Annotated in this window: 52 protein-coding genes and 4 pseudogenes (1 of these 56 running past the window's edge); 30 read left to right on the top strand and 26 right to left on the bottom strand. The window is 72.1% G+C overall.

Features of this window, described 5'->3' with window-relative positions; all coding sequences use genetic code 11:
• Together ACIBJF_RS34470 and ACIBJF_RS34465 are read right to left on the bottom strand one after the other, a co-directional pair.
• A protein-coding gene (locus ACIBJF_RS34470; RefSeq protein ID WP_399179719.1) for an MBL fold metallo-hydrolase crosses the window boundary here: on the bottom strand, positions 1–133 show its beginning. Its footprint begins 569 nt before the window's first position; the window shows 133 of its 702 coding nt (coding positions 1–133); its start codon is at positions 131–133; the stop codon falls past the left edge of the window.
• Positions 134–195: 62 nt separating this feature from the next.
• A complete protein-coding gene (locus ACIBJF_RS34465; protein WP_399179717.1) occupies positions 196–1551 on the bottom strand; it encodes a dipeptidase in 1356 nt (451 codons plus the stop codon).
• Positions 1552–1692: 141 nt separating this feature from the next.
• Here ACIBJF_RS34465 and ACIBJF_RS34460 point away from each other — a divergent pair, with 141 nt between their 5' ends.
• The gene (locus tag ACIBJF_RS34460; RefSeq protein ID WP_399179715.1) at positions 1693–2934 is read left to right on the top strand and encodes a geranylgeranyl reductase family protein; all 1242 of its coding nucleotides are present in this window, start codon (positions 1693–1695) and stop codon (positions 2932–2934) included.
• Positions 2935–3437: 503 nt separating this feature from the next.
• On the opposite strand, the gene ACIBJF_RS34455 is transcribed toward ACIBJF_RS34460, so the two are convergent.
• Positions 3438–3887 carry a nitroreductase family deazaflavin-dependent oxidoreductase gene (locus tag ACIBJF_RS34455; RefSeq protein ID WP_356314357.1) on the bottom strand — a complete coding sequence of 150 codons (450 nt, stop codon included), beginning with the start codon at positions 3885–3887 and terminating at the stop codon, positions 3438–3440.
• Positions 3888–4032: 145 nt separating this feature from the next.
• On the opposite strand from ACIBJF_RS34455, the gene ACIBJF_RS34450 reads away from it, so the two are divergent.
• The 3 genes from ACIBJF_RS34450 to ACIBJF_RS34440 all read left to right on the top strand — a co-directional run bounded on the left by ACIBJF_RS34450 (position 4033) and on the right by ACIBJF_RS34440 (position 6712).
• Positions 4033–4719, top strand: a complete 687-nt coding sequence (locus ACIBJF_RS34450; protein ID WP_399179713.1) for a TetR/AcrR family transcriptional regulator — start codon at positions 4033–4035, stop codon at positions 4717–4719.
• Between the two features lie 116 nt (positions 4720–4835).
• Entirely contained in the window at positions 4836–6050 is a 1215-nt protein-coding gene (locus ACIBJF_RS34445) for a sensor histidine kinase (RefSeq protein ID WP_399179711.1), read from the top strand.
• Complete coding sequence (locus ACIBJF_RS34440; RefSeq protein WP_399179710.1) at positions 6047–6712, top strand: response regulator; 666 nt, start codon at positions 6047–6049, stop codon at positions 6710–6712. The genes ACIBJF_RS34445 and ACIBJF_RS34440 overlap by 4 nt, the downstream gene beginning before the upstream one ends.
• Here the strand turns inward: ACIBJF_RS34440 and ACIBJF_RS34435 are convergent.
• Both ACIBJF_RS34435 and ACIBJF_RS34430 read right to left on the bottom strand, forming a co-directional pair.
• Positions 6673–6954: a DUF6332 family protein gene (locus ACIBJF_RS34435; protein WP_399179709.1), complete on the bottom strand. Its 282-nt coding sequence runs from the start codon at positions 6952–6954 to the stop codon at positions 6673–6675. The genes ACIBJF_RS34440 and ACIBJF_RS34435 overlap by 40 nt on opposite strands.
• A gap of 71 nt (positions 6955–7025) precedes the next feature.
• A complete protein-coding gene (locus ACIBJF_RS34430; protein WP_399179708.1) occupies positions 7026–8516 on the bottom strand; it encodes an MFS transporter in 1491 nt (496 codons plus the stop codon).
• Between the two features lie 85 nt (positions 8517–8601).
• Here ACIBJF_RS34430 and ACIBJF_RS34425 point away from each other — a divergent pair, with 85 nt between their 5' ends.
• Positions 8602–9000 (top strand): MarR family winged helix-turn-helix transcriptional regulator, encoded by a 399-nt coding sequence (locus ACIBJF_RS34425; RefSeq protein ID WP_399179706.1) that lies wholly within the window; start codon positions 8602–8604, stop codon positions 8998–9000.
• A gap of 7 nt (positions 9001–9007) precedes the next feature.
• Here ACIBJF_RS34425 and ACIBJF_RS34420 read toward each other — a convergent pair whose 3' ends face one another.
• The 4 genes from ACIBJF_RS34420 to ACIBJF_RS34405 form a co-directional block, all read right to left on the bottom strand.
• Complete coding sequence (locus ACIBJF_RS34420; protein ID WP_399179704.1) at positions 9008–9748, bottom strand: maleylpyruvate isomerase family mycothiol-dependent enzyme; 741 nt, start codon at positions 9746–9748, stop codon at positions 9008–9010.
• Between the two features lie 460 nt (positions 9749–10208).
• Positions 10209–11399, bottom strand: coding sequence for an MFS transporter (locus tag ACIBJF_RS34415; RefSeq protein ID WP_399179702.1), 1191 nt, complete (start codon positions 11397–11399; stop codon positions 10209–10211).
• A gap of 284 nt (positions 11400–11683) precedes the next feature.
• Positions 11684–12370, bottom strand: coding sequence for an SDR family oxidoreductase (locus ACIBJF_RS34410; RefSeq protein ID WP_399179700.1), 687 nt, complete (start codon positions 12368–12370; stop codon positions 11684–11686).
• A gap of 140 nt (positions 12371–12510) precedes the next feature.
• Positions 12511–13239, bottom strand: coding sequence for an SDR family NAD(P)-dependent oxidoreductase (locus tag ACIBJF_RS34405; RefSeq protein WP_399179698.1), 729 nt, complete (start codon positions 13237–13239; stop codon positions 12511–12513).
• 140 nt (positions 13240–13379) lie between these two features.
• Here ACIBJF_RS34405 and ACIBJF_RS34400 point away from each other — a divergent pair, with 140 nt between their 5' ends.
• Both ACIBJF_RS34400 and ACIBJF_RS34395 read left to right on the top strand, forming a co-directional pair.
• On the top strand, positions 13380–14393 hold the full coding sequence (locus tag ACIBJF_RS34400) for a sigma-70 family RNA polymerase sigma factor (protein ID WP_399179696.1): 1014 nt from the start codon (positions 13380–13382) through the stop codon (positions 14391–14393).
• Positions 14394–14600: 207 nt separating this feature from the next.
• Complete coding sequence (locus ACIBJF_RS34395) at positions 14601–14996, top strand: luciferase family protein (protein WP_399179694.1); 396 nt, start codon at positions 14601–14603, stop codon at positions 14994–14996.
• A 175-nt stretch (positions 14997–15171) separates the two neighbouring features.
• On the opposite strand, the gene ACIBJF_RS34390 is transcribed toward ACIBJF_RS34395, so the two are convergent.
• Entirely contained in the window at positions 15172–15951 is a 780-nt protein-coding gene (locus tag ACIBJF_RS34390; RefSeq protein ID WP_399179692.1) for a DeoR/GlpR family DNA-binding transcription regulator, read from the bottom strand.
• 124 nt (positions 15952–16075) lie between these two features.
• Here ACIBJF_RS34390 and ACIBJF_RS34385 point away from each other — a divergent pair, with 124 nt between their 5' ends.
• Both ACIBJF_RS34385 and ACIBJF_RS34380 read left to right on the top strand, forming a co-directional pair.
• On the top strand, positions 16076–16957 hold the full coding sequence (locus ACIBJF_RS34385; RefSeq protein WP_399179691.1) for an SIS domain-containing protein: 882 nt from the start codon (positions 16076–16078) through the stop codon (positions 16955–16957).
• 31 nt (positions 16958–16988) lie between these two features.
• Positions 16989–17849 (top strand): ketose-bisphosphate aldolase, encoded by an 861-nt coding sequence (locus ACIBJF_RS34380; protein WP_399179689.1) that lies wholly within the window; start codon positions 16989–16991, stop codon positions 17847–17849.
• A gap of 355 nt (positions 17850–18204) precedes the next feature.
• On the opposite strand, the gene ACIBJF_RS34375 is transcribed toward ACIBJF_RS34380, so the two are convergent.
• A complete protein-coding gene (locus ACIBJF_RS34375; RefSeq protein ID WP_399179734.1) occupies positions 18205–19338 on the bottom strand; it encodes a methyltransferase in 1134 nt (377 codons plus the stop codon).
• Positions 19339–19418: 80 nt separating this feature from the next.
• On the opposite strand from ACIBJF_RS34375, the gene ACIBJF_RS34370 reads away from it, so the two are divergent.
• From ACIBJF_RS34370 to ACIBJF_RS34355, 4 genes are all read left to right on the top strand, one after another.
• Positions 19419–20063 carry an alpha-ketoglutarate-dependent dioxygenase AlkB family protein gene (locus tag ACIBJF_RS34370; RefSeq protein WP_399179687.1) on the top strand — a complete coding sequence of 215 codons (645 nt, stop codon included), beginning with the start codon at positions 19419–19421 and terminating at the stop codon, positions 20061–20063.
• A gap of 36 nt (positions 20064–20099) precedes the next feature.
• The gene (locus ACIBJF_RS34365) at positions 20100–21338 is read left to right on the top strand and encodes an ROK family protein (protein WP_399179686.1); all 1239 of its coding nucleotides are present in this window, start codon (positions 20100–20102) and stop codon (positions 21336–21338) included.
• A gap of 208 nt (positions 21339–21546) precedes the next feature.
• Positions 21547–22932, top strand: coding sequence for an RNA-guided endonuclease InsQ/TnpB family protein (locus ACIBJF_RS34360; protein WP_399179685.1), 1386 nt, complete (start codon positions 21547–21549; stop codon positions 22930–22932).
• Positions 22850–23221, top strand: coding sequence for an SgcJ/EcaC family oxidoreductase (locus tag ACIBJF_RS34355; protein ID WP_399179683.1), 372 nt, complete (start codon positions 22850–22852; stop codon positions 23219–23221). The genes ACIBJF_RS34360 and ACIBJF_RS34355 overlap by 83 nt, the downstream gene beginning before the upstream one ends.
• Positions 23222–23256: 35 nt before the next feature.
• On the opposite strand, the gene ACIBJF_RS34350 is transcribed toward ACIBJF_RS34355, so the two are convergent.
• Complete coding sequence (locus ACIBJF_RS34350; RefSeq protein ID WP_399179681.1) at positions 23257–23628, bottom strand: isocitrate lyase/phosphoenolpyruvate mutase family protein; 372 nt, start codon at positions 23626–23628, stop codon at positions 23257–23259.
• 185 nt (positions 23629–23813) lie between these two features.
• Between ACIBJF_RS34350 and ACIBJF_RS34345 the strand changes: the two genes are divergently transcribed.
• Positions 23814–25931, top strand: coding sequence for an FUSC family protein (locus ACIBJF_RS34345; RefSeq protein ID WP_399179679.1), 2118 nt, complete (start codon positions 23814–23816; stop codon positions 25929–25931).
• A gap of 59 nt (positions 25932–25990) precedes the next feature.
• Here ACIBJF_RS34345 and ACIBJF_RS34340 read toward each other — a convergent pair whose 3' ends face one another.
• Positions 25991–27943: a glycoside hydrolase family 15 protein gene (locus tag ACIBJF_RS34340; RefSeq protein ID WP_399179677.1), complete on the bottom strand. Its 1953-nt coding sequence runs from the start codon at positions 27941–27943 to the stop codon at positions 25991–25993.
• Between the two features lie 287 nt (positions 27944–28230).
• Here ACIBJF_RS34340 and ACIBJF_RS34335 point away from each other — a divergent pair, with 287 nt between their 5' ends.
• From ACIBJF_RS34335 to ACIBJF_RS34310, 6 genes are all read left to right on the top strand, one after another.
• Positions 28231–28458, top strand: a complete 228-nt coding sequence (locus ACIBJF_RS34335) for a ferredoxin (protein ID WP_383028801.1) — start codon at positions 28231–28233, stop codon at positions 28456–28458.
• Positions 28448–29842 carry an NAD(P)/FAD-dependent oxidoreductase gene (locus ACIBJF_RS34330; RefSeq protein WP_399179675.1) on the top strand — a complete coding sequence of 465 codons (1395 nt, stop codon included), beginning with the start codon at positions 28448–28450 and terminating at the stop codon, positions 29840–29842. The genes ACIBJF_RS34335 and ACIBJF_RS34330 overlap by 11 nt, the downstream gene beginning before the upstream one ends.
• A gap of 35 nt (positions 29843–29877) precedes the next feature.
• Positions 29878–31104 (top strand): cytochrome P450, encoded by a 1227-nt coding sequence (locus ACIBJF_RS34325; protein ID WP_399179674.1) that lies wholly within the window; start codon positions 29878–29880, stop codon positions 31102–31104.
• Between the two features lie 130 nt (positions 31105–31234).
• A complete protein-coding gene (gene nthB / locus ACIBJF_RS34320; protein WP_399179672.1) occupies positions 31235–31906 on the top strand; it encodes a nitrile hydratase subunit beta in 672 nt (223 codons plus the stop codon).
• Positions 31903–32505 (top strand): nitrile hydratase subunit alpha, encoded by a 603-nt coding sequence (nthA, locus tag ACIBJF_RS34315; RefSeq protein WP_399179670.1) that lies wholly within the window; start codon positions 31903–31905, stop codon positions 32503–32505. The genes nthB and nthA overlap by 4 nt, the downstream gene beginning before the upstream one ends.
• Positions 32502–32858, top strand: coding sequence for a nitrile hydratase accessory protein (locus tag ACIBJF_RS34310; RefSeq protein WP_399179668.1), 357 nt, complete (start codon positions 32502–32504; stop codon positions 32856–32858). The genes nthA and ACIBJF_RS34310 overlap by 4 nt, the downstream gene beginning before the upstream one ends.
• Positions 32859–32893: 35 nt before the next feature.
• Here the strand turns inward: ACIBJF_RS34310 and ACIBJF_RS34305 are convergent, their stop codons facing one another.
• Positions 32894–33511: a TetR/AcrR family transcriptional regulator gene (locus ACIBJF_RS34305; protein ID WP_399179666.1), complete on the bottom strand. Its 618-nt coding sequence runs from the start codon at positions 33509–33511 to the stop codon at positions 32894–32896.
• A gap of 96 nt (positions 33512–33607) precedes the next feature.
• Between ACIBJF_RS34305 and ACIBJF_RS34300 the strand changes: the two are divergent.
• The 4 genes and pseudogenes from ACIBJF_RS34300 to ACIBJF_RS34285 form a co-directional block, all read left to right on the top strand.
• A pseudogene (locus ACIBJF_RS34300) lies at positions 33608–34047 on the top strand (nuclear transport factor 2 family protein).
• Positions 34044–34463 (top strand): annotated as a pseudogene (locus ACIBJF_RS34295) (NAD(P)H-binding protein); the annotation flags it as partial. The pseudogenes ACIBJF_RS34300 and ACIBJF_RS34295, both read left to right, overlap by 4 nt.
• A gap of 175 nt (positions 34464–34638) precedes the next feature.
• Positions 34639–35859, top strand: coding sequence for an RNA-guided endonuclease InsQ/TnpB family protein (locus ACIBJF_RS34290; protein ID WP_399179664.1), 1221 nt, complete (start codon positions 34639–34641; stop codon positions 35857–35859).
• A 62-nt stretch (positions 35860–35921) separates the two neighbouring features.
• Positions 35922–36359: pseudogene (locus ACIBJF_RS34285) on the top strand (ergot alkaloid biosynthesis protein); the annotation flags it as partial.
• Positions 36360–36374: 15 nt separating this feature from the next.
• On the opposite strand, the gene ACIBJF_RS34280 reads toward ACIBJF_RS34285, so the two are convergent.
• Both ACIBJF_RS34280 and ACIBJF_RS34275 read right to left on the bottom strand, forming a co-directional pair.
• A complete protein-coding gene (locus ACIBJF_RS34280; protein ID WP_399179662.1) occupies positions 36375–37868 on the bottom strand; it encodes a carboxylesterase/lipase family protein in 1494 nt (497 codons plus the stop codon).
• Positions 37869–37906: 38 nt separating this feature from the next.
• Positions 37907–38554 carry a TetR/AcrR family transcriptional regulator gene (locus ACIBJF_RS34275; RefSeq protein ID WP_399179661.1) on the bottom strand — a complete coding sequence of 216 codons (648 nt, stop codon included), beginning with the start codon at positions 38552–38554 and terminating at the stop codon, positions 37907–37909.
• A 321-nt stretch (positions 38555–38875) separates the two neighbouring features.
• Between ACIBJF_RS34275 and ACIBJF_RS34270 the strand changes: the two genes are divergently transcribed.
• On the top strand, positions 38876–39904 hold the full coding sequence (locus tag ACIBJF_RS34270; RefSeq protein WP_399179659.1) for a hypothetical protein: 1029 nt from the start codon (positions 38876–38878) through the stop codon (positions 39902–39904).
• 547 nt (positions 39905–40451) lie between these two features.
• Here ACIBJF_RS34270 and ACIBJF_RS34265 read toward each other — a convergent pair.
• From ACIBJF_RS34265 to ACIBJF_RS34240, 6 genes are all read right to left on the bottom strand, one after another.
• Positions 40452–40625 carry a hypothetical protein gene (locus ACIBJF_RS34265; protein WP_399179657.1) on the bottom strand — a complete coding sequence of 58 codons (174 nt, stop codon included), beginning with the start codon at positions 40623–40625 and terminating at the stop codon, positions 40452–40454.
• Positions 40622–41425 carry an SDR family NAD(P)-dependent oxidoreductase gene (locus ACIBJF_RS34260; RefSeq protein ID WP_399179655.1) on the bottom strand — a complete coding sequence of 268 codons (804 nt, stop codon included), beginning with the start codon at positions 41423–41425 and terminating at the stop codon, positions 40622–40624. The genes ACIBJF_RS34265 and ACIBJF_RS34260 overlap by 4 nt, the downstream gene beginning before the upstream one ends.
• The gene (locus ACIBJF_RS34255) at positions 41422–42429 is read right to left on the bottom strand and encodes an NADP-dependent oxidoreductase (RefSeq protein WP_399179653.1); all 1008 of its coding nucleotides are present in this window, start codon (positions 42427–42429) and stop codon (positions 41422–41424) included. Before ACIBJF_RS34255 ends, ACIBJF_RS34260 begins: the two co-directional genes overlap by 4 nt.
• Positions 42430–42657: 228 nt before the next feature.
• A complete protein-coding gene (locus ACIBJF_RS34250) occupies positions 42658–44187 on the bottom strand; it encodes an aldehyde dehydrogenase family protein (protein ID WP_399179652.1) in 1530 nt (509 codons plus the stop codon).
• A gap of 24 nt (positions 44188–44211) precedes the next feature.
• Positions 44212–45609 (bottom strand): 2-oxoadipate dioxygenase/decarboxylase family protein, encoded by a 1398-nt coding sequence (locus ACIBJF_RS34245; RefSeq protein ID WP_399179650.1) that lies wholly within the window; start codon positions 45607–45609, stop codon positions 44212–44214.
• A 22-nt stretch (positions 45610–45631) separates the two neighbouring features.
• Positions 45632–46804: an NAD(P)/FAD-dependent oxidoreductase gene (locus ACIBJF_RS34240; RefSeq protein WP_399179648.1), complete on the bottom strand. Its 1173-nt coding sequence runs from the start codon at positions 46802–46804 to the stop codon at positions 45632–45634.
• A 167-nt stretch (positions 46805–46971) separates the two neighbouring features.
• On the opposite strand from ACIBJF_RS34240, the pseudogene ACIBJF_RS34235 reads away from it, so the two are divergent.
• Together ACIBJF_RS34235 and ACIBJF_RS34230 are read left to right on the top strand one after the other, a co-directional pair.
• A pseudogene (locus ACIBJF_RS34235) lies at positions 46972–47055 on the top strand (L-serine ammonia-lyase, iron-sulfur-dependent, subunit alpha); the annotation flags it as partial.
• Positions 47056–47108: 53 nt separating this feature from the next.
• On the top strand, positions 47109–47327 hold the full coding sequence (locus ACIBJF_RS34230) for a hypothetical protein (RefSeq protein WP_399179646.1): 219 nt from the start codon (positions 47109–47111) through the stop codon (positions 47325–47327).
• Between the two features lie 206 nt (positions 47328–47533).
• Here ACIBJF_RS34230 and ACIBJF_RS34225 read toward each other — a convergent pair whose 3' ends face one another.
• Positions 47534–48322: an SDR family oxidoreductase gene (locus ACIBJF_RS34225; RefSeq protein ID WP_399179645.1), complete on the bottom strand. Its 789-nt coding sequence runs from the start codon at positions 48320–48322 to the stop codon at positions 47534–47536.
• 700 nt (positions 48323–49022) lie between these two features.
• Complete coding sequence (locus ACIBJF_RS34220) at positions 49023–50243, bottom strand: RNA-guided endonuclease InsQ/TnpB family protein (protein WP_399179643.1); 1221 nt, start codon at positions 50241–50243, stop codon at positions 49023–49025.
• A gap of 179 nt (positions 50244–50422) precedes the next feature.
• On the opposite strand from ACIBJF_RS34220, the gene ACIBJF_RS34215 reads away from it, so the two are divergent.
• A complete protein-coding gene (locus ACIBJF_RS34215; protein ID WP_399179642.1) occupies positions 50423–51319 on the top strand; it encodes a hypothetical protein in 897 nt (298 codons plus the stop codon).
• Between the two features lie 171 nt (positions 51320–51490).
• The gene (locus ACIBJF_RS34210) at positions 51491–51733 is read left to right on the top strand and encodes a hypothetical protein (RefSeq protein ID WP_399179640.1); all 243 of its coding nucleotides are present in this window, start codon (positions 51491–51493) and stop codon (positions 51731–51733) included.
• A gap of 802 nt (positions 51734–52535) precedes the next feature.
• Here ACIBJF_RS34210 and ACIBJF_RS34205 read toward each other — a convergent pair.
• Positions 52536–54365 (bottom strand): RNA-binding domain-containing protein, encoded by a 1830-nt coding sequence (locus ACIBJF_RS34205; RefSeq protein ID WP_399179638.1) that lies wholly within the window; start codon positions 54363–54365, stop codon positions 52536–52538.
• A gap of 23 nt (positions 54366–54388) precedes the next feature.
• Between ACIBJF_RS34205 and ACIBJF_RS34200 the strand changes: the two genes are divergently transcribed.
• Positions 54389–54658, top strand: coding sequence for an ATP-binding protein (locus ACIBJF_RS34200; protein WP_399179733.1), 270 nt, complete (start codon positions 54389–54391; stop codon positions 54656–54658).
• A gap of 30 nt (positions 54659–54688) precedes the next feature.
• Here ACIBJF_RS34200 and ACIBJF_RS34195 read toward each other — a convergent pair whose 3' ends face one another.
• Complete coding sequence (locus ACIBJF_RS34195) at positions 54689–55054, bottom strand: hypothetical protein (RefSeq protein ID WP_399179636.1); 366 nt, start codon at positions 55052–55054, stop codon at positions 54689–54691.
• Positions 55055–55283: the final 229 nt, after the last annotated feature.

Below are 55283 nucleotides of genomic sequence, written 5' to 3'. Positions count from 1 at the left end.
CGTCGGCGATCGCACGGCTGGCACCGATCGGTCCCGCGTCGATCAGCGTCAGCGCGTCGTCGCGCCACAGATACGCCTGGCCGACGGGGAAGCGCAGGAGGTGGAGCCGGGGGAGCAGTCCGATGACGTCCATGCGCCGACGGTAGGCGGCGCCCCCGCCCGTGGGCGAGGGCGCTCTGCCGTGGGCAGAAGGGCTCAGCCGGCCGCGTAGTTGCGCAGGAACAGCGCCTCGGCGGCCGACAGGCGCTCCAGTTCCTCGGGGGACACGCTCTCGTTGACCGCGTGGATCTGTGCCTCCGGCTCGCTCAGGCCGATGAGCAGGATCTCCGCCTGCGGGTACAGGCCGGCCAGCGTGTTGCACAGCGGGATGGAACCGCCCTCACCGGCGTACTGCATGCTCTCACCGGGGTAGGCGACCGCCATCGCGTCGGCCATCGCCTGGTAGGCCGGGCTGGTGGCGTCGGCGCGGAAGGCCTGGCCCTGGCCGATCTGCTCGGTGGTGACCCGGGCGTCCCAGGGGGTGTGGGCCTGCAGGTGCGCCTGGAGCAGCTTGGTCGCCTCCGCCGCGTCCACGCCCGGCGGCACCCGCAGGCTGATCAGCGCACGGGCGCTGGAGTGAACCGACGGGGTGGCGCCGACGACCGGCGGGCAGTCGATGCCGAGGACGGTGACGGCCGGGCGGGCCCAGAGGCGGTCGGCGACCGTGCCGTCGCCGATCAGATCGACGCCGTCGAGCACCTTGGCGTCGGCGCGGAACTGCTCCTCGGTGTACTCCAGGCCGTCCCACGTCCCCGTGGCGTCCAGCCCGTCGACCGTGGTCGAGCCGTCCTCGGCGCGCAGCGAGTCCAGCACGCGGATCAGCGCGGCGAGCGCGTCCGGGGCGGCGCCGCCGAACTGGCCGGAGTGCAGGTTGCCCGCGAGGGTGTCGATGCGCACGCGGACCAGGGTCATGCCGCGCAGCGTGGTGGTCACCGTCGGCAGGCCGACGCGGAAGTTGCCCGCGTCGCCGATCACGATGGTGTCGGCCTCCAGCAGCTCCGGGTGCTCCTCGGCGTACCGCTCCAGACCGCCCGTGCCCTGCTCCTCCGAGCCCTCGGCGATGACCTTGATGTTCACCGGGACGCCACCGTTCGCCTTCAGGGCGCGCAGCGCGAGCAGGTGCATGATCACGCCGCCCTTGCAGTCGGCGGCCCCGCGGCCGTACCAGCGGCCGTCGCGCTCGGTCAGCTCGAACGGCGGGGTGGTCCAGCCGGCCTCGTCCAGCGGCGGCTGCACGTCGTAGTGCGCGTAGAGGAGAACCGTTTTGGCGCCCTCCGGACCCGGCAGGTAGCCGTAGACGGACTGCGTGCCGTCGGGGGTGTCGAGGAGGGCCACGTCGACGAAACCCTCGGCGCGCAGCGCGTCGGCGACCCAGTTCGCGGCGGCCTCGCTCTCGCTCTTCGGGAACTGCGTGAAGTCCGCCACCGACTTGAAGGCGACCAGCTCGGCCAGCTCCGCCTTGGCCCGGGGCATCAGCGAGGCGACGGTCTCGGCGACCGGATTCGACGACATGGGCACGCTCCTCGTGGGTGCGACGTTGAACAGCTTGAACAGGGTATGTGCCCCCGATACTCCCACAGCGGCCTGCGACGATGTCCGCCGTAGGATGCGGGGGACACTACGGCAGCGGCTTGATCGGAGCGGTAGACCATCGTGAGCGGCGAGAACTCTTCGGCGGACGACGTGCAGCGGGTGTGGGACGTCGTCGTGGTGGGCGCGGGACCCGCGGGGGCCTCGGCCGCCTACGCGGCCGCGGTCGCGGGACGGCGCGTGCTGTTGCTGGAGAAGGCCGAGTTGCCGCGCTACAAGACCTGCGGCGGCGGCATCATCGGCCCCTCGCGCGACGCGCTGCCGCCCGGCTTCGAGCTGCCCTTCCGCGACCGGGTGCACGCGGTCACCTTCTCCAACAACGGCCGCTTCACCCGCACCCGCCGCTCCAAGCAGATGCTGTTCGGCCTGATCAACCGGCCCGAGTTCGACCAGCAGCTGGTCGAGCACGCCCAGAAGGCGGGCGCCGAGCTGCGTACGGGCGTCACGGTGCAGCGGGTCGAGCAGCACGGCTCGGCGGTCCCCGACCGGCGCACGGTCGCCGTGGTCCTGCAGGGCGGTGAGACGGTGCTGGCCCGCGCGGTCGTCGGCGCCGACGGCAGCGCCAGCCGGATAGGGGCGCACGTCGGGGTGAAGCTGGACCAGGTGGACCTCGGCCTGGAGGTGGAGATCCCCGTTCCGGAGCCGGTCGCCGAGGACTGGAAGGGCCGGGTGCTCATCGACTGGGGCCCGCTGCCGGGCAGTTACGGCTGGGTGTTCCCCAAGGGCGACACCCTGACGGTCGGCGTGATCTCCGCGCGCGGTGAAGGCGCCGCCACCAAGCGGTACTTGGAGGACTTCATCGCCCGGCTGGGCCTGTCCGGCTTCGAGCCGGCCGTCTCCTCCGGGCACCTGACCCGCTGCCGCGCCGACGACTCGCCGCTGTCCCGGGGCCGGGTGCTGGTCTGCGGTGACGCGGCCGGGCTGCTGGAGCCGTGGACCCGCGAGGGCATCTCCTTCGCGCTGCGCTCGGGCCGGCTGGCAGGGGAGTGGGCGGTGCGCATCGCCGAGGCGCACGATGCGGTCGACACCCGCCGCCAGGCCCTGAACTACGCGTTCGCGATCAAGGCCGGGCTCGGCGTCGAGATGAGCGTCGGCAAGCGCCTGCTGACCGTGTTCGAGAGGCGTCCCGGCCTCTTCCACGCGGCCCTCACCGGCTTCCGCCCGGCGTGGAAGGCCTTCCGCGACATCACCCAGGGTTCGACATCCCTGGGCGACATCGTCCGCACCCACCCGATCGCCCAGCGCGCCCTGACCGCACTGGACCGTGGACCGGCGGTTCCCTCCGAGAACCCGGCGACCCCCTGACCACGCCGGACGGGACCGGCGACGGGTCCTGCGCCGACCTGGCCGGACGGGGCCCGTGCGGACCGGGCCGGTGGGGCGCGGGAGCCGGTTCGATGCGGGGGAAGCAGGAGAACCGGGCCGTACGGAGCCTGCGTGGACCGGCACCGGGCCGTGCGGAGCCTGCGTGGATCGGGCTGGCGGGGCGCGCGAGCTGGTCCGGCACGGGGGAAGCGCGACAGCGGTTCGGTGCGGGCTGTGGGAACACTGGTCCGGTGCGAGGAAAGCACGTGAGCGGTCTGGCGCGGGGTGCGTGAGCTAGTCCGGGGTGCTGGTGCGAGAACCGGTCCGGTGCGAGGGAAGCGCGAGGACCGGGGCCGTGCGGAGCCCGCGTAGGCCGGGCTGGTGAGGCGCGCGAGCTAGTCCGGCTGGGGAGAAGCACGAGGACCGGGCCGGGCGGGGGTCCGTGTGGACCGGGCCGGTGGGGGGGCGGCGCCGGTCCGTGCCGAGGTGGGAACGCGTTTCGGTCAGTTCGTGACCGTGATGTGGAAGACCGGGTGGTCGGGGGCGATGCGCCGCAGGTCCTCGTCCGGGGAGTCGGGGCCGACGCCGTTGAAGAAGACCCCGACCTCCGCCTTCCAGCGCTTGAGGTAGGCCCGCAGCAGCGGGACCTTGTCGTCGTCGGCGACCTCGGTGGCGGTGAAGACGTCCACGTTCTTGCCGAGCCGCAGCTCGCCGCCGCCGGCCGCCCGCATGTTGTGGGTCCACTGGACATGGCCGCGCGGGGCGAGCAGATAGTGCTGCCCGTCCACCGTCAGCAGGTTCACCGGAGTGGTGCGCCACTCTCCGCTCTTGCGTCCGCGCACCGCCAGAACCCGGGAGCCCCAGATGCTGAGCCCGCGCCGGGTGAGCCAGGCCACGGCCCGGTTGAAGACGTTGACGGTGAACCAGCCCGGCTTTTTGACGTGTGTCGACATGGTGACCCCCACGATTTGGGAGAGCGGTGCTCTCGCTTGGCTCGATTGTGGCGCACACGGGTGCTCCGAGGCAAGAGCAGTGCTCTCTTTTTTGTTCGCCGCTCTCTTTTGTGTGCACTGCTCTCCCGCGTGGCAGACTGCAAGCATGAGCACCACACAGGGCGCCCGGGCACGGGCCAGGACGGAAGTCACCGCCGCCATCAAGGAAGCGGCCCGCAGACAGCTGGCGGAAGAAGGCGCGGCCAAGCTCTCGCTGCGGGCCGTCGCCCGCGAACTGGGCATGGTCTCCTCGGCGCTCTACCGCTACTTCCCCAGCCGTGACGACCTGCTCACCGCCCTGATCATCGATGCCTACGACTCCCTCGGCGCCGCGGCCGAGCAGGCGAGGGACGCCGCGGCCGGCACCCCTGCGGTGGCCCGCTGGACGGCGGTGTGCGAGGCGGTGCGCGGCTGGGCGCTCGCCCATCCGCACGAGTACGCGCTGATCTACGGCTCGCCCGTGCCGGGCTATGCCGCGCCTCAGACGACCGTCCCGGCCGCCGCCCGGGTCGGCCTGGTCTTCATCGGCATCGTCCGCGAAACCCGCGAGGACTCCGGCCTTGCCGACCTCGGCCTGCCCACCGGGCTGCGCCCCGAGGCCGAGCGCATGGCCGCCGACCTCGCTCCCGATCTGCCGCCCGAGGCGATCACGGCACTGGTGGCGGCCTGGGCCCAGCTGTTCGGGCTGGTCAGCTTCGAGCTGTTCGGCCAGTTCAACAAGGTGGTCGAGGACCGGGAGGCCTTCTTCCGGCACGCGGTCACGGGGCTGGCGCACGGAGTCGGGCTGCGTTAGGCGCCGAGCGGCACCGATGCCGGGCTCGCGGTGGGCGTCGTACTTCCCCGGGAGTACGCGTGATCGCCTCGTCCGGCTGACGCCCCTGCCGCCCGGCGGCGTCTACCGTGGCCTGCATGGAAGACCAGCGCGCCCCGGGGCAGTGGTGGCGGCACGGGCCGCCGTGGCGGAGCGCCCCCGACGAGACGGAGCCGAACCGGGCGCACTGGCCCTGGCGCACCACCGCGCTGCTCACCGTATTCGTCCTCATCGGCACCCACTTCGCGGCCCACAGTCAGCTCCACCGTGTGCCCCTGGACGGCTACGCGCGCGTGCTTCTGCTCGTGGGCTCGGTGCTGCTGCTGTGGCGGCACCGGCACCCGGTGGCCGTGGCCTACGGCACCGCGGTGGCGACCCTCGTCTACCTGGCCGCGGGCTATCCCTACGGACCGGTCTTCCTGATCGTCGCCGTCGGCTGCTTCAGCGCGGTCGTCGCCGGGCACCGGCGGGCGGCCTGGGGAGCCGTAGGCCTGCTGTGGGCCGGGCACGCCCTGATCGCCCTGTGGCTCTACCGCTGGCTCCCGCCCGCGGGCGACAAGGCCGGGAGCGTCTATCAGGAGATCGGTATCGGCGCCTGGGTGCTGGCCGTCGTCGCCCTGGCCGAACTGGTCCGGGTGCGGCGCGAGCAGTGGGCGCGGGAGCGCGCCGACCGGGCGGCGGCCGCGCGGCGCCGCGCGGACGAGGAACGGCTGCGGATCGCCCGCGAGTTGCACGACGTCCTCGCGCACAGCATCTCCGTCATCAACGTCCAGGCCGGGATGGGGCTCGCGCTGCTCGACAGCGACCCCGAGCAGGCGCGGACCGCGCTCACCACCATCAAGGCCGCCAGCAAGGAGGCGCTCGGCGAGGTGCGCCAGGTCCTCGACACCCTGCGCGCGCCCGGCGCCGCGCCGCGCGCCCCCGCCCCGGGCCTGGACCGGCTGCCGGAGCTGGTGGAACAGGCGGCCGCGGCCGGACTCACCGTGGAGATCGAGGGCGAGCCGCCGCGGCTGCCGCCCGGCGCCGACCTCGCCGCCTTCCGCATCGTGCAGGAGGCCCTGACCAACGTCGTACGGCACTCCGGATCGCGGCACGCGCGCGTGCGGTTCGCCCATGACGGCGAGGCGCTGCGGCTGCGCATCGACGACGACGGGCCGGCCACCGGCGCCGACGCCGGGGGCAGCGGCAACGGGCTGGCCGGCATGCGGGAACGGGCCGCCGCGCTCGGTGGCACCATCGATGCGGGCCCGCGCCCCGACGGCGGCTTCCGGGTGCTCGCCGTACTGCCGTCGCATCCCAGGGAGGACCAGTGATCCGGGTACTGCTCGCCGACGACCAGTCGCTCGTGCGCGCCGGTTTCAGGGCGTTGCTCGACGCTCAGCCGGACATCGCGGTGGCCGGCGAGGCGGCCGACGGCGAGGAGGCGCTGCGGCTGGTGCGCGAACTGCGGCCGGACGCCGTCCTGATGGACATCCGCATGCCCCTGCTCGACGGTCTCGCCGCGACCCGGCGGATCACCGCCGACGCGGAGCTGAAGGACGTGAAGGTGGTCATGCTCACCACCTTCGAGCTGGACGAGTACGTCTTCGAGGCGATCCGCTCCGGTGCCTCGGGCTTCCTGGTGAAGGACACCGAGCCGGAGGAACTCTTGCGCGCGGTACGGGCGGTGGTGCAGGGTGACGCGCTGCTGTCGCCGGGCGTCACCCGCCGGCTGATCGCGGAGTTCGCGGCCCGTTCCAAGGAGCCCGCGGCGGCGGACGCCCTCGCCCGGCTCACCGAGCGGGAACGGGAGGTGATGGCGCTGGTCGGGATCGGCCTGTCCAACGAGGAGATCGCCCGCCGGCTGGTGGTCAGCCCGCTCACCGCCAAGACCCATGTGAGCCGCACGATGGTGAAGCTGGGCGCACGGGACCGAGCGCAACTGGTGGTGCTGGCCTACGAGTCGGGGTTGGTACGGCCCGGCTGGCTGGGCTGAGCCGCCCGCCGGAAGCGCACCAGCACGCTCACCACCCGGGCGACGAACACCACCGGTGCGACCGCCGTGCCGAGCCGCAGCAGGACCTTGGACAGCAGCGGCGGCAGACCGAAGAGCAGTGCCGGCCCGGCCACGGCCCCGAACAGCACGGCCGCCGCGAAGGCTGCGCTCACCAGCGCATAGCCGATCTCGACCGTCGCCGCGTCCTGTCGGGCCTTGCGGCGTCCCCCGTATGCGTACATTCCCCCAGCTTCACAGACGGGCGCCCGGCAGGGCAATCGGCCCCGCCGGGCGCACGGTTGGAGGCTTTCCCCTAGTCGCGAACCGGCACGCGCTCCGCTTCCGCCTCCTCCACGGTGGACCTGGCGACCACGAGGGAGGGCTGTGTACGACGGCTGCGCAGACCGGTGAGGGTGATGAGCAGGCCGACCGCCGCGATGCCCGTGACGACCGTGAAGCCGGGCCGGTAGCTGTCGAGGACGGCTTGCGGGGTGGCGTGCGCGGGGGCGCCCGCGGTCACGACGGCGGTGACCACCGCCAGGAAGATCGCGCCGCCCACCTGCACCGAGGTGTTGAGCAGACCGGAGACCATGCCCTGCTCGTGGTCCTCGACCCCGTTGGTGGCCTGGATGTTGAGCGAGGGGAAGACCAGCGCGCAGGCCGCACCGATCAGCAGCATCGACGGCAGGATCACGGCCGCGTACACCGGGTCGAGGTCGACGCGCAGGAACAGCGCGTAGCCGAGGACCATGAAGGCGAAGCCGGTCGCGATCAGGCGCGGGGTGCCGAACCGGTCGACGATCGCGCCGACCTTCGTGGAGGACACCGCCACCAGCGCGCCCGCCGGCAGGAACGCGAGTGCCGTGTGGAGGGCGGACCAGCCGAGCAGGGACTGCATGTACAGCGTGGTCAGGAACTGGAAGCCGACGTAACTGCCGAAGAAGGCGATCGCGCCGAGCTGGGCGCGGACCTGGCTGCCCGAACGCAGCACGCCCAGCCGGATCAGCGGGCTCGGCGAGCGCCGCTCGACCAGGACGAACACGGTCAGCAGCACGGCGACCGCGAGGAAGGACAGCAGCGTGCGGGCCGAGGCCCAGCCGGCCTCGGGCGCCTGGACGACGGTGAAGACCAGCAGCAGCATCGCCGCGGTGCCGAGGACGGCGCCGGGGATGTCGTAGCCGTCGTGGTTCTCCTCGCGGGCGCTGCGCGGCAGCAGCCGCAGGCCGGCGAGGAGCGCGAGGAGGGCGATCGGTGCGGGCAGCAGCATGGTGAAGCGCCAGCTGGCCTCGGTGAGCAGGCCCGAGAGGACCAGGCCCATGGAGAAGCCGGTGGCGGCGCAGGTGGTGTAGATGGAGAGGGCGCGGTTGCGCAGCGGGCCCTCCGGGAACGTCGTGGTGATGATCGACAGGCCGGCCGGAGCCGTGAAGGCCGCGCTCAGGCCCTTGATGAAACGGCTGGCGATCAGCAGCGGACCCGAGTCCACGAGCCCGCCGAGCAGAGAGGCGAGCGCGAAGACGCCGAGGGCGACGAGGAACACCTGACGCCGGCCGAGCAGGTCGGCGGTGCGGCCGCCGAGCAACAGCAGGCCGCCGTAGCCCAGGATGTAGCCGCTGACGATCCATTGCAGCGTCGACGTGGACAGGTGGAGGTCGGAGCCGATGGACGGCAGCGCGACGCCGACCATCGACACGTCCAGCGCGTCCAGGAACATCGCCGCGCAGAGCACCAGCAGGGTGCCCCACAGTCGGGGAGTCCAGCGAACCGCCGGCGACGGGGCCGCGGAGGGGGTGAGCGGTGAGGTCATGCCGAAGACACTACATGCGCATGCATCGAATGCAAATGCATTTAATTCCGATGCAATGATCTCGGTCCTCTGCTACGGTGCGCCCATGGCGTCGAACAGGGCCGAGCAGGCGCTCGTGGAGCAGTGGCGGGGCATTCTGGGGCTGCATGCCCGCACCCAGTGCGAGCTGGACCGGGCCCTGCACGGACACGGCCTGTGCGCCAGCGACTTCGAGGTCCTCGACCTGCTGGCCGAGGGCGCGGCGGCGGACGGCGGCTGCGCCTACCGCGTGCAGGAGATCTCCGAGCGCGTCCATCTCAGCCAGAGCGCGCTGTCCCGGCTGATCGGGCGTCTGGAGAAGGACGGCCTGGTCGAGCGCGCGATGTGCGCCGAGGACCGGCGCGGGGTGCGCGTGGTGCTCACGGCGAAGGGGCGCGCGCTGCACGGCGAGGTGCGGCCGGTGCAGCGCGCGGTGCTGACCCGGATGCTCGGCGAGGGGGACTGACCGGGCGTCAGATTCCGCTCTTCTCCCGCCAGAGGGCGGCGAGGGAGCGATCACCGGACACGCTAGGCACGGGCTCCCGATTCCACAGGGCGAGATACAACTTGTCGGCGGGGCCCGACAGTTCGGCATCGGCCTGGTCCGCCGCGTCCCGGACGGTCACCGGCGGTTCGGCCGTGAGCCGTACGGTCCACACCGCCTCCGGCTCCGCGTCCAGCGCGCGTACCCGCAGCACGCGCGGCTCCGGTGTGCGCACGCGGCTCCTGGGGCGGGCGTGGAAACCGCGCAGCAGTTCGTCGATGCCGTCCACCGCGAAGTCCGCCGCGATCGGCGATGCCGTACCGCCGCGCGCGGCCTCCGCGTCGTACCGGTGGACGGCCGTCTCGTGCGCCTGCCGGCGGGTCCAGAAGGCCAGCGCCGAGGGGTTGGGCGCCGGGTGGAAGGTCCAGCACTCCAGGTCGGCGGGCGCGGCGGTCAGTGTGTCGACCAGCAGGCGGTGACTGTCCCGGTACCAGTCCACCAGTTCGTCGCCGTCCAGGTCCGGCAGGTCACCGAAGGGGCGGGGGTCCGGCTGTCCGTCGGCGACGACGGCCGCGGCCCACTGGTGCACCGCGCCGATGTGTCGCAGCAGGTCGCGCACCTGCCACTGCGGGCAGGTCGGCACCTTGGCATCGGTACCCGCGGCGGCGGCGGCCGCCGCGAGCAACCGGCCCTCCCGGTCCAGGGTCTGAAGGAAGTCGGCAGTGTCCATGGGGTGAGTGTGCCGGATGGGGGTGCTTGCCGGGTCGGTAATGGTCGGCGGGGGACCGGCTGGGCCTTCGGCGCGGTGGCCGACCGGGCGTTCGGCGTGTGGAGCTGATCGGGCCGGTACGGATTCCGATCGGAAGCGGGCGGCGCGAGGCCGGCCAGGTGGTCATGACGCGGGGCTGACCGGGCTCGTGCGCCGGTCCGGGGTGTTTGTCCGGTGGAGGCGTGTACGGCCGGTGCCGCGCTGAGCGGGTCGCCGTGCGGAGCTGGCGGGGAGGTGCGCGCGGAGTCGCCCGGCTGGTCAGGGTGTTGCCGCCGGCTTCCCGGCGTGCCGGTCCGGTTGGCCGGCGGGAAGGCGGCCGTGCGCTTGTTGACGCGGCGCCGACCGGGCCGCTTGCGGTGAGCCGGCCGGCCGCGTGTGCTCGATGTGCTCGGGGGCCGGCCGGGTGCTGTCGGCCGGCGGCTCACGCGCCCAGCGTCCGCCGCGTGGAGACGCCGATGGCCGTGGCGACGGCGGCCAGTGCCGCGACGCTGGTGAGTGCGGCCGGCAGGGAGAACCAGTCGGCCATGAACCCGATGGCGGGCGGCCCGAGCAGCATGCCGCCGTAGCCGAAGGTCGAGGCGACGGCCACGCCGGACGGACCGGTCAGCGAGCCGGCCCGCTCCACGGCGACCGGGAAGAGGTTGGCGAGGCCGAGGCCGGTGACGGCGAAGCCGATCAGGGCGGCCCACACGGACGGCGCGAGGGAGCCGAGCAGCATGCCGACCGCCGCGACGGTGCCGCCGGCGATCACCGTGCGGGCCCGGCCGAGGCGCTCCAGCAGGGTCGTGCCGGTCGCCCGGCCCACGGTCATGGCCAGCGCGAAACACGAGTACCCGGCCGCCGCCACGCCGGACGACGCCGCCAGGTCCTGCTGGAGGTGGAGCGCGCCCCAGTCGGCCATGGCGCCCTCGCCGTAGGCGGTGCACAGAGCGATCAGCCCGAAGACGACGACCAGCCCGCGGCCACCGGTCCGCCGCGCGGCGGCACGGTGCGGTTCCGGGGGCGAGGCGAGGGCGCGGTCCGCCGGGGCGGGCGGTTCCTGCCGCAGTAGGGTGCGCCCGGCGACGGCCGTGACGAGCAGCCCGATCAGGGTCAGGCCGAACAGATGCCGCGTGGGGGAGAGCGCACCGGCGACCAGTCCGCCGAGACCGGCGCCGATCATGCCGCCGAGGCTGAACGCGGCGTGGAACGACGGCATGATCGGCCGCCGCAGCGCGGCCACCAGGTCGACGGCGGCGCTGTTGAAGGCGACGTTGATACCGCCGTAGGCGGCGCCGAAGACGAGGAGCACGGCGCCGAGGGCGGGCGCGGAGTGGGTCAGCGGGGGCAGGCTGACGCTGAGGCAGAGCAGGACGGCGCAGACCACGGTGACCGGATGGCTGCCGTAGCGGCGGCACAGCCGCCCGGTCAGGGTCATGGTGACGACGGCACCGGCGGACACACAGAGCAGGGCGAGGCCCAGGGCGCTGGCGGAGGAGTCGGTCTGCTGCTTGATGGCGGGGATACGGACCACCCAGCCCGCGAAGACGAAGCCGTCGAGGGCGAAGAAGGCGGTGAGCGCGACGCGGAGCCGGGAGAGATCGCGGCTGCCACCCGGCACGACGCTGTGCATTCGGGATTTGTTTATTAGCGGCACAAAGTCAGGCTAGGCGGGGGCGCCGGAGTGGGGCAAGCGAAATGCCGAGGGGCGGGGCGGTTCGGCGGATCGATGGGTGCGAGCGGGGCGCGCTCGCACCGGCGGTGGCGTGGCGGGCAGGAGACGGCGGCGTGCCGTGCCCTGCCCGCCTTCGCGCGCGCCCTTTGTGTGCCTGCGTGACATCCCGCAGGTGCGGGCGCCGGCCCATCCGACTCGGCGCCCGCGGCCCGTCGGGGATGCGCCCCGCACCCCCGCGCGGATCACACCGGCTCGACCCCCTTCCCCGTCACCTTCAGCACCGTCCGCCCGCCGTGGTCCTCGCCGGAGGCGATCGCGACGACGGCCCGTGCGACCCCGGCCGCATCGAGCGGCACCGGGAAGTGCTCCTTCAGATAGGCGTCGGCCGACTGGCCGGTCTCGGCGCCGTACGCGGCGGCCGCGGCCTCGCCGATCTCGGTTCCGGTCAGCAACTGGCCCGGGGCCAGGGCGACGAACCGGACACCGAGGCCACGGGCGTCGGCTTCGCGCTGGAGGTAGCCGGCCAGGAACATCTGCGTCCGCTTGGCACCGGCGTAGCCGCCCGACAGCGGTGAGCCGCCGAGCCCGGCGCCGCTGGAGAGGATCACCACGGTCGAGCCCGGCCGCAACGGCTGTGCGAGGGCGGCACGGCCGACTTCGAAGGCGATCCTGACGTCGACGTGCCACGGGGCCGAGAACGACTCCCAGCTCTGCTCCCCGACCGGCGCCATGCGCGGCCGGGTGCCCGCGGCGACCACGACGAGGTCCGGGTCGGCCTCCCCGAGGAGCGCCGTGACCTGCGCGGGATCCGTGGCGTCCCGCTCGTGACCGGCGGCCAGGACACGGACACCGGCGGCGGTGAGGGCGTCGACGGTGGCACGGCCGACGCTGCCGGCGGCGCCGATGACCAGGGCCTTGTGGATGTTCATGGGAACTCTCCTGGATGCTTGATGGACGGTGGACGGTGGACGGTGGACGGTGGACGGTGGACGGTGGACGGTGGACGGGGATGCGGGTGTGCGGTGTCGGGGCGGCGTCGTCAGGCGCCCTCCCGTGCTAGCCGCACGGCTCAGGAGCCGGTGGGTCGTGCCGCGGGAAGGCCGGCCAGCTGTCGTTCCAGGGCCTTCACCACGCCGCCGTGCCAGTCCTCGGCCAGGGACGCCGACAGCGGGTCGGGGAAGATGTCCTCCTCGCCCTTCTCCACACCGTCGAGGACGGCCCGCGCCACGGACTCGGCGGAGGCCTTCGGGATGTCGAGAGAGCGGGTCATGTCGGTGTCCACGGGCCCGGTCAGCACGGCGTGCACCCGCACGCCCCGTCCCGTGAGCAGGGTGCGCAGCGACTGCGTCAGGGAGAAGGCGGCCGCCTTCGACGCCGAGTAGGCCGGGAGCAGCGGAAGCGCGGCGAGGCTGTTCAGCGACAGGTTGTTGACGATCGCCCCCTCGGAGCGGAGCAGCAGCGGCAGGAAGGCCCGGATCACGTCATAGGTGCCGAAGAGGTTGACGGCGAGATGCCGTTCGAGCGCGGCACGGTCGTCCAGTTCGTCGGGTACGGCGATGCCGGCGTTGTTGACCAGGACGTCGAGGGATCCGACCTCCTCGGCAGCTCGGCGCAGCAGGTCCGCGTCCGTCACGTCCAGGCGCAGCGGCGTGACCCGCCCGTCGGAGTGGTCCAGCGGCACTCGGGTACCGGCGTAGACCCGCGCCGCGCCCCTGGCCAGCGCCTCCGCCACCAAGGCCCGGCCGATGCCGCGATTGCCGCCGGTGATCAGAACGGCCCTGCCCGCGATGTTCGTCACGGTGATCTCCCTCGGTGCGTTGCGAAAGTCGGTCGCTTGTTGAGACACGGGCACCCCCGGCAGGTCACCGATGACTTTCCGGCCCGGACGGTGTCCTTACCGAGAGGACCGGCGCAAGAGGCGAGGCGAGGGATGCCGTGGTGACCGAGACGACCCTGGACCGTGCCCGGGCCGGCGACGCGGAGGCGTTCCGGGCGCTCACCGAGCCGCACCGGCGCGAGCTCCAGCTGCACTGCTACCGGATCCTCGGCTCCGTACAGGACGCGGAGGACATGGTCCAGGAGACTTTGCTGGCCGCCTGGCGTGGGCTGGACGGATTCCAGGGCCGGGCCTCCGTACGGGCCTGGCTGTACCGCATCGCGACCAACCGCTGTCTGAACGCCCTGCGCGACGCGGGCCGTCGGCCGCAGCCGCGCGAGCCGGCCGGCCCGCCGGTGGACGTGCCCGAGCCCACCCGCCGCTCCGAGGCCATCTGGTACGAGCCCTACCCGGACGCCCTGCTCGCGGACCTGCCCGACACCGCGCCGGGCCCCGAGGCCCGTTACGAGACGCGGGAGGCGCTGGCGCTGTCGTTCACGGCAGGGCTGCGGCACCTGCCGCCACGGCAGCGCGCGGTCCTGGTGCTGCGCGATGTGCTCGGCTTCCGCGCCGCGGAGGTGGCCGAACTCCTCGACAGCAGTGGTGTGTCGGTGAACAGCGCCCTGCAGCGCGCGCGTGCGGCGCTGGACGGCCGGCTTCCCGCACCGGACCGGGACCGTGCGCCGCTGCCGCGCTCGGTGCGGGAACGCGCGCTCGTCGGACGGTTCGTGGACGCGCTGGAGAACTCCGACATCGACGGGCTCGTCGCGCTGCTCACCGAGGACGCCTGGCTGACGATGCCGCCCGAGCCGCTGGAGTACCAGGGACGCACGGCGATCGCCCGGTTCTACCGCGCCCTGCCCTGGTGGGGCGGTAGGGCGCTGCGCCTCGTGCCCACGCGTGCGAACGGCCAGCCCGCGTTCGGCGGCTATCTGCGCGAGCCCGGCAGTGCGGTCGCACACGCCTACGGGCTTGTCGTTCTCACACTGCGAGACGACCGGATCTGCGCCATCACCCGCTTCGGCGACAACGGACTTCTGCCCCGCTTCGGTCTGCCCCGGACGCTCCGGGACTAGATCCCGAGTGTCCAGGATTCGACCGATGTGGCCTTGAGCTGCACCGACTTGTGCTCGCTCGGGCCGGCGGCGGCGTCAACGCGGCGCGGCGTACGCCTCGTTCGGTCTGCTCCGAGGGCGTCCCGGCGCGCCCCGCGGCCGGATACAGGCCGGTTAATGCTTGCTCACGAGCTGGTTGCCGAGGGGTGAGCGGGCCATGATGGGCCCATGACGTTGGCCTCGCGCGCGCTCGCGCAACTGGCGACCTGGCCCGACCTGAGTCAGGCGGTCCCGAGCTGCGGCCTGGGACAGGCGGTGAGTTCGGCCCAGGGCGAGATCGCCCACTTCCACTCGGACCGCGATGTGGATCTGCGGCTGACCGACCGGGCGATCCGGCGTTTCGCCAAGGACCTCAGGGACTCGGGCGCGATCAGGATCGTGCCCGGTTCGCAGTGGGTGACCCTGCGCCTGGACGCGGCGAGCGACGTCGACCTGCTGCTGACCCTGGTGAGCGTGGCGCTCCAGGCCCAGCAGGCCGGGCCCGACCCGCTCGACCGGCCGGCGGCGGGCTGCAACGACCAGCGCGGAGCGGGGTTTGTGAAGGCCGACCTCGGCGGCATCTGAGCCGAGTCGGCATGCCGCGGTGGCATGTGGGCCGAGCGGCGTGGCGCGGTGGCCGTGAACGCCGGCCCCACCGCTGAACCCGCGCCCGCCGCATGCCTCGCACGGCGCCCGCAGCGCGGCGGGCGGCCGGCAGCCGGCGCCGGCGGACCGTTCCCCGCCCGAGCCGCCCCCGTCGTCACACCGTGACGACCCGGACGCCCGCCTCCTCGAAGCGGCGTACCGTCTCCCGCCCCACCGCCGTGTCCGTGACGAGCGTGTCCACCAGCTCCGCCCCGCAGATCCGCGCGAACGCCCGCTGACCCAGCTTGCTGGAGTCCGCGGCGACCACCACCCGCTCGGCGCGCTCGCACAGCAGCCGGTTGATCGCGGCCTCCGCCTCGTCATGGGCCGCCGCGCCGTGCGTGACGTCGAAGGCGACGACCCCGAGCACCGCGATGTCGAGCGTGATCTGACCGAGCACCCCGTCCGCGAGCGGGCCGATGAGCTCGTAGGACTGCGGGCGCGCCACCCCGCCCGTCACCACGATCTTGAACTGGGGCCGTACCGCGAGCTCGTTGGCGATGTTGAGCGCGTTGGTGACGATGGTCAGCGCGGGCGATCCGCTGGACAGATCACCGCGTACGGCCAGGGCGCGGGCCACCTCCGTGGTGGTCGTGCCCCCGGTCAGCCCCACCGCCTCGCCCGGCGCGACGAGTTCGGCGACGGCCTTGGCGATGCGCTGCTTCTCCGAGGCGCGGCGGGCCGTCTTGTAGCGCAGGGGGAGTTCGTACGACACCCCGTGCACCACCGCGCCGCCCCGGGTGCGCACCAGCATCTGCTGCTCGGCGAGCTGGTCGAAGTCCCGGCGGATCGTCGCCGCCGACACCTCCAGCTCGGCCGCCGCCTCCTCCACCTCCAGCCGGCCGCGCTCGACGAGCAGTTCCAGCAGTGCCTTCCAGCGGGCGTCCCGGGACATCCGCAGCCTCCGTTCTCCGTGGTCCCGTGACCCTAACGCACCTGACTCTGCGGTCGAATGCTTGATTGTGCTCGAAAGATCGCTATATCTTGCAGGAACAATCAGCCAGGGGAGGGTGTGGGTCATGACCCATGTCGAGGACGAGCTGAACAGCCAGCCGGAGTGCTGGATACGGGCGGCCGAGGAGGCGGAGCGGTACCGGGACGCGCTGCCGGGGCCGGGGGAGCGGGTCGCGATCGTGGGGTGCGGGACCTCGTACTTCATGGCGCAGGCGGTGGCCGCCCTGCGGGAGGGCGCGGGCCAGGGCGAGACCGACGCGTTCGCGGCGTCCGAGTTCCCCTACGGGCGCGCCTACGACCGGGTGGTGGCCCTCACCCGCTCCGGCACCACCACCGAAGTGCTGGAACTGCTGGGCGAGTTGCGGGGCAGGACCCGGACCACGGCCGTCACCGGCGATCCGGACACCCCGGTGACCTCGGCCGCCGACGACCTCGTGGCGCTGGACTTCGCCGACGAACGCTCCGTCGTCCAGACCCGGTTCGCCACCACCGCCCTCACCCTCCTGCGCGCCCACCTCGGCCTGCACACCGACTCCGTCGTCGCCGACGCGCGCACGGCCCTGTCCACTCCTCTGCCCGAAGGGCTGGTCGACTGCACCCAGTTCACCTTCCTCGGGCGCGGCTGGACCGTCGGGCTCGCGAGCGAGGCCGGGCTGAAGATGCGCGAGGCCTCGCTGTCCTGGACCGAGGCCTATCCGGCGATGGAGTACCGGCACGGCCCGATCAGCGTCACCACCGAGGGCACGGCCACCTGGATGCTCGGCGAGGCACCCGAAGGGCTCGCCGAACAGGTCCGCGCCACCGGCGGCCGGTGGATCGCCGGCGGGCTCGACCCGCTCGCCGAACTCGTCCGCGTCCAGCGGCTCGCCGTCGCCGTCGCCGCCACCCGCGGCCTCGACCCCGACCAGCCCCGCCATCTCACCCGCTCGGTGATCCTCGCCCCCTGAGCCCCGGCCCGCGCCCGGAAGGACACCTCACGTGCCCCTCGCGTCCACCGGCGAGCTGGTCACCGCAGCCGCCGCAACCAGATCCGCCGTCGCCGCGTTCAACGTCATCACCCTGGAACACGTCGAGGCCGTCATCGCCGGCGCCGAGTCGGCCGGCGCGCCCGTCGTGCTCCAGGTCAGCGAGAACGCCGTCAAGTTCCGCTACGGGCGGCTGCTGCCGCTGGCCCGGGCCGCCGTCGCCGCCGCCGAACGCGCCGCCGTCGCCGTAGCGTTGCACCTGGACCACGTCCAGAGCGACCACCTGCTGCGCCAGGCGCTCGACGCCGGGTTCAGCTCGGTGATGTACGACGCGGCCCGGCTGCCGTACGCCGACAACCTCTCCGCCACCCGGGCCGCCGCCGACTGGGCGCACGCCCAAGGGCTCTGGATCGAGGCGGAGCTGGGCCAGATCGGCGGCAAGGACGGCAGGCTCCCGCTGGACGCCCACGCGCCCGGCGCCCGCACCGACCCCGACCAGGCCCGCGACTTCGTCGCCCGCACCGGGGTCGACGCCCTCGCCGTGGCCATCGGCAGCGTGCACGCCATGACGACCCGCACCGCCACCCTCGACCACGGCCTGCTGAAGCGCCTGTCCGCCGCGCTGGCCACGCCCCTGGTCCTGCACGGCTCCTCCGGCGTGCCCGACGACGGACTGGTCGCGGCGGTCGCGGGCGGTATCGCCAAGGTCAACGTCGGCACCGCCCTCAACGCGGCCATGACGGCAGCGATCCGGGACTTCCTCGCCGCCCATCCGGAGGCCGTCGACTCCCGCAAGTACCTCGCCGTGGGCAGGGAGGCGATGGCCCGGGAGGTCGCCCGCATCATCGGCGTCCTGGGCCGCGCCGGCACGTGACCGGAGGCGGACCGGCTCGGGGCCGGCGCGCCTGCCCCGCCGGGGCCGTGCGCTGCCCGGAGCCCGAACCACTGCCGAGGATGCGCGCTTTGCGCGGAGAAGGCTGTCGCGCAGTTCCGCGCGGACGGAAACCGGTGCCCACGGGCTGCGGGCCCGCGGCCGCGCGGAGGACGAGCGGGAGACCGGGGGCCGTGCGACCGTCGGTCTCGCCGCCCGGAAGACCGGGTGCCACGCAGAGGTCGCAACCCGGCCGGCCGGGTGGAGCGGACGGGCGTCGGACGAACTCGGCGGGCCGAGGGTGGTGGGGCTTCGCCGCCGCCACGGCAGCGGCCGAACTGGCCTCCGGGCTGGGCCACTAGCCCTTCTTGACCGCCTTCAGCACCACGAACTTCGGGTCGGACGCGACCAGTTCACTGTTACCGAACAACCGCCTCAGCTTCACGTGATACCCCAGGTGCCGGTTCCCGATCACCCACAGCTCACCCCCCGGCCGCAGCGCGCGCCGCGCCCCCGTGAACATCCGCCACGCCGTCGCGTCGGTCGTGGCCTGGTGGGAGTGGAAGGGCGGGTTGTTCAGGACCAGGTCCACACTGCCGGGCGCCACCCCGGCCAGCCCGTCGCCGACCCGGAACTCCGCGTGTCCCGGCACCCCGTTGGCCTTGTACGTCGCCTCCGCCGAGGCCACCGCCTGGAAGGACTCGTCCACGAACAGCACCTCGGCCGACGGATCGGCGAGCGCCACCGCCGTACCGACCACGCCGTTGCCGCACCCGAGGTCCACCACGCGGCCCGCGCCCGGTCCGGGCAGGTGCTGGAGGAAGAAGCGGGTCCCGATGTCGAGGCGGTCGGCGCAGAAGACGCCGGCGTGATTGACGACCGAGCGCCCGGAAACCGCGCCGACGCCGTCCGGGAGGACGTAACCGTACGGCCACGGATTCACCGGCCGCTCCAGCGCCGGGTCCGGGGTGCAGAAGATCAGCCGGGCCTTCTGCCGTGCCGGCGAGGTCCGGGTCGGGCCGAGGATCCGCTCGAACAGCCGCAGCGTGGAGGTGTGGATCTCCTTCACCATCCCGGTGCCGACGACCACCGTACCGGCGTGCACCGAGGGCGCCAGCCGCAGCAGCTGGTCCTCCAGCAGCGCCAGGCTCTTCGGCACCCGCACCAGCAGCACGTCCACCCGCTGCGGCGGCGGGTCCTGGGTGGTCAGCAACCGGACGGCACCGGGCTCGACACCGGCCCGCGCCAGATTCGCCCGGGTCGCCTCCTGACTCAGGAAGGAGTCGGTGATCTGGGTCGGCCGGTGCTGCGCGAGCGCCGTGGCCAGCGCGCCCCAGCGGTCACCGAGCACCACGACCGAGCCGGTGAGCGGCACCCCCTCCTCGGCCAGGTGGCGCAGCAGGTACGCCTCGGAGGCGTCCCAGGCGCGCAGCCGGTCGCGGGGATCCTCGGGGAAGCGGGACAGTTCGACCTCGCCCCACGGTGTCGTCATTCGGTCGCTCATCGTGCCCTCCAGGCTAGCGGAGCCGCAGCTCAGGGCGGGTGGGGCGGGGCTGCGGCAAGATGGAGCGTGTGGACGCGGAGCTGTTTCCCCGGGAGTGCGCCCAGGTCGCGCCGGGCGCCGTACACGTCCCGGACTGGCTGGACGCCGACGCGCAGCGCGACCTGCTCGCCGCCTGCCGCCGGTGGGCGCGGCCGCCGGCCGGACTGCGCACCGTGCGCACCCCGGGCGGCGGCACGATGACCGCCCGGCAGGTCTGCCTCGGCCTCCACTGGTACCCGTACGCCTACGCCCGCACGGCCGTCGACGACGACGGCGCCCCCGTGAAGCCGTTCCCGGCCTGGCTCGGCGAGCTGGGCCGCCGCGCCGCCGTCACCGCGCTGGGCCCGCAGGAGCCGTACGCGTACGACATCGCGCTGATCAACTTCTACGACGGCGAGGCCCGCATGGGCATGCACCGCGACAGCGACGAGCGGGCGGATGCGCCGGTGGTGTCGCTGAGCCTGGGCGACACATGCGTCTTCCGGTTCGGGAACACCGAGACGCGCGCCAAGCCCTACACGGACGTCGAGCTGCGCAGCGGCGACCTGTTCGTCTTCGGCGGGCCCTCCCGGCTCGCCTACCACGGGGTTCCGCGGGTGTACGGCGGCACCGCGCCGACCGGGCTCGGCCTGTCCGGACGTCTGAACATCACGCTTCGGGTCAGCGGCCTGTAGGCCGCCGCACCTGCGGATCATGGGAGACTCGCCCTCATGAGCGGCAAGGCGGATCCCCGGACGGCGGGGGAGCGGACCACCTCGAGGGCGCGGCTGGACCGAGGGCGCGGAGCGCTCGGACCCGCGCTGGAGCTGGTGCACACCGGACGGGCACCGACCCGGGCCGTGCTCACCGCGGAACTCGGGGTCACCCGGGCGACCGCGGGGGCGGTGGCAGCCGAGCTCGAGGCGCTCGGGCTGATCCGGGTGGACGCCCGGCCGGGCGCCGCGGCCGGTTCGCAGGGCCGCCCCTCGCACCGGCTGGAGGTCGCCGGGGACGGCCCGGTGGCGCTCGCCGCGCAGGTCCACGCCGACGGTTTCCGGGCCGCTCTGGTCGGCCTCGGCGGGCGGATCGTGGCGACCGCGCCCGGCTGCGAGACCGTCGACGCGGACCCGGCGAAGGTGCTCGGCTCGGTCGTCGAGGCGGGCGCGGAACTGCTGCGCACGACCGGCCGCCGCTGCGTCGGCGCCGGACTCGCCGTACCGTCCGCCGTGGCCGAGCCCGACGGTCTCGCCCTCAACCCGCTGCACCTGGCCTGGCCCGTCGGCGCCCCGGTCCGGCGGATCTTCGCGGAGTGCGTGCGCGCGGCGGGCATCACCGGGCCCGCCTTCGCGGGCAACGACGTCAACCTCGCCGCGCTCGCCGAACACCGGCACGGCGCCGGCCGGGGCGCCCGGGACCTGCTGTGCGTGGCCACCGGACACCGCGGTGTCGGCGGCGCCCTGGTGCTGGACGGCCGCCTGCACACCGGCAGTTCGGGACTCGCCCTGGAGGTCGGGCACCTCACCGTCAACCCGGAGGGCCGGCCCTGCCACTGCGGCAGCCGCGGCTGTCTGGACGTCGAGGCGGACCCGCTGGCCCTGCTGGTCGAGGCCGGCCGCGAGCCGGGCCCCGAGGTGTCCCTGCTCCAGCAGGCCAACGATCTGCTGCGCACCCAGTACGACGACCCGGCCGTGCGCAGAGCCGCCGAGGCCCTGATCGACCGCCTGGGCCTGGGCCTGGCCGGGCTGGTCAACATCCTCAACCCCGACCGCATCATCCTCGGCGGCCTCCACCGCACCCTGCTGGACGCCGACCCCGGCCGGCTCCGCGCGGTCGTCGCCGACCGCAGCCTGTGGGGCCAGAGCGGCGGCGTCCCGATCCTCCCGTGCACCCTGGACCACAACAGCCTGGTCGGCGCGGCCGAACTGGCCTGGCAGCCGGTACTGGACGACCCGCTGGGGGCGCTGAGCTGACGCTGGTCCGGCCCGCGGCGACACTTCACCGGGTACCTCCGAGGATGCCCCGGCCGTCAGGCCGGGGAGGAATCGGACTCCTGCGGAGCGGGGCAGGGGTAGCCGGATCGCCGTCAGGGCGATCCGGCGTCCACCCCGCACGGCGGTGTTGTTGCCCATGATGATCGAGAACTCTCAACTGTCAGTCCGCTCGGGTAGGTTCGGATGTATGACGACAGAGGCGACCACGAAGGACACCGGGCATGCCCGGTACACCTTCCGTGTGCGCCTGTCGGCTACCGCGCGGCGCGCACTGGAAGCGGAGTGGGCGCGCTGCCGGTGGCTCTGGAATGAGTGCGTCGCGAAGTCCCAGCAGGTGCACGCGCAGGGCCCGGCGAGTGGCGAGAAGCTGACCTGTGGTCCGGGGCAGTTGGACAGGATGCTGACCGAGGCCCGCGGGGTGACGCCGTGGCTGGCTGAGGGCGCGAGCGTGCCGCAGCAGCAGGTGATACGCGACTTCGCCAGGTCGAGGGCGAAAGCGCTGAAGGACATCAAGGACCGGTTGCCGCAGCACCGCCGGGCCCAGATGCCCCGCTTCAAGAAGAAGCGGCAGGCGCGGCCCAGCCTCAACTACACCAAGCGCGGTTTCCGCCTCAGGGACGGCCGCCTGCACCTTGCGGGCCGGATCGTGCTGAGGGTGGTGTGGTCGCGGGAGCTGCCCGCCGACCCCTCGAGTGTGCGGGTGTACCGGGACAGCCTCGGCCACTGGTATGTGTCCTTCGTCGTCCCGGCTCGGGTTGAGCCGCTCTCTGAGACCGGCCGCGTCCTCGGGGTGGACTGGGGGGTGAAGGAGACCGCCACCACCACCGACGACGCCTACGATCTCCCGCATGCCGAGCACGGCAAGCGGGCCGCGCAGCGGCTCGCGAGGTACCAGCGGATGATGGCCCGGCGCCGACCTCCCAAGGGACAGCCCGCATCCGCCGGCTACCGCAAGGCCCAGGCACAGGCGGCGAAGCTGCACAAGAAGATCGCGAGGCAGCGGGAGGACACCGCCCGCAAGTGGGCCAAGTCCGTGGTGCGCGGCCACGACGGGGTTGCGGTGGAGGACTTCAGGCCGAGGTTCCTGGCGAAGACCACCATGGCCCGCAAGGCGGCCGATGCCGCCATCGCCACCACGAAGCGCGCCCTGATCGAGACGGGCCGCAAACACGCGCGGGACGTCCGTCTCGTGCACCCGGCGCACACCACGATGGACTGTGCCAAGTGCGGAGCGAGAACCAAGCACGCACTACCTCTGTCGATGAGAACGTATACCTGCACCGCGTGCGGAGCCGTGTCCCCCAGGGACAAGAACTCCGCCCGCGTGATGCTGGTCCGGGCAGGTTGGAACCCGAACGGTGCCGAGGGCGTAAGACCACCCGGGGCCGCCGGCTCCGGCGGCGGCCTGAGCCGTAAATCCCCGCTCAACCCTGGAGGGCGACGCATCCCCTCCCCTTCAGGGAGGGGAGCCTTCAAGAGAGGAGACACTGATGAACAGCACAGCAGCGCGGGAAGACATCCTGAGTGGCGTCATGAACCGCTGGAAGTCCGCGGTCGACGCACACGACCCTGAGCGGGTCGCCTCCTGTTTCACCGAGGACGCCGTCTTCCAGGGGCTTCATCCCTACAGCCTCGGCCGTCAGGGGGTCGCCGAGTACTACGACTCCCAGCCTCTCGGCATGCGGGCGGACTACCGGGTACTGGAGACACGGCAGTTGGCCGAGGACGTCCTGCTCGGTTACCTGGGTGTGGACTTCTCGTTCACCGACCGGCCGACCATCGGAGTCAATCTCGGCGTGGTCCTCAGGCGGGTCGACGGCCAATGGCGCATCGCCCATTACCAGGTGTCGAAGCTGAACTGACGGGGCGTCGTCGCCGTCCGGCCCACCCGCGCCGGTCACCGACCGCCGCTCCGACGCCGCCGCCGCATCCATGCGATGGCACCCCCGGCCATCAGCACGTCGGCCTGGCACGGCGAAAGGTCGTGGCCGGTGGGCGGGGTCTTGCCGCCTTCGGCCCAGTTGAACAGCAGCGGTGTGTCGGGGAAGGCCGCAGCGGCCGCCTCGATCTCGGCGTCGCTCCGCAGGGCCTCCAGGAAGAGCATGTCGGCGCCTGCCTCGCGGTAGCGGCGGGCTCGCCGGAGCGCGGCGTCGAAGCCCTCCACCGCCCGGGCGTCGGTGCGGGCGACGATCACGAAGTCGGGGTCGTCATGGGCCTGCGCTCGGTGGCGCGCGAGATCCGCTCCGTCTGCGAAGTCCAGCGTGTTCATCGCATCAGCAGCGTGCGCTCCCCAGCCCCCGCCGTTCTCGCCCGCCTCGTCGCCGGCCTCATCGGCGTCGCGGCCTCTCCCACCGCCTGAGCGGCGCCGTCCGGGTGCAGCGAGTGGCAGTGAAGCGGGGACCGGCAGAGGATGAGAGCGTTGGTGCGGGGCCGTGCCGTTGAGGAGGCCCGGACATGCGCTGGTGGGCGTCGCTGATCACGATCGGCCGGGACGGACTGCGCATTCAGCGTGCGTTCGCGGCCCCGTCGGCGATCGTGCGGGCCGTACTGGGGGTGCTGCTCGCCACGGTCCTCGGGCTGCTGCTGGACGAGCCGCTGGCCGGGGCCATGGCCAGCGTCGGTGCGTTCATCTGCGGCATCGGTACGCTGCTGAGCCCGCTGCGGCACCCGGTGGTGAACGCCGTCGGGATGGCTGCGGCTTTCAGCGCCATGGCGGTGCTGGGGGCCCTGGTGCACGGCACCACCTGGTTGTTCCTGCTGCTGCTCGCGGTCGCGGCGTTCGCCGTCGGGCTGTGGCGGACGGTGGGCATCGCGCCCGGCATCCGGGGCTGCCTCGCGGTCATCGGGCTGATGATCACGGCTGATCTCGCTCGCGACGTACACGGCCGCCTGGTGATGGCCGGGTGGATCGCGGTCGGGACCGGACTCGTCGTGGTGGTGCAGTTGCTCCCGCCGTACGGTCCGCGGTTCGCCTCCCAGCGGCGTGCGCTTACCGCCGTGTACCAGTCGCTCGCCGAGGCCTCGGTCGCGGCCGGGTCCGGCACCGTGAGCGCGTCCGCTCCGTTCACGGCGGCCCGGCGCGCCCTGGACCTGCTGCCGCAGTTCAGCCGGCCGGCCGCGGCCGCCATGTTCGGACTGCTCGGAGAGGCTGAGCGCATCCGCCGCGCGCTGCATACCGTACGGGCCACGGCATCCGCGGCGGCAGCGGCCGTGGACCAGAAGGCCCTGGTCGGCGCCGCTCAGGTGCTGGGGAACATCTCCCGTACGGTGGCCACCGGCCGCGAGCACCGCACGCCCGAGGAGGTCTGGGCCGTGCTGGAGTCGGCGGCACAGGCCTCGCCCGTGCGCGGCCCGCGCGACCTGGCTGCACGGCTGCGGGTGGCCGAGCAGCTGGCCGGGCGCTCGACGGAGGGCCGCGTCGGCGATGTGCTGGAACCCCACACCGAGGTACCGGGCCTGTACGCGGGCACCCCCTCCGTGGCACGCACCGCCCGGCGCATCCGGGCCCAGTTGCATCTCCAGTCGCCGATCTTCCGCCACGCGGTGCGGCTCGCCGTGGGCGTGGTGCTCGCCGAGGTCATCGGCCGGTTGATCGGCGGCTGGGGCGGGCTGGGCATCTCCGCGCACGGCTTCTGGGTGGCCCTGACCACCATGCTGGTGCTCTTCCCCGGGTACCGGCACACCATGGCCCGCGGCTGGGGACGGGCGGCCGGGGCCGTGCTGGGCGGCCTCTTCGCCTGGATGCTCTCCCTGCCGCACTGGTCGCCCGCAGGCCTTGCGGTCGCGTCGGTGGTGCTGGCCGCGGCGTCGTTCTCGACCTTGCGGACCGGGCAGCTGATGCTCAACCTGTGGCTGACCACCTGGATCGTCTTCCTGATCCACCACGTCGGCGGGCTGCCCGGGCCCACGGCGTGGGCGCGCGCCGCCGACACGGTGGTCGGCGCTGCGCTCGCGATGCTCATCTTCCTGGTCTGGCCGACCTGGTCCACCCGGCGGCTGCCGGGCCTGCTCGCGGAGTGGCTGCGCGTGCAGGACCGGCTGCTGCCCGAACTGTTGACCGGCTACGCCGACGTCGGGGCGGCCGATCTGGCAGCCGTCGACGCGCTACGGGCGCGGTCACGGCAGGTCCGGGAGCACATGGAGACCGCGGTGGAGCAGTCGCACGGCGAGCCCGCCGAGCACCGCGGGCCCTGGTCGAACACGCAGCTGGAGCAGATCAGGACTCAGGTCTCCACGGTCGCCGGTTGTGCCACCCTGCTGGGCGAACACTTGCCCCGTACCCCGCAGGAGACCGTGCCGGAGCTGACCGAACTGGCCGAACCGCTGCACGAACACCTCACCGCCCTGGCCCGCGCCGCCGCCGGAGACGAGACCGTGGCCCCGGGGGCGTTGCGGTCGGTGTACGACTCCTTCACCGCCCGCTCCGGCCTGCTGGCCGAGACGTCCGACGGCACCGGAAGCGCCGCGACCGGCCGCGCAGTTGCCCTGAGCACCGCGACCGTCGACGCCGTCGAGGCCCTGACCGCCACCATCGCCTCCCGCCACCGCCCCTGCCGTCACGCGGCAGCGTGAGACGAGAACCGATGCCCGTCATGCCTACGCCGTCATGGACAGGCTGGTGGCTGGTGCGCTCACCTGCGGACGATGTGGTCCGGCGGATACGGGCTGGCCGGCGTGACCGGCGGACCTCCGGCCTCCGCCGTCATCGGTTGCGCGTAGAGATAGGGAACCGGCGAGGTGGGAGGGAAACCTGGCACGGCGGCGTCGAGATGGGCGTCCAGGCTCAGCGCGGCGGAGACGAGAGCGAGGTGGGTCAACGCCTGGGGGAAGTTGCCCAGTTGCTCGCCGGTCAGCCCGATCTCTTCGGAGTACAGACCGAGATGATTGGCGTAGGTGAGCATCTTCTCGAAGACGAATCGCCCTTCGCGCAGATGGCCGGCGCGGGCGAGGGCCTCCACGTACCAGAACGTGCACGCCGAGAAGGTGCCTTCGGACCCGCGCAGCCCGTCCGGAGAGGCGGCGGGGTCGTACCGGTACACGAGGCCGTCGGACACGAGATCCTTCTTGATCGCGTCCAGGGTCGAGAGCCACCGCGGGTCCTGCGGGGGGATGAACCCCACCGCGGGCATCCGGAGCAGCGCGGAGTCCAGGACCTCGCTGCCGAGGTACTGGGTGAACGCGGCACGCGCCGGACTCCAGCCTTTCTGCAGGATCTGCCAGTAGATGGCGTCGCGTTGCCTGGTCCAGCGCTGCACCTCGCCGGGGCGGCCGCTTCGGGCGGCCATGCGGACGGCCCGGTCCATCGCGATCCAGCTCATCAGCCGCCCGTAGGTGAAGTCCTTGTCACCGCCCCGCGTTTCCCAGATGCCGGCTTCGGGACGGTCCCAGTTCTCGCACACCCAGTCCACCGTGCTGATCAGCGCCTCCCAGATGCGGCAGGTAGTCGGCAGACCACGCAGGTCGGCGAAATGGAGGCACTCCAGCGCCGATCCGTAGATGTCGAGCTGCAACTGGTCAGCGGCACCGTTGCCGACCCGGACCGGAGCTGAGGACCGGTAGCCTGCCCAGTGCCCGAGGGTCTGCTCCGCCAGGTCGGCGGAGCCGTCGACGCGGTACATGACCTTCAGAGGGTGCTCGCCCGAACCGGCGACTTCCTGAACGCGGTCGCCCAGCCATTCGGTGAACGCCATGGCTTCGTCGGTGAATCCCAGTCCGAGCAGCGCGTGCAGGGACAGGGAGGCATCACGCACCCAGGCGTAGCGATAGTCCCAGTTGCGCTCGCCGCCGACCTGTTCCGGCAGACTGGTGGTCGGAGCCGCGACCATGGCCCCGGACGGGGCGTACGTCATCAGTTTGAGCGTCATGGCAGAGCGGTTGATCGTCTCCCGCCACCGTCCGGTGTAGCGCGAATGCGCCAGCCAGTTGTGCCAGAACGCGATGGTGTCCTCCAGAAGGCGCTCGCATTCCTCCGGCGGGACGATGCGGGGCGGACCGTCGGCGAACGTCTCCAGCACGAGGCCGCGGGTCATACCGGCTCGCAGCCTGATGGACATGAGCGCGTTGCCTGCGCGGACTCTCCGGTCGTCCAGGCGCTCGTCGTCGAGTGTGTCCACCACATGGATGGTCAAGTCCGTGCCCCGGCCGGCGAAATGCCAGCCGCCCATGGACGACGTGACCTCATGCGGTTGCCGCGCGTAGTCGAACCGCGGGGCGATCTCGATGTCGAACGAGATCTCGCCACGCGTGCAGCGCAGCATGCGGACCAGCCGGTGCTTGTTCGTCGGACTGCGTGGCGAGGCGGGAGGCATGAAATCCACGACCGAGCCGACGCCTTGCTCGGTCATGAATCTGGTGAGCAGCACACAGGTGTCCGGGTAGTAGAGCTGCTTGGTCGCATACGTCGGCGCCTGGGGAGTGATCGTCCAGTGACCGCCGCTGTCACCGTCGAGCAGTGCTGCGAAGATGCTCGGCGAGTCGAATCGCGGGCTGCAGAACCAGTCGATCGTTCCCCCGGTGGACACCAGCGCGGCCGTGTGCAGGTCACCGATGAGTCCGTGGTCTTCGATCAGCGGATGTTCGTTCATGGGGCCTCTTCCCGACGTGCCGGGCGTCAGCGGTGACGTCGCCACTGCCGACCGTGCGACTTGAGGACATGCCGCGCGCCCCACCTCCAGACTGCCCGGGGTGCGCAGGCTTCGCATTCCTCCTGGAAGCGGTGCGACTGCGCGCCCGTTCACGGTGAAGCCGCGTTGCGTGGCCCTCCCGCCGAGCTGATGCTGGACAGGAGGCATGCCGAGTATTCGAGTGAACCGAACGCACAGGGCTGCGTGACCTGCGGACTTCGCGGCCCGAGTAGGGAGCGGGGTTCCAGATGAGGCTTGTCGTGGATCTCAACCGGTGTGAGGGATTCGCGCAGTGCGCCTTCCTCGCCCCGGACGTCTTCACGCTGCACGGCGATGAGGCGCTGCTCTACACCTCACGCTTCGACGAGGCACTGCGTGACCAGGTGGAACAAGCCGTGGCCGCCTGTCCGGTCCAGGCCATTCTCGCCGACTTCTCCGACGAGCCGACGAAGGGGGTGGAGGGCCGTGTCGGCTGACACCGGTGCCGAGGCCCTCCGGCGGGAGGGGCGCATCGTGGTCGTCGGCGCCTCGCTGGCCGGACTGCGCGCGGCGGAGGTCCTCCGCGACCGGGGCTTCACCGGGTCGCTCACCCTGATCGGCGACGAGCCGTACGAGCCGTACGACCGGCCCCCGCTGTCCAAGCAGGTGCTGCTGGGGCTGGAGGACGCCGAGGCCACCGCGCTGCCGCGCAGGCGTGACATCGACGCCGAATGGCGTCTGGGCCTGGCCGCCGCGGGCCTGGACCGAACCGCCAAGCAGGTGATCCTGGCGGACGGCGACACCGTGTCCTACGACCGCCTGCTGATCACCACCGGTACCAAGGCCCGGCCCTGGTTCCACCCGGACCAGGCCGCGCTGGACGGGGTTTTCGTGCTGCGTACCCGCGACGACTCCGCTCGGCTGTACCGGAAACTCGCCACCGGCCCCCGTCGGACGCTGGTGATCGGCGCGGGTTTCACGGGCTCCGAGATCGCCTCCGTCTGCCGGGAGCGCGGCCTGGAGGTGACGGTCGCCGAACGCGGCCCGGCACCGCTGGTCGGCGCCCTCGGCGGGGTGCTCGCGGCGGTGGCGGCCCGGCTGCAGCGGGATCGCGGAGTGGACCTGCGCTGCGGAGTCAGTATCACCGCGCTGGAGGGCGACCAGGCCGGACGGCTGCGGCGCGCCCACCTGTCCGACGGATCGGCGATCGACGTCGACGTGGCGGTGGTCTGTCTCGGCGCCGTCCGGAACACCGAATGGCTCGCCGGCTCCGGAGTGGCCGCCGGCCCCAGGGGGATCGCCTGCGACGCGGGATGCCGGGTGTTCGACGTCAACGGCATCGTCACCGACGACATCTATGCCGCGGGCGACGTCGCCCGCAGCCCGCACCCGCTGTTCGGATACCAGTTCCTGTCGCTGGAGCACTGGGGCAACGCGGTCGAACAGGCCCGGATCGCCGCCCACAACATGATCAGCCCGGGTCCCGAGCGCCGCCCGCACCTGTGGGTGCCGATGTTCTGGTCGGTCCAGTTCGGCGTCAACATCAAGTCGGTGGGTGTGCCGACGCTGGGCGATCAACTGGTCGTGGCGCAGGGGGCACTCGCCGAGGAGCGGTTCGTCGCGGTGTACGGGTATCGCGGCCGGGTCATCGCCGCGGCTTCCTTCGACGCGGGCAAGTGGCTGGGGCACTACCGGCAGCAGATCGAGACCGGAGCGTCGTTCCCGCCGGACTACCCGGTGGTGGACGGCCGTGCCGACGCTGTGCAACCGGTCGATCCGGCGTTCCCGGACCCCCACCTGCCCACCCACGAACCGACCGTCACCCTGACCGGCCACTCACCGACCGAGCGGCGTGTCCATTTCGTCCCGGCGCGCGCCTGACCCTCTTTCCGGACCGTCGGCCCTCAGGAGACACCATGACTCTCGGCACCCTGTTCGCGCAGATCACCGACTACGCGAGTCGCGCCGATCCGTACCCGCTCTACGCCGCACTGCGCGCCTCGCCGGTCAGCCGTCAGGACGATGGATCGTACCTGGTCAGCACGTATTACGAGGTGCGGAGCCTGGCCAACGACCCGCGGCTGAGCAACGACCTGCGCAACCGCACTCCCGGCGCCGACGGCCCCGCCATGTCCGAGGAGGACACGAATCTGCCGCCGAGCTTCCTGTTTCAGGATCCGCCCGGACACGACCGGCTGCGCAATGCGGCGATGCGGCCGTTCGGGCCGCCGCACAGCCCCAGGTTCCTCCACGACCTGCGTGGAGAGCTCGCCAGGGTCGTGGCCGAGCTGTTCGACGGGCTCGAAGGCAAGGACGAGATCGACGTGGTCGACGACTTCGCCTACCCTCTCCCCGTCACGGCCATCTGCAAGGTCCTGGGCGTGCCGCGCGAGGACGAACAACGCTTCCACGGCTGGGCCGACACCGTCGCGTCGGGGCTCGATCCCAGTGGCGGGCAAAGAGGCGCGGAAAAGGCCCAGCAGGCACGCCGCGAGCTGGGCGTCTACCTCTCCGGCCTGATCGAGACCAAGCGCCGCCGCAACGGCAGCGGGATCCTCGGTCCCCTCGCCCGCGAAACGGGCCCCGGCGGCACCATGTCGACAACGGAGCTGGTGTCCACCGCGATTCTTCTCCTGATCGCGGGCCACGAGACCACCGTCAACCTGATCAGCAACGCGACCCTCGCGCTGCTGCGCCACCCCGAGGTCCTCGAGCGGTTCCGGAAGGAACCGGAGCTGGTCGTCCCGCTCGTCGAGGAGGTGCTGCGGTACGAGCCGCCGGTCCAGTTCATACCGTTCACCACCGCCCTGGCCGACATCGACATCGCCGGTACCACCATTCCCAAGGGCGCGCCTGTCCGGCTGATGCTGGCCTCGGCCAACCGCGACCCGAAACGCTTCGAGGATCCCGACCGGTTCGATCCCGACCGCGCGGACAACCAGCACTTGGGGTTCTACACCGGCATCCACTACTGCTTCGGCGCCCCGCTGGCCCGGATGGAGGCGCAGCTCGCCCTGCCCGAACTCTTCCGCCGGCTGAAGAACCCACGGCTCCTGGCGGACCCGCCGCCCTACCGCGCCAACCCCGTCCTGCGCGGCCCCCGCCACCTTCCCGTGGCGATCGACGGCCTCACGGCCCCATGATACGGACGTCCCGGCGCACCAGGGACCCGCGCTGCGGCGAGCTTGCTCACCGCTTCGGGCCGGCCAGAGGTCAGGCCAATACAATGTCAGTGATGCGTCCGTTGTCGCCGGACGAGTGAGAGTGTGCGCCATGGATGGTATCGCCGACATGGGGGGCACCCAGGGATGGGGCCCCGTACATCCGCCGAGACGCGACGAACCCGTCTTCGCGGAAGACTGGCAGGGCAAGGCGTTCGCGCTGGCGATTCTCTCCAGCCGTATTGCGAGCGGCGGCATCAACACGGACGCCTTCCGGCACGCCCTGGAGCGGCTGGACCCGGCCGCCTACCTGGACGACGGCTACTTCGGGCGCTGGCTCAACGCGGGCGAGCTGATGCTCACCGAACGGTCCGTCCTCGCGCCGGGCGCGGTCGAGGCCCGCGCCCGCGCCCTGCGCGGCGAACAGGTGGCGCAACCGCCGATCCCCGAGCCGGCCATACCTCACTACGCACCCACCGCCGAGGGCTCGCTGCGCTCCGTGGACAACGCACCGGCCTTCGGCCTCGGCGAGCGCGTACGCGCGAAGAACGTGTCCTTCCCCGGGCACACCCGGTTGCCGGGCTACATCCGGGGACACACCGGAGTCGTCGACATCATCCAGCCCGCCCATGTGCTGCCGGACACCAACGCGCACTTCCTGGGCGAGAACCCGCAGTACGTCTACACGGTCCGGTTCGACTCGCGGGAACTGTGGGGCGCCGACGCCGAACCCTTCGCGGTCACCGTGGAGATGTACGAAAGCTACCTGGAGACCACGGCATGAGCACCACCGCCGGCGGCCCGGACGAAACACCTTCCGTGGCCTTGCGCACCGAGGCACTGGAGCAGCTGCTCACCGAGCGGGGCCTGATCGACCCCCAGGTGATGAACGGGATCATCACCCAGTACGAGACCAATGTGGGCCCGCTCAACGGGGCCAAGGTCGTCGCCAGGGCCTGGACCGACCCCGACTACCGGCGGCGCCTGCTCCAGGACGGCACCGCCGCCATCAAGGAGCTGGGGTTCTCGGGGCAGCAGGGCGAGCACATCGTCGTCGTGGAGAACACTCCGGCGGTCCACAACGTGGTGGTGTGCACCCTGTGCTCGTGTTACCCCTGGCCGGTGCTCGGTCTGCCGCCGAGCTGGTACAAGGACCCCGCCTACCGTGCGCGGGTGGTGCGGGAGCCGCGCACGGTGCTGTCCGAGATGGGGCTCGAACTCGGCGACGACGTACGGATCATCGTCCGCGACTCCACGAGCGAGGTGCGCTGGCTGGTGCTGCCCGGGCGCCCGGCCGGCACCGAGCATCTGTCCGAGGAGGAACTCGTACCCCTGGTGACCAGGGACGCGATGGTCGGAGTGGCCAAGGTGACGGCACCGTGAGCGCGCCGATGGACATCGAGGGCCCGGCCGCTCCCCCTCGCTCCAACGGCGAGCTGGTGTTCGCCGAGCCGTGGGAGAGCCGCGCCTTCGGCATGGCCGTCACCCTGTACGAGGCGGGCGCGTTCACCTGGCCGGAATTCCAGGCGGCACTGATCTCCCGGATCGCCGCCTGGGAAGCCTCGGCGGAGCCGGACGAGTCGTACGACTACTACCGGCTCTGGCTGGCCGCCCTGGAGGACGTGCTCGCGGGCCTGCGCGCCGTGTCCACCGACGAGGTCACCGCACGCGCCCGAGCCCTGGGACGGCGCCCCGAGGGCCACGACCACCGTGGCCACGACGACCACCTGCACTGACGAGAAGGGCGTGACCGCCGCCGGAGCGGCCGTGGTCAGCCTTCGTCGGCCGGTCCTGGGGGCGTGTCCGCGCCGAGGGTTCTGGCGGCGAACTCCGCCAGGCGTGCCCGTATCTCACCGCGGGTCAGGCCCTTTTCGCCGGCCAGGTAGGCGACCAGGTCGGCGCGGGTGGCGGCGAGCAGGGCGTGGGCGGTGAAGTCGGTGGAATCGGTGCCGGTCAGGCCCGGAATGCGGTCCAGCAGGTCACGAAGCAGTGCGTGCCATCGCTCGTAGTGCTCCGTGCGGTAGGGGCTGTCGGTGCCGGTCTGTTCCAGGGCCAGCGCCAGGTGGCGGTTGTCGAGCTTGAAGCACAGGACGGCGTCGAGCAAGGCCAGTACACGCTGCAGCCGCCCGGTCGCGGGCCCCAGCGGCGGCGGGCCCTCCTCGACGCTCGTCCGGACCGGTTCGAGCCGCGCCTCGTACAGCGCCCGGATCAGCCCGGTGCGGTCGCCGAAGGCGCGGAAGAGCGTCCCCTTCCCGACGCCCGACGCCGCCGCGATGTCGGCCATGGTGACGTCTTCGGGGTGCTCGCACCGGGTGAAGAGGGTGTCGGCGGCGGCGAGGACGGCCGCGCGGTTGCGGGCGGCGTCCTTGCGCGGGCTGCGCTCGGGCACGGGGTTCCTCCGTTGCAATCCGGACCGGCGGTCCGTATTGCCGAAGAAGCGGACCACCGGTCCGTATCGTACTGGAGCACTCGAGCGGAGAGAGTCATGCCGGAGAACAGCTACGCGGACGGCTCACCGGCCGATCTGTACCGCCGGAGCCTGCAACTGCTCCTGGACAAGGACATCCAAGGCTGGATCGGCCTGTGGGCCGCCGACGGAGTGATGGAGTTCCCCTTCGCCCCGCCGGGCCGGCCCGAGCGTCTGGAGGGCAGGGATGCCATCGCCCGCTACATGCGTGAGTCCCCGACCACATCGACCTGCACGACTTCCCCGACGTGCGGATCCGCCAGACCACCGACCCGCAGACCATCGTGGTCGAGATGCGCGGAGTGGGCCGGGTCGTTGAGAGCGGCGGGCCCTTCGACATGACCTACATCGCTGTCGTGTCCGTTCGCGACGGCCGCTTCGCCTCCTACCGGGACTACTGGAATCCGCTCGCCGTCCAGGCACCCGGTCTGGACTTCGCCGGGAGCGACGCCCGATGACCGCTCCGGGCACCACCCTGGTGACCGGCGCCACCGGCACGACCGGGAGCCGTACGGCCGCGGGACTGGCCGCCGCCGGACACCGCGTCAAGGCCGCGAGCCGGCGTGCCACTGCGGTCGCGGGTGCGGAACCGGTCCGCTTCGACTGGTACGACCCCACCACCTTCGGCGCCGCTCTCGACGGAGCCGACCGCGTCTACCTCGTTCCGCCGGTGGGCGACCCGGACCCGGCCGCGGGCATGCTGCCCTTCCTACGGCGGGCTCGGGCCGCCGGTGCACACCGTGCGGTGCTGCTCAGCTCCTCGGCCGTCCCCGAGGGAGGCCCTGGAGTGGGTGCGGTGCACCGGGCGCTGCCCGGGCTGTTCGACCAGTGGGCGGTGCTGCGGCCCTCCTGGTTCATGCAGAACTTCACCGGGTTCCTCCGAGGATGCCCCGGCCTTCAGGCCGGGGAGGAATCGGACTCCTGCGGAGCAGGGCAGGGATAGCCGGATCGCCGTCAGGGCGATCCGGCGTCCACCCCGCACGGCGGTGATGTCGCCCGCAATGATCGAGAGCTCTCGACTGTCAGTGCTCTCGGGTAGGTTCGGATGCATGACGACGGAGGCGACCACGAAGGACGCCGGGCATGCCCGGTACACCTTCCGTGTGCGCCTGTCGAACACGGCCAGGGGCCGGCTCGAAGCCGAGTGGGATCGCTGCCGCTGGATCTGGAACGAGTGCGTCGCGAAGTCCCGGCAGGTCCACGTGCAGGGCAAAGCGGGTGGCGAGAAGCTGACGTGTGGTCCGGCTCAGCTCGACAAGATGCTGACCGAGGCACGCGGGGTGACGCCCTGGCTGGCTGAGGGCGCGTCGGTGCCTCAGCAGCAGGTGATACGCGACTTCGCCAGGTCGAGGGCGAAAGCGCTGAAGGACATCAAGGATCGGTTGCCGATGCACCGCCGGGCCGGGATGCCCCGCTTCAAGAAGAAGCGGGAGGCGCGGTGCAGCCTCAACTACACCAAGCGCGGTTTCCGCCTCAGGGACGGCCGCCTGCACCTTGCGGGCCAGATCGTGCTGACGGTGGTGTGGTCGCGGGATCTGCCCGCCGACCCGTCGAGTGTGCGCGTGCACCAGGACACGCTCGGGCAGTGGTACGTGTCCTTCGTCGTTGCCGCGCAGAGTGAACCGCTCGCTCCCACGGGGCGCGTGCTCGGGGTGGACTGGGGTGTGACGGAGACCGCCACCACCACCGACGACGCCTACGATCTCCCCCATGCCGAGCACGGCAGGCGGGCCGCGCAGCGGCTGGCGAGGTATCAGCGGATGATGGCCCGGCGGCGGCGTCCGAAGGGACAGCCCGCATCCGCCGGCTACCGGAAGGCGCAGGCACAGGCGGCGAAGCTGCACAAGAAGATCGTGCGGCAGCGGGAGGACACCGCCCGCAAGTGGGCCAAGCGGGTGATGCGCGGCCACGACGGGGTTGCGGTGGAGGACTTCAGGCCGAGGTTCCTGGCGAAGACCACCATGGCCCGCAAGGCGGCCGATGCCGCCATCGCCGCGACGAAGCGTGCCCTGTGCGAGATGGGCCGCAAGCACGGGCGGGACGTCCGTCTCGTGCACCCGGCGCACACCACGATGGACTGTGCCAAGTGCGGAGCGAGAACCAAGCACGCACTGCCTCTGTCGATGAGAACGTATGCCTGCACCGTGTGCGGAGCGGTGTCCCCCAGGGACAAGAACTCCGCCCGCGTGATGCTGGTCCGGGCAGGTTGGAACCCGGACGGTGTCGAGGGCGTAAGACCACCCGAGCCGCCGGCTCCGGTGGCGGCCTGAGCCGTAAATCCCCGCTCAGCCCTGGAGGGCGACGCATTCCCCTCCCTTCAGGGAGGGGAGCCTTCAACGGCACGCACGTCCACGCCCAGAGCATCCGTGCGCGCGGTGAGATCCTGACGGCGGCCGGGGCCGGTCGCGTGGGGTTCGTCGACGCCGACGACATCGCCGCCGTCGCCGTACACGCTCTGACCGGGGACCGCGCGCCCGGCACCGACCTCGTCCTGACCGGACCTGAGGCGCTCAGCCACGAAGACGTCGCCACCGTCGTCACGCAGGTCACCGGCCGGCCCGTGATCCACCGGTCTCTGACGTACGAGCAGATGCGAGACCGCCTGGCCGCACGGATGCCGCTGGAGTTCGCCGAAATGCTGGCCGGCATGGACCGCGCCATCGCCGAGGGCGCCAAGGACCGCACCACCGACACTGTCCAACGCCTCACCGGCCGCCCGCCGCACAGCTTCCGTGAGGTCGCCGTACGAGAGCTGACACCCGACGGATGATCGTGCGGGGCGGGGTCAGCGCAGCCCGTCCCACAGGACTCGCAGGTGCTCGCGAGGGGCGTGGTCGAGGGTGGGCGTCGCGCCGAAGCGGCGGACGGCGCGGCCGGGTTCGCGGTAGGCGGGCCAGCCGGGGTCGCCGGTGGTGGCGAAGGCGATCCAGGCGGCGTGCATGCTGTCGGCGATGTGCTGCGGAGGCCTGTCGCCGAGCAGGGCCGCGAAGCCCGGGTCGGCCAGGTTGTCGAAGACGAACGGAAGGTCGGCCGCATGGCAGGCGCCGAGATCTCCGTCGAGGGCAGGCGACGGCCAGGCGAACTCGTAGACGAACGCGCGGGCGCCCTGGCCTGTTTGGGCCTCCGCCAGCCGCAGGGCGGGTAGCCGGTAGAACCAGTCCGTGGCGATCTCGGCGAACAGGTCGCCCGGCGCCGCGTCGGGGAAGGACGCGCGATAGGCGAGCACCCCCTGTGGCGGCAGACCGTAGGCCGCTGCCGCGCTGTCCAGGAGATCGTCGGTCACCAGCGGGGACAGCCCGGTGGGCACGGTGAACAGGCGGAACTCGTCTCGGGTGAAGCCCACCAGCACATCGACGTCCGCGGCAGTGCCGTCCGCGATCGCCTCGATGGGCGGGCGCGGCAGGTTGGTGCGGTCGACCACGGGTTCGAAGGGCATCAGGTTGAGGGCCGCCTCGCCCCACAGTGCCGGGTCCGGGCGTGCGGAGATCTCCGTGCGCAGTCGCTGCTGCGCGGCCAGCAGCCGCTCCAGGGGCACGGCGGCGAGGTCCGCACGGGTGGGCGGCACGCCGAGCACGGAGGCCAGTTCGGCCCCGACCCGGGCGGCGGAGCCGGGGGACAGCACGTGATGGGCCGCTCCGCTCTGCAGTACGGCGCGGTGGAAGAGGCCTTTGGCCGCGGGCATGGCGAGCAGGGCGCCGATGCTCATGGCCCCGGCCGACTGGCCGAAGACGGTGACGCGCCGGGGATCGCCGCCGAACGACGCGATGTTGTCGCGCACCCATTCCAGCGCGGCGATCTGGTCCAGCAGACCGAGGTTGGCCGGGGCGGGGTCCTCGGGGCCGAGGTGCAGGAAGCCGTGCGCGCCCAAACGGTAGTTCAGCGTCACCAGCACCACGCCGTCACGGGCGAACGCGGTGCCGTCGTAACCGGGTACGGAACCCGAGCCGTTGCTGAACGCGCCGCCGTGCAGCCAGACCATGACGGGCAGCCGTCCCGCCGGATCGGGGGTCCAGACGTTGAGATTGAGGAAGTCCTCGCCGGGGATGTCGACCTCGGGGATGAGACGGTTCAGCGGTGGGGCGTACGGGGCCTTGGGCGCGGTGGGTCCGTAGGTGTCGGCGTCGCGTGTTCCGGTCCATGGGGCCGGCGGGCGGGGCGGGGTGAAGCGGAGCGGTCCGACCGGGGCGGCGGCATAGGGGATGTTCCTGAAGCGGGCGATGCCGTCCGGGCCGGTGATGCCGCGCACGGCACCGTGCCGGGTGGAGAGGACCGGTCGCATGGTTGCTCCTGGGCGCGAGGGGGGGACGGGACGCATGCTCAGCGGTGGGCGCCGGCCATGCGCAGGGCGAACTGCGCGTACTGGTCGGCGACTTGTTCACGGGTACGGCTGGAGGCGGGTCCGAACCACTGGGCGACCTGCACCCCGAGGCCGCCGATCGCGGTCACCGCCAGCAGTGGGTCGTCGATGCTGAACTCGCCCTGGCACAGGCCCAGTTCAAGGACGTCGGCGAGCATGCGACGGCACTGCTCGCGCAGTTTGAGGGAGGGCTCGGCCAGTTCGGGAGGCAAGGCGTGCAGTTCGCTGTTGGTGACGACCGCCAGCAGCGGATAGTCGGTGTGCAGCAGCACATGGGCGCGGACCAGGGCGGCCAGCTGCCGGCCGGCGCCGGCGTCCCGAGTGCCGGCTGCGGCCTCGGTCAGGCGGGCCAGCATCTCCTCGTGGCCGATGCGCACCAACGCGGCGAGCACGTGCCCCTTGGAGGGGTAGTGCGCGTACAGCGTCGCGGAGTTGATGCCGACGATGCCCGCGATCTGCCGGATCGAGGCGCCGGCGAAGCCCGATTCGGCGAACAGTTCCAGGCCCGCCTTCAGGATCCGCCCTCGCGTGCCGGGAGGCGTCACCCCCTCGGGCAGGACGGCGCCCATCGCCACGACCCGGCGGGGCTCCCAGGCGGGAAGTTCCACGGCTGCTCCTGACGGACACGGAGAGATTCCAACCAATCGATTGGTTGACACCGTAGCGCAGAAGCCGGAAGGTATCCCGCGACGAAACCGAAACAACCAATCGATTGGTTGGCTCGGTCCGTCCGAGCGGCCCGCCCGACCCGCGCCGCAGGCACCACGCACGTCGCACACTGCACCGCACGCGCCATCCGCTCCCGCAAAACCGTCCGACGGCCACACCCGGCCGGACGGCAACGAGTTCCCGGGCCGGCCGTCGTCGCCACGTCCCTCGGGGCCGCCCCCGCCGGCGGCACCGTCCTCCCACCCAACGGAGTGTGCACAATGAGGTTCCGCTCCCTGCGCAGAGCCGTCCGCGGCATGGCCGTCCTCGGGGCCGCAGCCGCTCTGACCGGCCTCGGCCTGACCGCCCCCGCCCAGGCCGCCGCCCCACCGCTGCCGGACCTGGACATCACCGGCACCTACGTCACCGGCGTCTCCTCCGGCGGCTTCATGGCGACCCAGCTCCAGGTCGCCTACTCCGGCACCTTCGACGGCGCAGGAATCGTCGCCGCGGGCCCGTACGACTGCGGCCGGGGCAGGATCATCGAGTTCGTCACCTGCGACCTGGGCCTCGGCGTCGGCCAACTGGAGCAGCAGGCCACCGACTGGGCGGCCGAGGGCCGGATCGACCCGGTCTCCAACCTGGCGGGCAAGCCGGTCTACACCTACCACGGCTACCTCGACCCGGTCGTCAACCCGGTCGTCAACCCGCTCGTCTCCCGTGCCGGCGTGGACTTCTACGAGCACTTCGGCGCCGACGTCACGTACCACGATTGGGATCCGGCCGGGCACTCCTGGCCCACACCCGACGGCGTCGTCCCCTGCGCCCTCACGCTGCCCCCCTTCCTGAACAACTGCCACGACGACCCGCAGCGGGAGATGCTCACCACCTGGCTGGGCACGGTCAACCCACGCAACACCGGCGCCCCGGAGGGCTCACTCACCTACTTCGACCAGAACGCCTACGCCCCCGGCGGCTCCGCCCGCGCACTGTCCATGGACGGCACCGGCCAGCTCTATGTGCCGCCCAACTGCGCCCAGGGCGAGCCCTGCAAGCTGGTGGTCGCCCTTCACGGCTGCCTGTCCGCCCAGCAACTCCTCGGCACCGCCTTTGCCGAGAAGGGCAACCTCGACACCTACGCCGACACCAACAACCTCGTCGTCCTCTACCCGCAGGCCGTCTCCAGCGTCTGGCCCGTCAACCCACAGGGCTGCTGGGACTGGTTCGGCTACACGGGCTCCGACTACGCGATCAAGAGTGCCCCCCAGATGACCGCAGTCGTCAACATGGTCCACGCCCTGGGCGGCTGACCGACTTCCCGATGGCGTGTGGGCCGTACGGTCTCGCCGGGGCACGGCACATGCGGGCCGTACGGTCGCGCCGCGGATACGGCGAGCGGGCCGTACGGTCTTGCCGGGGCACGAGCATGCGAGCTGTACGGTCGCACCGCGGGCACGGCCTGCATGCCGGCCGTACGCGGGCGCCGCAGGCATGGTGTGCGGGCCCTGGGGTCGCGCCGCGGGCACGGCCCGGGGGCCGTAGGGTCGCGCCGCGCGGGCATGGCGTGCGGGCCGAACGGTCGCGCAGGGGCACGGCCTGCGGCCGCGTACGACTGCGCTGCGGGCACGGCAAGCGGGTTCCTGGGCGCCACGGGCACCCCCTTACCGGACCGAGTTCATCTCCGCCGACGCACCGCTGGTGCGCATGAGTTCGGGGTCGTGGTGGAGGCCTCGCCGGAGGAAGCGGGGCGGGGCCCGATCGACACGCTCCGGGCGGCGGCCCGCTCGCGCAGGGCCCGCCTCCGTATGCGGCGGTTCCTTTCTGCCGGCCGAGGCGGGCCTCCTTGATGGCGTGCCGCTATACGGATGTGACGGTGGACACCGAGCCGATCTTCGTCTGGGACGGCCCCTTCGTGACGTCCGCGGGCGTGTCGACTCCGGGCACGCCACCCGCCACCACCCCGGCGAGGGACTCCGGCTCACCGTCGGCAACCAGACGGCCGACGACACTGTGCCGACCGCGCTGGGTCATGTGCCGACGAGCTTGCCCGGGCCGGGGACGGTGCGGAAACGGAACGGCTCCGGGTCGCGGCCGGCCTGGATGAACCAGCACTCCCCGGTGCCGTCGCCGGTGACGATCCGCAGCACCGTGTCCGCCACGACCTGAGCCGGGATGATCGGCATCGACTGCTCGGAGAGCATGTCGCGCAGCGGATCGATGATCCGCGACTCGGCGAACCCGGGGCAGACGGCGTTGAACCGCACATTGTCCGGCGCGAGAGCCGGCCCCAGGGAGCGAGCGAGTCCGACGACCGCGTGCTTGTTGGCCGCGTACAGCGGATCGAGCGGTACGGCCGCCAGGCCCGCCAGCGACGCGGTCGCCACGATCACCCCGCCACCGCGGGCCCGCAGCGCGGGCAGCAGCGCATGGGTGCCGAAGACCACGCCGTCGAGGTTGGCTCCCATCGCGCGACGGTAGCGGGCCAGGTCGAAGTCCTCACCGAGGCCGCATCCGGTCGCCACCCCCGCGTTGAGCAACGCGATGTCGACGCCACCGCAGGTCTCCCGGGTGAAGTCCACCAGCGCACGGTTGGCGTCCGGGTCGGAGACGTCACAGGCGCGGAAATGGCCGCCAATCATGTCGGCCACTTCGCGGCCGCCTCGGGCGTCGAGATCCGCGACGACCACGCGTGCCCCCGCCTTCGCCAGCGTCAGTGCCGTGGCCCGGCCCAGTCCACTGGCACCGCCGGTGACGATGGCCACCTTGCCCTGGAGCGCGGCGCCGTCCGTCTGTCCCGGCCGGGCTGCGGCGAGGCTCTCGATGGTGGTCATGCCAGCTCCAGGACGAGCTTGCCGACGTTCTCCCCGCGGAAGAGCATCTGCAGTGTCTCGGGGAAGTCGTCCACGCTCCCCCTCACCACGTGTTCCTTCACCTTGATGCGACCGGCAGCGATCCAGGCGGAGATGTCCTGCGCGGCCTGCGCGTAGCGCTTGGCGTAGTCGAAGACGACGAAGCCCTCCATGCGGGCGCGGCGCACCAGCAGCGACAGGTAGTTGGACGGGCCCTTGACCGGCGTGGCGTTGTTGTACTGGCTGATCGCACCGCAGACCACGACTCGTGCGTGCATCGCCAGTCGCGTCAGGGCCGCGTCGAGGATGTCCCCTCCGACATTGTCGAAGTAGACGTCGATGCCGTCGGGGGCCTCCCGGCGCAGCGCCTTCCTGACGTCCTCGGCGCGGTAGTCGATCGCCGCGTCGAATCCCAGCTCGTCGATGAGCATGGCGCACTTCTCCGGTCCGCCGGCGATGCCGACGACCCTGCAGCCCTTGGCCTTCGCGATCTGACCGGCGATACTGCCGACCGCCCCGGCCGCCCCCGACACCACGACGGTCTCGCCGTCCTTCAGAAACCCGACGTCCAGCAGGCCGAAGTAGGCGGTCATGCCGGGCATGCCCAGCGCACCGAGATACGTGGAGGGCGGGGCGAGGGAGGTGTCGATCTTCATGGCGCCCTTGCCGTCGGAGACCACGTACTCCTGGACGCCGAACGTGCCGACCACGTGATCGCCCGGCTGGAAGTCGGGGTGGTTGGATGCGGTGATCTCGATGACTGATCCGGCGCGCATCACCTCGCCGATGCCGACCGGAGGCAGATAGGAGGGACGGTCGTCCAGCCAGCCCCGCATCGCCGGGTCCAGGGAGATGACGCGCGTCCGGCCCGCGAACCGGCCCGGGCCCGGCTCGTCGACGGGCCCCGAACAGTGCTGCCAGTCCTCGGGTTTGACCTCGCCCACGGGTCGGGCTGCCAGACGGATCTGGCGGTTGGTCGCAGACATCGCGCCTCCTGTCGCTCACGGCTTCGCCGCAGGGTACCGACCGGTAGGTATGTCAGTGGGTGTGATGTTGGCCATACACCTGGCCACGGGACGGAGGCACGGGTGCTCGCCGCGGCCGAGTGACCCGTCGCGGGCGTGGCTCGTGTCGCCGACGAACCCGGCTGGGGTGGGTCATCGGGGATCGGCATCCCACCCCAGTGGAGCGTTCGCCTGTTTCGAGGGGTCTCGTCAGAGGAAGCTGACGCCCTGGGCGAGGTTGAGTTCGCTGGAGTAGTTGATGGTGTTGGTGGCCGAGCGCATGTAGGACTTCCAGGCGTCGGAGCCGGACTCGCGGCCGCCGCCGGTGTCCTTCTCGCCGCCGAACGCGCCCCCGATCTCGGCTCCGGAGGTGCCGATGTTGACGTTGGCGATACCGCAGTCGGAGCCGGCGGAGGACAGGAAGATCTCGGCTTCCTGCTGGTCGCGGGTGAAGATGCTGGACGACAGGCCCTGGGGGACGTCGTTGTGCAGGGCGATCGCCTCGTCGAGGGTGTCGTAGGTGAGGACGTACAAGATGGGGGCGAAGGTCTCCTGCCGTACGACGTCGGTCTGTTCGGGGACGCGGACGAGGACGGGCTCGGTGTAGGCGGCCGCGGGTGCGGCCCCGGCCAGGCGCCGGTTGCCGCCGGCCAGGATCTTGCCGCCCTGGGCCTGGACCCGGGTCAGGGCGTCGTGCATGGCGTCGAGAGCCGTGGTGGAGATGAGCGGGCCGACCAGGGTGGTGTCGTCGAAGGGATTGCCGATGGCCAGCTTGTTGTAGGCGGCGGTCAGCCGCTCGACGAGGGTGTCGGCGACGTCGCGGTGGACGATGAGGCGGCGCAGGGTGGTGCAGCGCTGCCCCGCGGTGCCGGCCGCGGCGAAGACGATGGCGGGCACGGCGAGGTCGAGGTCGGCGGACGGGGTGACGATCGCCGCGTTGTTGCCGCCGAGTTCCAGCAGGGAGCGGCCGAAGCGGGCGGCGACGCGGGGGCCGACCTCGCGGCCCATGCGGGTGGAGCCGGTGGCACTGACGAGGGCGACGCGGGGGTCGTCCACGAGCTTCTCGCCGACCGCGCGGTCACCGAGCAGGAGGCGGTGCACATCGCGGGGTGCCCCGACCTCGTCTGCGGCGCGGGCCAGCAGGTGGTGGCACGCCAGGGAGATCAGCGGGGTGAGTTCCGAGGGCTTCCAGACCACGGTGTCACCGCAGACGAGGGCGACGGCGGTGTTCCAGGACCACACGGCGGCGGGGAAGTTGAAGGCGGAGATGACACCGACCACGCCAAGGGGGTGCCAGGTCTCGGCCAGGCGGTGGCCGGGGCGTTCGGAGGCGATCGTACGGCCGTACAGCTGGCGGGACAGGCCGACCGCGAAGTCGCAGATGTCGATCATCTCCTGGATCTCGCCGAGCGCCTCGGAGCGGATCTTGCCCGCCTCGATGGTGACGAGGCCGGCCAGGTCGCCCTTGTGCTCGCGCAGCAACTCGCCGAGGCGGCGCACGAGTTCGCCGCGGCGCGGGGCGGGCGTGGTGCGCCAGGTGAGGAAGGCCGCACGGGCGGCTGCGATGGCCTCTTCGGTGTCCGCGTCGGTCGCGGCCGGCAGGCCGAAGAGGTGCTCGCCGGTCAGGGGCGTGCGGGCGTGGAAGTCGGTGCCCTCGGGCACGGCGACGCCGATGTTCCGAAGGGCGGCACGGGCGCGGGCGCGCAGGTCGTCCGTGGTGGGCAGTGCGATGTTGGTCATGGTGATCCTTGAAGTCCTGAGGGGTCAGCGGAGGGTGCCGGTGATGCCGAGTTCCCGGGCGACTCGGGCGAGGGAGCGGTCCTGCTGCTGTGCGTAGAGGTCGAACGGGTCCAGGACCTCGCGGCCGATGGCGCCGGAGAGCCGGCCGGCGTCGTAGGCGGTGCCCTGCTGGTCGTTGTCGCGGGTGCCCTCGCCGCTGAGGTTGGACTGGAAGATGCCGGCGGCGGAGCGGGGCAGGAAGTCCTCGTAGACGATCGGCTCGGCGTGTACCCAGCCCTGCTGTACCAGTTGGCTGATGCCGGTGGGCGGCTTGCTGCCGTCGCGGGGGCGTTCGTCCGCGAGCCGGTAGGAGAAGTAGGCCAGCCCCTTCGCGGCGAGTTCCTGCTCGCCGGCCGGCATGTGCCGCTCCCACACGCCGCGCGCGATGTCGCTGCGGGCTTCCGAGGGGTTCAGAGACGCCTGCTCGTCGACGCGGCCGAGGAGTTCGTCGTACAGGGCGCGGCCCTCGCGGGTGAGGGCGATGCCGCGGGCCTCGACCTCGCCGAAGCGCACGCGCAGCGCGCCGTCTTCGACGCCGCCGTCCGCGAGGCGCATGGCGCGGGGCTCGGCCAGGGCCCGGAAGGAGGTCTGCCGCAGCAGCACATCGGGGCCCTTCCAGGCCGGCGGGCCCTGGATGGTGTCGATCATCTCGATGCCGCGTTCGGTCATACGGCGGTACAGCTCGTCGATGTCCAGGACGCGCGGGGTGAGGTGGTTGATGTGCGTGCTGCGTACGCCGCCGATGTCCGCGGCGACGGCGGAGATCCGCTCCAGGGTCTCGTACCACGCCTTGTCGACCGGCTCGCTGGACAACTCGAAAGCGGCGACGGCGAGTTGCAGGAAGCGCTCGGCGTCGTCCGCCGGCAGTTCCCTGTCGGCTTCGGACCGGTCGGCCAGCGCGAGCAGTTCCGGGGGAAAGAGTTCGCGGCCCGCGAGGAAGTTCTCCAGGCGCGAGCGCAGATCGGCGTCGAAGAAACGGGGGTCAGCGGGGGTGAGCATCGAGGTGAACACCCGGAAGGGGTTGCGTGCCAGTTCCTCGCCGTCGATGGGCCGGAAGGCGGTGGATACGACGGGGACGGCGCTGGCGGCTGCCTCCCGCAGGTCGTAGAAGCCGACCGGGTGCATGCCGAGGGCGGCGAAGACGCGGGCGACCTGGTGCAGTTCCCGCGGTGTGCCGACGCGGATGGCGCCGTGCCGCTCGGCGGTCACCCTGCCGATGGAGCCGAGGCGTTCGGCGTCGGCCCCCCGCGCGCGCAGGACGTCCGCGTTGACCTCGCGCGAGACGTCCACCAGCGTGGTGTAGGCGGGAACCTCCTGCCCGTACATCTCCGACAACCGCGCGGCGAACGCGGCCCGCAGCTGCCACTGACTGATCGTCGACATGGTTCGGCCTTTCGATCGGGGTTCACACCACGTGCGCCTCGGGGCGGATCTCGGCGCCGTGGCGGAACCGGTCGGCCCCGAGCGGGGAGATGTCGGTGAACGGCTCGCGCTCCAGGTACAGGTCGCGCATGACCTCACCGACCGCGGGCGCCTGCAGGAAGCCGTGACCGGAGAACCCGGTGGCGTACAGGAAGCCCGGCAGCTCAGCGGAGCGGCCGATCAGCGCGTTGTGGTCGGGCGTGACCTCGTACAGGCCCGCCCAGCCGCCGACGGTCCTCATGTCGGCCAGGGCCGGGGCGCGATGGCGGGCGGCGGTGCGGAACAGCTCCAGCCAGTGAGGGGTCCAGGTGGTGTCGAACCCTTCCTCCTGGTCGGGGTCGGCCAGGCCGAAGAGCAGTCCGTCGTCGCTGTTGTGGAAGTAGGCGGTCGAGGAGAAGTCGATGGTGAACGGGATGCGCGGGGCGGGCGGTGTCAGCGGCGCCGTGAACGCCAGTTGCCGTCGGACGGGCCGGACCGGAAGGTCGACGCCGACCATGTCGCCGATCCGCGCCGACCAGGCGCCTGCCGCGCAGATGACGGTGGAGCACGCGATGCGGCCCTGGTCGGTGTGCACACCGGTGATGCGATCGCCGGCCGTGTCGATGCCGCAGACCGCGGTGTGGGTGGCGATGGTGACGCCGGCGTGGGCCGCGGCCCGCGCGTATCCCTGGACGACCAGTCCAGGGCGGGCGTGTCCGTCGGCCGGGGAGTACACGGCGGCCACGAGGCCGTCGGTGCTGACATAGGGGCACAGGCGCCCGGCCTCGTCGGGGCTGATCACGCGGCTCGGCACGCCCAGGCCGTTCTGCAGCTCGACGCCGGCCGCGAAGTCGCTCACCTGCCGATCGCTGTCGAGCAGAAAGAGGTAGCCGACGGTGTCGAGCCGGATGTCGGCGCCGGGACGGTGGGGGAAGTCCCGGTAGGCGCGCAGGCTGCGGTTGCCCAGTTCGATGTTGAGCGGGTCGGAGAACTGGGCGCGAACTCCTCCGATCGGTTTGCCGGAGCTGCCGCAGCCGAGCTCGCCGCGCTCGACGACGACGATGTTCCGCACCCCGGCCTCAGCGAGGTGGAACGCGGTGCTCACACCCATCACACCGCCACCGACGATCACGACATCGGCGGAGGCGGGAACGGTGCGGAAGGCGGAGGACGACAACGGGCCACTCCCTTCCAGGGGCCACCCTCTCGGACTCGGACGCTCCGTTTCCAGGGGTGGCGGGGCTGTCAGTACGGGATGATGCCGATCAGCTATCTGTGCGTCATCGTGGAGCAGCCTCACCGGTGACGTCCATCAACGATTAATGCTGCTGATCTTTAGGATTCCTATGGACTGACCCGGTCGGCGGCCTGGTCCAGATCCCCTGCATCGAACGCAACGCGGTGGCCTCCCTCAAGGCCATCACCGCGACCAGTTCGTCCTCACCCTCAGCTGCCCCGAGCGCCCCGGCATCCTCCACGCCGTGACGTCGTTCCTGCTCGGACACGGATGCGACATCACCGAGCACCAGCAGTTCGACGACGCCGACAACGGCATGGTCGTTGCCGTACCGGCTGCACCGGCCGGTGTTCGTCGGCGAGCACCTCCTGGCGGACGGCACCCCTTCGGCGGGCAGGCCGAACTGCACATCGCCACCCGCCGCGAGACCCGGCACGCCGGCGCCGAGGTGACCTTCGCATGAGCCACCCGGATCACAGCCGCACGCCGCCGCGCGCACCCCTGCGGCGGCGTTGTCGCGGGCATCGGCAAGGACCACTCGGCGCCTTCGGGGGCTGACGATCCTGCGGGAGCGGGTGCGCGAGCTGCGGCCGGCCTGCCTGCCGGTCTTCTCAGTCGCGCCGCGCCACTTCGGAGAGCCGCCCCTTCCACGTGCGCCGATGCAGAGCATCACCGACCGATCAGCCGCTGGACCGTCGGCCCCGCGGTCCATCCGCCGTCGACGGCCAGTTCGGCGCCGGTGACGTACGAGGCGGCGTCCGAAAGGAGGAAGGCGACCGCCTCCGCGACCTCCGGAGGCTCGCCGACCCGGCCCATGGGGGTGTTCGGGTACCTGCCCTCGCCCCGCTCGATGCCGACGTGGGCGGTCATCGGGGTGTAGGTCATGCCCGGATGCACGGAGTTGACGCGGATCCTCGCCGTGCCCAGCTCCACCGCGCCGACCTTGGTGAGTCCGCGCACTCCCCACTTGGCCGCGCCGTAACCGGCGGTCATGGCCAGGCCCATCAGGCCCGCCGACGAGGAGACGTTGACGATCGAGCCGCCTCCGCGCTCCTTCATCAGCGGGATCACGGTCCGGATGCCGAGGAAGACGCCGGTGAGGTTGATGTCGAGGATCCGGCGGAAGTCGTCGGCCGACTGCTCTTCGAGCAGATGGGAACCACCGGAGATGCCCGCGTTGTTGACGAGGCCGTCGACGCCGCCGAACTCGGCGACCGCGTAGGCCCCCACGCGCCGCCAGTCCTCCTCGGAGGTGACGTCGTGCCGGACGAACCGGGCGGCGTCCCCGAGCTTTTCGGCGGTGGTCCGCCCGTCCTCCTCGAGCAGGTCTCCGGAGCGGGCGAGGGCCGGGCCCCTGACGGGGCCCGGGTTGCCCGGGTGCAGGACCGGGGCCTGTCGGCCCCCGTCGGGGGTGGGGCGCAGCATGGGGACCACGGCGCGGCGGCCGCCGGCTCCCACGGGGGCCGTATACGACAACCGCCTCCCCTGATGCGGGGCCGGCCGTCGGCCGGTAGGGGCACGCCCCCTGACGGGGGCTCGACGGGGGCGGGGGCCGGGCCCCTGAGGGGGTCCGGGGTGGTCGGGCCCGGGCTGGCGGCCCCGGAGACGGGTGGGGCGAGGATGCGGCGCGCCACGGCCCCGTGCCGCGTCTCAAGGACGCCAAAGGGGGGAGCCGCCCCGCACACCCCGTAGCACCGCGCCTCAACGCCCTTGCCTCACCCGAGGCCGGCCGGTAACCCCGCCGATGCGCAGCGCCAAGTACAAGGCGCCCGGCAGCACGAAGCGATGTCCCAGGACGTGCAGCGCCCTGGGACCGGCTGCCCGAGCGCCCGGTCATCTGCCGAGCACGGAGTCACGAGACGAGATAGTCAAGTGTTGAGACCTGAGTCGATAAAGATCAAAATCTGAGATGTTAACGGTCAAGTTCGCCGAACACGCATCTGCCTGGACCTTTGGGTACAGAGTGATTTTCGAGTGGCGTCACAGTGTTTACAGGTTCTCCGATAACCCGGTCTGAGCCGGAGGCGGACCGGCCGCCCGCACCAGGATTCGACGCCCGGCCCGTGCGGCCGCAGGCGCACCATGGGGGACTTGAAGGCTCCCCTCCCTGAAGGGAGGGGAATGCGTCGCCCTCCAGGGCTGAGCGGGGATTTACGGCTCAGGCCGCCGCCGGAGCCGGCGGCCCCGGTGGTCTTACGCCCTCGACACCGTCCGGGTTCCAACCCGCCCGGACCAGCATCACGCGGGCGGAGTTCTTGTCCCTGGGGGACACCGCTCCACACGCGGTGCAGGCATACGTTCTCATCGACAGAGGCAGTGCGTGCTTGGTTCTCGCTCCGCACGTGGCACAGTCCCTCGTGGTGTGCACCGGGTGCACGAGACGGACCTCCCGTGCGTGCTTGCGGCCCATCTCGCACAGGGCACGCTTCGTCGCGGCGATGGCGGCATCGGCCGCCCTGCGGGCCATGGTGGTCTTCGCCAGGAACCTCGGCCTGAAGTCCTCCACCGCAACCCCATCGTGGCCGCGCATCACGGACTTGGCCCACGTGCGGCCGGTGTCCTCGCGCTGCCTCGCGATCTTCTTGTGCAGCTTCGCCGCCTGTGCCTGGGCCTTGCGGTAGCCGGCGGATGCGGGCTGTCCCTTCGGACGCCGCCGCCGGGCCATCATCCGCTGATACCTCGCCAGCCGCTGCGCGGCCCGCCTGCCGTGCCCGGCATGCGGCAGATCGTAGGCGTCGTCCGTGGTGGTGGCGGTCTCCTTCACACCCCAGTCCACGCCCAGGACGCGCCCCGTCGGGGCGAGCGGTTCGCTCTGGGCGGCAACGACGAAGGACACATACCAGTGCCCGAGCGTGTCCTGGAGCACCCGCACACTCGACGGGTCGGCCGGAAGGTCCCGCGACCACACCACCGTCACCACGATCCGGCCCGCGAGGTGCAGGCGGCCGTCCCTGAGGCGGAAACCGCGCCTGGTGTAGTTGAGGCTGGGCCGCGCCTCCCCCTTCTTCTTCCACCTGGGCATCCCGGCCCGCCGGTGCATCGGCAACCGGTCCTCGATGTCCTTCAGCGCTTTCGCCCTCGACCTGGCGAAGTCCCGAATCACCTGCTGCTGCGGCACGCTCGCGCCCTCAGCCAGCCAGGGCGTCACCCCGCGGGCCTCGGTCAGCATCTTGTCGAGCTGAGCCGGACCACACGTCAGCTTCTCGCCACCCGCTGTGCCCTGCACGTGGACCTGCCGGGACTTCGCGACGCACTCGTTCCAGATCCACCGGCAGCGATCCCACTCCGCCTCAAGTGCGCGCCGCGCGGCAGCCGACAGGCGCACACGGAAGGTGTACCGGGCATGCCCGGCGTCCTTCGTGCCAGCCTCCGTCGTCATGCATCCGAACCTACCCGAGCGGACCGACAGTCGAGAGCTCTCGATCATCGTGGCCGACGTCACCGCCGTGCGGGGTGGACGCCGGACCGCCCCGACGGCGATCCGGCCATCCCTGCCCCGCTCCGCAGGAGTCCGATTCCTCCCCGGCCTGAAGGCCGGGGCATCCTCGGAGGAACCCGGTGAACACTGAACTCACCGTGCTGCAGCGGCAGAAGGCCGTGAGCCGGGACGACACGATACGGATGCTCCTGGACCAGTCCAAGCGCTCCGGCCGCGCCGTCCCCATCCGGCGCGCGTTCATCCAGGACGCCGACCCCGGCCCCCGCCTGGTCACGCGCCCCGGCAAATTCCCGCAGCTGCTGCGCAGCCCCGAGCGGCTGGAGCTCTTCCTTCTGATCCACTGCGTCACCGCGAGGGCCGACTGGGGCGTGACCGCGCGGTCGGAGACCTGGGGCCGCGCGGCGGGGATCTCGTTCGCCACCGACGGCACCGCGAGCGCCGCGGTCTCCCGGCACCTGGCGAAGCTGAAGGGGCTGAAGCTGATCAGCACCGCCCCGGACGGCCGACTGACTCGGATCACCAAGCTGCTGGAGGACGGCTCCGGGGCTCCGTACTCGCTTCCGTCGGGCAGCGACGAGGGCACACGCAAGGACACCTACTTCAAGGTGCCCTTCGCGTACTGGGAGCAGCACTACTACAAGTCGCTGTCGATGCCGGCGAAGGCGATGCTGTTCATCTTCATGGCCATGCGCAGCCGCTCCATCGTCCTGTACAAGGACCGGGAGTTCGCGACCTGGTACGGCGTCTCCCCGTCGACCGTCAACCGCGGCATCACGGAACTGAAGACGAAGGGCCTGCTGTACGAGTTCGTCTCCGAGCAGCTCCTTGACGGCTCCTCCGCCACCGGCCAGAGCACCCGGGTCCGCTGGGCGCTCGCCGCGCCGTTCGACCTGAACATCAACAAGAAGGACCGGGAAGCCGCGGCCGCCGCCTTGACCCCGGAGGGGGCCGCCGGCACCGCGCTGCGGATCGCCCCCGGTGTCCCCGTGCTCTCCCAGGCGCTGGCCACGCGGTGAGCACCGCCGGGGAACCACGCCCTCCCCGGCCCTACGACTCCCGGCCCCACGGACGGGCCGGGCGCGGCGCAGGCCGCCGCCCGCACAAAGGGCGACGGCCCCCTGTTCCCGCAGGGAGCCGCCCAGTGAAGAAACCGACACTCACTCCCCTATGGAGGGGGCACCATCAGCATGTTCAACGAGCCTAAGGGCACCGCCCGGCTGGCGTCGACCCGACATCACCAAGGCACCAGCAAGTTCCACCACATCCGATCCCGGATCCGGGCCCGGCTGCGGCAGCTCCTGGACGGCGGCCGCCGCCGTCGCCTGCGCTCCCTCGCCCGTACGGCGGGCCACGGCATCGTCCGCGGCGCCGCCGGCGCCCTGGGCGCGAGCGCGACCGGATGGATCATCTGGTGGATCCAACAGCACTGACCCGGCACAGCTGATCCCCGCCGTCCGCCGAGCCGGTGGCCCCGCTCCCCAAGACCGGGGCCACCAACAGCCCACCCCGAAGCGGCTCCCGCCCGGCATGAACAACCTGGTTGTCAACGAGCAACTGACAGGCCAAGGCGTATCCGGCCACCTCAGCCCGCGTCGGCCGGGGCCGTCGGCCCCGCGGGCTCTGAGCAGGCTCCGTCATACACCCCGCGAGCCGCCGCTGCCCAGCGCCCGGCACGGCCACACGCCAGCCGCGAAGCAGGCGGCTCATATCCGGGCGGCGGCGACGTCGCCGGCGTTGACCAGGGCCCCCCACCCCTGCACCGCGGGGAGTTCGGCCCCGGACAGACCCGCTACGGCCTCCAGCACAAGGACACCCGACCCGGGCCGGCCGTCGACCGGCTGGGCACGCCCCCTGACGGGGGCTCGACGGGGCGGGGGCCGGTCCCCTGACGGGACCCGAGTGCCGGACCGGGCCTGTCGGCCCCCGCCAGGGGTGGGGCGCAGCATGGGGGCCACAGCGCGGCGGCCGCCACCTCCCACCGGCACCGCACGGGGCTGGGCCCCTGACGGTCGGGTGTCGGCCGCTGGCCGTGCGCGGGGAAGCCCCCTGCCGGGGGCTTCGCACGGGGCCTGGGCCGGGCCCCTGACGGGACCCGGGACGTCGGGCGCAGTGCCCCGGGATGGGGCCGACCGGGACAGCCGTTGGCCGGGCTCGGGGAAGCCCCCTGACGGGGCTACAGGGGCCCGGATGCTGGTCCAATCGACTGCCGCGCCGGGGAGGTTGCCCCTCTCTTTACAGCAGCATTTCCTCTTCGGCTTCCACGAAGCCGAAGCTCTGGGCCATGTACGTGAGCGCACGGCGCAGCTGGGCCTGACGCTCCTTGTGCTCCAGGGCGGGGACAACGGTGATCGTGACCGCCATCTCGGGCAGCACGTCGCGATCGGTCGGGCCGAGCGGGCTGAGGTCGATCACTGTGCCGAGATCGGGCCGTGGCTGGTCGTAGGGGCCTTCGGCGCTCAAGCGCAGCTCGACAGTGGGAGCTCCTGCCCACTGCATCTGGTCCGGATCCTGGGTGGCTGCTGCGGGCACAAGGTCGGCTGCGGTCTCCCATGCGGCGAGGAGAACCGCCTGAACCTCCTGCAGCGACAGCCTCGTCGTGGCGTCCGAGGGCAGGGTGGCTTCCCATGCCGCGACGTCCTCAAGCAGCGCCTCGGCGCACGTCACCACGTGCGCCCCGAGGGGGCTGGGCAGGGCTGCCATCGCTGCGGCGGTGAGTGCTGGGCGGCCGTCCGGGGCGGTGACGGTGCTCGAATAGCTTGCGGCGTCCCGGGCGTTTCGATACGGCCCCGGCTGCCAATGCGCGGCGAGGTGTTCAGCACCGCGGCGGCGGGACAGCAGCGTCGCCGCGCCGGCGAGCGCACTGAAAGGGAGTCCCTGCCTCAGCTCACGGCGGCGCGGCGCGCTGATCTCCAGGTCCCCGGTGTCGGCCCAGGGCCAGTTCACCAGGGCCCTCAACCGCAGCTGCGGAGCGGGCTGGTTGGCCGTCCAGTTCAGGGCGGCGCGGGTCTGGTCGAGGCTGAGGCTGATCTGTGGTTCCCACCGCCACAGGCCGCTTCCGGAGCGGACCAGCCGGCCCGGCCCCCATCTGCCGCCGCCCAGAGTCACGGACTCGGTGTCGGGGCCGAGCACGAGGGGTTGCTCGCCGTCGACGGCCGGATAGCCCACCGCCGGGATCGCCTGGCCTGCCGGGTCCCGTCGGCCGGCCTCCATCATGGCTTGCCAGACCGGCTCGGCCAGCACGAGCGGCGGCTGACGGTCCACCAGGCACAGCACCCAGCCGGGTTCGGACTCGACCGTGTCTGCGAAGTGCTGCACCACGCCTGCGCCCTGGGCGTAAGCCTCGCTGGTCGGCCGGCCGAGGTCCGCCAAGCGGCGCAGTTGCTCGTAGGCGTCGCTCAGCTCCCGCTCACGTGCCGGAAGGCCCTGGCCTACGCGCAGTTCCGGGGCGGAGGTCCGCGCCTGCGCATCGGCGACGGCCTGTCGGACGAGCTCGGTCAGGGCCTTGGGGCCGGGCATGCCCAGCGCCGCGATCCCCATGGACAGCAGGCGCTGGATCTCCGTGCGGGGCAGCCAGTGGGTTCCGTCCGCGTCACGCACCGGGACGGCAACGGTGTGGGCCGGGACCTGGCCCGGCTTGCCGGCTGGGGCGGCGACGACGAAGACCGTGCCCGGCGCCTGCTGCGGGATGTCGATGAAGACCACCCGGGACTGTTCGTCGTCGGACCAGCCGACGGTCACGCCGCGCGGCGCCGGGGTGACGCGCTCGCGGATCACCTTGCGCACCTGATCGAGGTCGACCGCCGACCGGTCCACGGAAGCGATCCGGTCGAGCACCTCCTCGCCGTGCTCCAGTCGCGTGGTGATCCCGAGAACGAGGAGACCTCCGCCTCCGTTGGCGAACGCGGTGACGTCCTTGGCGAGTTCTTCCACCTTGGCCGGATCACGCAGTTCGTACGGGGCGCCCTTGGCATCCAGCCACTGGCTCTCCCGCAACCCCAGCAGCGTGGTGGGCGTCCGGGCACGCAACGCCGACCGGGCGCCCTCGAGATCTATCTGCGACATTCCCGAAGTATCCCCTCCGGCGCATCCCGGCGTGGACCCTTTCCTCCCGGGTCCGGACCGGCCGGCTCGCGGAGCGATGCAGGCGTGGACCGCGAGGTTGCGCGCCGGGCCGGTCAGGGGCAGTCGCCACGAACTCCCCGTTCAACGAGTGGGAGGCGATCTTCAACGAGCCCCGCCTCTGCGCGGCCATCGCCGACCGGATCACCTTTCGCTGCACGCTGATCCAGACCGGCACCGACTTCTACCGCTTCCAGGCCACTGAGGCTGAGCGCAGCACCGGCTGCCCGAGCTGATGAATCGCCCCGCGTCCCAGGCGCACGACCTTATCCCCGGGGCGGCGGCCCGGAGCCCAGGAACTCGCCGGCCGTGTCGACCAGACGCAGCCAGCGCACGGCCGAGCCGGACGTCACGCCCGTGGACATCAGGCGCAGCTGCTCGACCCGGGGCCCCAGCTCTGCCGGCAGAGGGTGGGGAAGCGCGGCGAAGAGCTCCACGTCGTCCTGGCGCTGGAGCTTCGCCAGGGCCCTGGCTCGCCACTCCGCCTCACCCGCGTCGGCGGCTGCCTTGGGTGCGGTCGCGATGAGTGCGATCAGTACGACGCTTTCGACCTGGGTGAGGAGGTCGTCGCGGTCTGTTCCCCAAACGGAGCAGCGTTTACTCAGCCATGCCGCGAACGACTCGTCACTCAAGCGAGCGTCCATGATCCGTGGCGCGAGTCGCCCACTCGTTGCCAACACGTCGTCCATGTCCTTGCGGTTCCCGCCTTCCGTGAACGGGCACGCGTGGTGGGGGGGGGGGGGGCCCCCCCCCCCCACCGCGGGTGGTAAAGAAACATAACCTTTGTGACGGTGGGGTGGGGGGTGGCGGCGCGGGTGTGGGCGGTCTATATCTTACCCCACCTCTCCGTGCGCAAACAGT

This window comes from Streptomyces sp. NPDC050743 (genome assembly GCF_044456925.1).
In the GTDB taxonomy this organism is placed as follows: Bacteria; Actinomycetota; Actinomycetes; order Streptomycetales; family Streptomycetaceae; genus Streptomyces.
This window is presented reverse-complemented; position numbering and strand designations above follow the sequence as displayed.

What these genes read in the sequence shown, in the direction of transcription:
- ACIBJF_RS34465 (WP_399179717.1), bottom strand. Translation starts at nt 1,551, where the DNA reads ATGTCGTCGAATCCGGTCGCCGAGACCGTCGCCTCGCTGATGCCCCGG.
- ACIBJF_RS34455 (WP_356314357.1), bottom strand. Translation starts at nt 3,887, where the DNA reads ATGTCGACACACGTCAAAAAGCCGGGCTGGTTCACCGTCAACGTCTTC.
- ACIBJF_RS34450 (WP_399179713.1), top strand. Translation starts at nt 4,033, where the DNA reads ATGAGCACCACACAGGGCGCCCGGGCACGGGCCAGGACGGAAGTCACC.
- ACIBJF_RS34445 (WP_399179711.1), top strand. Translation starts at nt 4,836, where the DNA reads ATGGAAGACCAGCGCGCCCCGGGGCAGTGGTGGCGGCACGGGCCGCCG.
- ACIBJF_RS34435 (WP_399179709.1), bottom strand. Translation starts at nt 6,954, where the DNA reads ATGTACGCATACGGGGGACGCCGCAAGGCCCGACAGGACGCGGCGACG.
- ACIBJF_RS34430 (WP_399179708.1), bottom strand. Translation starts at nt 8,516, where the DNA reads ATGACCTCACCGCTCACCCCCTCCGCGGCCCCGTCGCCGGCGGTTCGC.
- ACIBJF_RS34425 (WP_399179706.1), top strand. Translation starts at nt 8,602, where the DNA reads ATGGCGTCGAACAGGGCCGAGCAGGCGCTCGTGGAGCAGTGGCGGGGC.
- ACIBJF_RS34420 (WP_399179704.1), bottom strand. Translation starts at nt 9,748, where the DNA reads ATGGACACTGCCGACTTCCTTCAGACCCTGGACCGGGAGGGCCGGTTG.
- ACIBJF_RS34415 (WP_399179702.1), bottom strand. Translation starts at nt 11,399, where the DNA reads ATGCACAGCGTCGTGCCGGGTGGCAGCCGCGATCTCTCCCGGCTCCGC.
- ACIBJF_RS34410 (WP_399179700.1), bottom strand. Translation starts at nt 12,370, where the DNA reads ATGAACATCCACAAGGCCCTGGTCATCGGCGCCGCCGGCAGCGTCGGC.
- ACIBJF_RS34395 (WP_399179694.1), top strand. Translation starts at nt 14,601, where the DNA reads ATGACGTTGGCCTCGCGCGCGCTCGCGCAACTGGCGACCTGGCCCGAC.
- ACIBJF_RS34390 (WP_399179692.1), bottom strand. Translation starts at nt 15,951, where the DNA reads ATGTCCCGGGACGCCCGCTGGAAGGCACTGCTGGAACTGCTCGTCGAG.
- ACIBJF_RS34385 (WP_399179691.1), top strand. Translation starts at nt 16,076, where the DNA reads ATGACCCATGTCGAGGACGAGCTGAACAGCCAGCCGGAGTGCTGGATA.
- ACIBJF_RS34375 (WP_399179734.1), bottom strand. Translation starts at nt 19,338, where the DNA reads ATGACGACACCGTGGGGCGAGGTCGAACTGTCCCGCTTCCCCGAGGAT.
- ACIBJF_RS34365 (WP_399179686.1), top strand. Translation starts at nt 20,100, where the DNA reads ATGAGCGGCAAGGCGGATCCCCGGACGGCGGGGGAGCGGACCACCTCG.
- ACIBJF_RS34360 (WP_399179685.1), top strand. Translation starts at nt 21,547, where the DNA reads ATGACGACAGAGGCGACCACGAAGGACACCGGGCATGCCCGGTACACC.
- ACIBJF_RS34355 (WP_399179683.1), top strand. Translation starts at nt 22,850, where the DNA reads ATGAACAGCACAGCAGCGCGGGAAGACATCCTGAGTGGCGTCATGAAC.
- ACIBJF_RS34350 (WP_399179681.1), bottom strand. Translation starts at nt 23,628, where the DNA reads ATGAACACGCTGGACTTCGCAGACGGAGCGGATCTCGCGCGCCACCGA.
- ACIBJF_RS34345 (WP_399179679.1), top strand. Translation starts at nt 23,814, where the DNA reads ATGCGCTGGTGGGCGTCGCTGATCACGATCGGCCGGGACGGACTGCGC.
- ACIBJF_RS34340 (WP_399179677.1), bottom strand. Translation starts at nt 27,943, where the DNA reads ATGAACGAACATCCGCTGATCGAAGACCACGGACTCATCGGTGACCTG.
- ACIBJF_RS34335 (WP_383028801.1), top strand. Translation starts at nt 28,231, where the DNA reads ATGAGGCTTGTCGTGGATCTCAACCGGTGTGAGGGATTCGCGCAGTGC.
- ACIBJF_RS34325 (WP_399179674.1), top strand. Translation starts at nt 29,878, where the DNA reads ATGACTCTCGGCACCCTGTTCGCGCAGATCACCGACTACGCGAGTCGC.
- nthB (WP_399179672.1), top strand. Translation starts at nt 31,235, where the DNA reads ATGGATGGTATCGCCGACATGGGGGGCACCCAGGGATGGGGCCCCGTA.
- nthA (WP_399179670.1), top strand. Translation starts at nt 31,903, where the DNA reads ATGAGCACCACCGCCGGCGGCCCGGACGAAACACCTTCCGTGGCCTTG.
- ACIBJF_RS34290 (WP_399179664.1), top strand. Translation starts at nt 34,639, where the DNA reads ATGACGACGGAGGCGACCACGAAGGACGCCGGGCATGCCCGGTACACC.
- ACIBJF_RS34280 (WP_399179662.1), bottom strand. Translation starts at nt 37,868, where the DNA reads ATGCGACCGGTCCTCTCCACCCGGCACGGTGCCGTGCGCGGCATCACC.
- ACIBJF_RS34270 (WP_399179659.1), top strand. Translation starts at nt 38,876, where the DNA reads ATGAGGTTCCGCTCCCTGCGCAGAGCCGTCCGCGGCATGGCCGTCCTC.
- ACIBJF_RS34265 (WP_399179657.1), bottom strand. Translation starts at nt 40,625, where the DNA reads ATGACCCAGCGCGGTCGGCACAGTGTCGTCGGCCGTCTGGTTGCCGAC.
- ACIBJF_RS34260 (WP_399179655.1), bottom strand. Translation starts at nt 41,425, where the DNA reads ATGACCACCATCGAGAGCCTCGCCGCAGCCCGGCCGGGACAGACGGAC.
- ACIBJF_RS34255 (WP_399179653.1), bottom strand. Translation starts at nt 42,429, where the DNA reads ATGTCTGCGACCAACCGCCAGATCCGTCTGGCAGCCCGACCCGTGGGC.
- ACIBJF_RS34250 (WP_399179652.1), bottom strand. Translation starts at nt 44,187, where the DNA reads ATGACCAACATCGCACTGCCCACCACGGACGACCTGCGCGCCCGCGCC.
- ACIBJF_RS34245 (WP_399179650.1), bottom strand. Translation starts at nt 45,609, where the DNA reads ATGTCGACGATCAGTCAGTGGCAGCTGCGGGCCGCGTTCGCCGCGCGG.
- ACIBJF_RS34220 (WP_399179643.1), bottom strand. Translation starts at nt 50,243, where the DNA reads ATGACGACGGAGGCTGGCACGAAGGACGCCGGGCATGCCCGGTACACC.
- ACIBJF_RS34210 (WP_399179640.1), top strand. Translation starts at nt 51,491, where the DNA reads ATGTTCAACGAGCCTAAGGGCACCGCCCGGCTGGCGTCGACCCGACAT.
- ACIBJF_RS34205 (WP_399179638.1), bottom strand. Translation starts at nt 54,365, where the DNA reads ATGTCGCAGATAGATCTCGAGGGCGCCCGGTCGGCGTTGCGTGCCCGG.